This is a genomic window from Arthrobacter sp. 05L428, from assembly GCF_056397665.1.
On record NZ_JBFTNW010000010.1, the window covers coordinates 1 to 55,256 of the forward strand.

55 protein-coding genes (1 of these 55 running past the window's edge) are annotated in these 55,256 nt (G+C 68.4%); 17 read left to right on the plus strand and 38 right to left on the minus strand.

Features of this window, described 5'->3' with window-relative positions; translation table 11 throughout:
• Window positions 1-1,325, minus strand: a 1,325-nt coding sequence (locus tag AC1DH3_RS15275; RefSeq protein WP_476909688.1) for a DUF222 domain-containing protein, incomplete at its 3' end; no start/stop codon positions are given.
• A 313-nt stretch (window positions 1,326-1,638) separates the two neighbouring features.
• On the opposite strand from AC1DH3_RS15275, the gene AC1DH3_RS15280 reads away from it, so the two are divergent.
• Window positions 1,639-2,220 (plus strand): NUDIX domain-containing protein, encoded by a 582-nt coding sequence (locus tag AC1DH3_RS15280; protein ID WP_476909733.1) that lies wholly within the window; start codon window positions 1,639-1,641, stop codon window positions 2,218-2,220.
• A 138-nt stretch (window positions 2,221-2,358) separates the two neighbouring features.
• Here AC1DH3_RS15280 and AC1DH3_RS15285 read toward each other — a convergent pair whose 3' ends face one another.
• From AC1DH3_RS15285 to truB, 4 genes are all read right to left on the minus strand, one after another.
• Window positions 2,359-2,739, minus strand: a complete 381-nt coding sequence (locus AC1DH3_RS15285; RefSeq protein ID WP_441419367.1) for a MarR family winged helix-turn-helix transcriptional regulator — start codon at window positions 2,737-2,739, stop codon at window positions 2,359-2,361.
• Between the two features lie 320 nt (window positions 2,740-3,059).
• On the minus strand, window positions 3,060-3,551 hold the full coding sequence (locus tag AC1DH3_RS15290) for a hypothetical protein (RefSeq protein ID WP_476909689.1): 492 nt from the start codon (window positions 3,549-3,551) through the stop codon (window positions 3,060-3,062).
• Window positions 3,552-3,573: 22 nt separating this feature from the next.
• A complete protein-coding gene (locus AC1DH3_RS15295; RefSeq protein WP_476909690.1) occupies window positions 3,574-3,927 on the minus strand; it encodes a hypothetical protein in 354 nt (117 codons plus the stop codon).
• 2 nt (window positions 3,928-3,929) lie between these two features.
• On the minus strand, window positions 3,930-4,922 hold the full coding sequence (gene truB, locus AC1DH3_RS15300; RefSeq protein WP_476909691.1) for a tRNA pseudouridine(55) synthase TruB: 993 nt from the start codon (window positions 4,920-4,922) through the stop codon (window positions 3,930-3,932).
• A gap of 81 nt (window positions 4,923-5,003) precedes the next feature.
• Here truB and AC1DH3_RS15305 point away from each other — a divergent pair, with 81 nt between their 5' ends.
• Together AC1DH3_RS15305 and AC1DH3_RS15310 are read left to right on the plus strand one after the other, a co-directional pair.
• Window positions 5,004-6,167: a pyridoxal phosphate-dependent aminotransferase gene (locus AC1DH3_RS15305; protein ID WP_476909692.1), complete on the plus strand. Its 1,164-nt coding sequence runs from the start codon at window positions 5,004-5,006 to the stop codon at window positions 6,165-6,167.
• A gap of 94 nt (window positions 6,168-6,261) precedes the next feature.
• Window positions 6,262-6,459: a hypothetical protein gene (locus AC1DH3_RS15310; protein WP_175323187.1), complete on the plus strand. Its 198-nt coding sequence runs from the start codon at window positions 6,262-6,264 to the stop codon at window positions 6,457-6,459.
• Window positions 6,460-6,497: 38 nt separating this feature from the next.
• Here the strand turns inward: AC1DH3_RS15310 and AC1DH3_RS15315 are convergent, their stop codons facing one another.
• The 7 genes from AC1DH3_RS15315 to AC1DH3_RS15345 all read right to left on the minus strand — a co-directional run bounded on the left by AC1DH3_RS15315 (window position 6,498) and on the right by AC1DH3_RS15345 (window position 13,387).
• Entirely contained in the window at window positions 6,498-6,845 is a 348-nt protein-coding gene (locus AC1DH3_RS15315; protein WP_476909693.1) for a CU044_2847 family protein, read from the minus strand.
• Complete coding sequence (gene trxA / locus AC1DH3_RS15320) at window positions 6,842-7,291, minus strand: thioredoxin (RefSeq protein WP_476909694.1); 450 nt, start codon at window positions 7,289-7,291, stop codon at window positions 6,842-6,844. Before trxA ends, AC1DH3_RS15315 begins: the two co-directional genes overlap by 4 nt.
• 154 nt (window positions 7,292-7,445) lie before the next feature.
• Complete coding sequence (rbfA, locus tag AC1DH3_RS15325) at window positions 7,446-7,955, minus strand: 30S ribosome-binding factor RbfA (protein WP_476893556.1); 510 nt, start codon at window positions 7,953-7,955, stop codon at window positions 7,446-7,448.
• Window positions 7,956-8,216: 261 nt separating this feature from the next.
• On the minus strand, window positions 8,217-11,093 hold the full coding sequence (gene infB / locus AC1DH3_RS15330; RefSeq protein WP_441419359.1) for a translation initiation factor IF-2: 2,877 nt from the start codon (window positions 11,091-11,093) through the stop codon (window positions 8,217-8,219).
• A 152-nt stretch (window positions 11,094-11,245) separates the two neighbouring features.
• Entirely contained in the window at window positions 11,246-11,587 is a 342-nt protein-coding gene (locus AC1DH3_RS15335) for a YlxR family protein (protein WP_441419358.1), read from the minus strand.
• 205 nt (window positions 11,588-11,792) lie between these two features.
• The gene (gene nusA, locus AC1DH3_RS15340) at window positions 11,793-12,773 is read right to left on the minus strand and encodes a transcription termination factor NusA (RefSeq protein ID WP_476909695.1); all 981 of its coding nucleotides are present in this window, start codon (window positions 12,771-12,773) and stop codon (window positions 11,793-11,795) included.
• On the minus strand, window positions 12,773-13,387 hold the full coding sequence (locus AC1DH3_RS15345) for a ribosome maturation factor RimP (RefSeq protein WP_441419357.1): 615 nt from the start codon (window positions 13,385-13,387) through the stop codon (window positions 12,773-12,775). Before AC1DH3_RS15345 ends, nusA begins: the two co-directional genes overlap by 1 nt.
• Window positions 13,388-13,492: 105 nt before the next feature.
• Between AC1DH3_RS15345 and AC1DH3_RS15350 the strand changes: the two genes are divergently transcribed.
• The 3 genes from AC1DH3_RS15350 (at window position 13,493) to AC1DH3_RS15360 (ending at window position 16,576) form a co-directional block, all read left to right on the plus strand.
• Window positions 13,493-14,611 carry a ferritin-like domain-containing protein gene (locus AC1DH3_RS15350; RefSeq protein ID WP_476909696.1) on the plus strand — a complete coding sequence of 373 codons (1,119 nt, stop codon included), beginning with the start codon at window positions 13,493-13,495 and terminating at the stop codon, window positions 14,609-14,611.
• Between the two features lie 128 nt (window positions 14,612-14,739).
• On the plus strand, window positions 14,740-15,471 hold the full coding sequence (locus AC1DH3_RS15355) for a VIT1/CCC1 transporter family protein (RefSeq protein ID WP_441419355.1): 732 nt from the start codon (window positions 14,740-14,742) through the stop codon (window positions 15,469-15,471).
• Between the two features lie 22 nt (window positions 15,472-15,493).
• Window positions 15,494-16,576, plus strand: a complete 1,083-nt coding sequence (locus AC1DH3_RS15360) for an aminoglycoside phosphotransferase family protein (RefSeq protein WP_476909697.1) — start codon at window positions 15,494-15,496, stop codon at window positions 16,574-16,576.
• On the opposite strand, the gene AC1DH3_RS15365 is transcribed toward AC1DH3_RS15360, so the two are convergent.
• From AC1DH3_RS15365 to AC1DH3_RS15420, 12 genes are all read right to left on the minus strand, one after another.
• Window positions 16,573-17,967, minus strand: a complete 1,395-nt coding sequence (locus AC1DH3_RS15365) for a pyridoxal phosphate-dependent decarboxylase family protein (protein WP_476909698.1) — start codon at window positions 17,965-17,967, stop codon at window positions 16,573-16,575. The two genes, AC1DH3_RS15360 and AC1DH3_RS15365, sit on opposite strands and share 4 nt — an antisense overlap.
• A gap of 71 nt (window positions 17,968-18,038) precedes the next feature.
• The gene (locus AC1DH3_RS15370; protein WP_476909699.1) at window positions 18,039-18,833 is read right to left on the minus strand and encodes a sulfite exporter TauE/SafE family protein; all 795 of its coding nucleotides are present in this window, start codon (window positions 18,831-18,833) and stop codon (window positions 18,039-18,041) included.
• Between the two features lie 21 nt (window positions 18,834-18,854).
• Window positions 18,855-20,666, minus strand: a complete 1,812-nt coding sequence (locus tag AC1DH3_RS15375) for a proline--tRNA ligase (protein ID WP_476909700.1) — start codon at window positions 20,664-20,666, stop codon at window positions 18,855-18,857.
• 376 nt (window positions 20,667-21,042) lie between these two features.
• Window positions 21,043-21,954, minus strand: a complete 912-nt coding sequence (locus AC1DH3_RS15380; RefSeq protein ID WP_476893551.1) for a GNAT family N-acetyltransferase — start codon at window positions 21,952-21,954, stop codon at window positions 21,043-21,045.
• Entirely contained in the window at window positions 21,917-23,083 is a 1,167-nt protein-coding gene (ispG, locus tag AC1DH3_RS15385) for a flavodoxin-dependent (E)-4-hydroxy-3-methylbut-2-enyl-diphosphate synthase (protein WP_138769799.1), read from the minus strand. The genes AC1DH3_RS15380 and ispG overlap by 38 nt, the downstream gene beginning before the upstream one ends.
• Before the next feature lie 62 nt (window positions 23,084-23,145).
• Entirely contained in the window at window positions 23,146-23,439 is a 294-nt protein-coding gene (locus tag AC1DH3_RS15390) for a YciI family protein (protein WP_441419349.1), read from the minus strand.
• Between the two features lie 127 nt (window positions 23,440-23,566).
• Window positions 23,567-24,091, minus strand: coding sequence for a hypothetical protein (locus AC1DH3_RS15395; protein WP_476909701.1), 525 nt, complete (start codon window positions 24,089-24,091; stop codon window positions 23,567-23,569).
• Window positions 24,088-24,813, minus strand: a complete 726-nt coding sequence (locus AC1DH3_RS15400; protein WP_476909702.1) for a MarR family transcriptional regulator — start codon at window positions 24,811-24,813, stop codon at window positions 24,088-24,090. Before AC1DH3_RS15400 ends, AC1DH3_RS15395 begins: the two co-directional genes overlap by 4 nt.
• Window positions 24,814-24,985: 172 nt before the next feature.
• Window positions 24,986-26,317 (minus strand): M50 family metallopeptidase, encoded by a 1,332-nt coding sequence (locus AC1DH3_RS15405; protein ID WP_476909703.1) that lies wholly within the window; start codon window positions 26,315-26,317, stop codon window positions 24,986-24,988.
• Window positions 26,318-26,357: 40 nt separating this feature from the next.
• Window positions 26,358-27,542 carry a 1-deoxy-D-xylulose-5-phosphate reductoisomerase gene (gene dxr / locus AC1DH3_RS15410; protein ID WP_476909704.1) on the minus strand — a complete coding sequence of 395 codons (1,185 nt, stop codon included), beginning with the start codon at window positions 27,540-27,542 and terminating at the stop codon, window positions 26,358-26,360.
• A gap of 103 nt (window positions 27,543-27,645) precedes the next feature.
• A complete protein-coding gene (locus AC1DH3_RS15415) occupies window positions 27,646-28,332 on the minus strand; it encodes a response regulator (protein ID WP_476893546.1) in 687 nt (228 codons plus the stop codon).
• Window positions 28,329-29,936 carry a sensor histidine kinase gene (locus AC1DH3_RS15420; protein ID WP_476909705.1) on the minus strand — a complete coding sequence of 536 codons (1,608 nt, stop codon included), beginning with the start codon at window positions 29,934-29,936 and terminating at the stop codon, window positions 28,329-28,331. The genes AC1DH3_RS15415 and AC1DH3_RS15420 overlap by 4 nt, the downstream gene beginning before the upstream one ends.
• Window positions 29,937-30,229: 293 nt before the next feature.
• On the opposite strand from AC1DH3_RS15420, the gene AC1DH3_RS15425 reads away from it, so the two are divergent.
• From AC1DH3_RS15425 to AC1DH3_RS15440, 4 genes are read left to right on the plus strand one after another with little or no spacing between them, the layout of a single operon-like run.
• Window positions 30,230-31,240 carry a Bug family tripartite tricarboxylate transporter substrate binding protein gene (locus AC1DH3_RS15425; RefSeq protein WP_476909706.1) on the plus strand — a complete coding sequence of 337 codons (1,011 nt, stop codon included), beginning with the start codon at window positions 30,230-30,232 and terminating at the stop codon, window positions 31,238-31,240.
• The gene (locus AC1DH3_RS15430; protein ID WP_441419341.1) at window positions 31,237-31,740 is read left to right on the plus strand and encodes a tripartite tricarboxylate transporter TctB family protein; all 504 of its coding nucleotides are present in this window, start codon (window positions 31,237-31,239) and stop codon (window positions 31,738-31,740) included. The genes AC1DH3_RS15425 and AC1DH3_RS15430 overlap by 4 nt, the downstream gene beginning before the upstream one ends.
• On the plus strand, window positions 31,741-33,375 hold the full coding sequence (locus AC1DH3_RS15435) for a tripartite tricarboxylate transporter permease (RefSeq protein WP_476909707.1): 1,635 nt from the start codon (window positions 31,741-31,743) through the stop codon (window positions 33,373-33,375).
• Window positions 33,372-33,773 carry a universal stress protein gene (locus AC1DH3_RS15440; protein ID WP_476909708.1) on the plus strand — a complete coding sequence of 134 codons (402 nt, stop codon included), beginning with the start codon at window positions 33,372-33,374 and terminating at the stop codon, window positions 33,771-33,773. The genes AC1DH3_RS15435 and AC1DH3_RS15440 overlap by 4 nt, the downstream gene beginning before the upstream one ends.
• 83 nt (window positions 33,774-33,856) lie before the next feature.
• On the opposite strand, the gene AC1DH3_RS15445 is transcribed toward AC1DH3_RS15440, so the two are convergent.
• The 7 genes from AC1DH3_RS15445 to AC1DH3_RS15475 are packed head-to-tail and all read right to left on the minus strand — an operon-like array spanning window position 33,857 to window position 41,855.
• A complete protein-coding gene (locus AC1DH3_RS15445; RefSeq protein WP_476909709.1) occupies window positions 33,857-34,693 on the minus strand; it encodes an HpcH/HpaI aldolase/citrate lyase family protein in 837 nt (278 codons plus the stop codon).
• Window positions 34,690-35,268 carry a MaoC family dehydratase gene (locus AC1DH3_RS15450; RefSeq protein ID WP_476893540.1) on the minus strand — a complete coding sequence of 193 codons (579 nt, stop codon included), beginning with the start codon at window positions 35,266-35,268 and terminating at the stop codon, window positions 34,690-34,692. The genes AC1DH3_RS15445 and AC1DH3_RS15450 overlap by 4 nt, the downstream gene beginning before the upstream one ends.
• A complete protein-coding gene (locus tag AC1DH3_RS15455) occupies window positions 35,265-36,026 on the minus strand; it encodes a CoA transferase subunit B (protein ID WP_476893539.1) in 762 nt (253 codons plus the stop codon). Before AC1DH3_RS15455 ends, AC1DH3_RS15450 begins: the two co-directional genes overlap by 4 nt.
• 2 nt (window positions 36,027-36,028) lie before the next feature.
• A complete protein-coding gene (locus AC1DH3_RS15460; RefSeq protein ID WP_476909710.1) occupies window positions 36,029-36,823 on the minus strand; it encodes a CoA transferase subunit A in 795 nt (264 codons plus the stop codon).
• A gap of 19 nt (window positions 36,824-36,842) precedes the next feature.
• On the minus strand, window positions 36,843-38,006 hold the full coding sequence (locus tag AC1DH3_RS15465; RefSeq protein WP_476909711.1) for an acyl-CoA dehydrogenase family protein: 1,164 nt from the start codon (window positions 38,004-38,006) through the stop codon (window positions 36,843-36,845).
• A gap of 53 nt (window positions 38,007-38,059) precedes the next feature.
• On the minus strand, window positions 38,060-40,240 hold the full coding sequence (locus AC1DH3_RS15470) for an acetyl/propionyl/methylcrotonyl-CoA carboxylase subunit alpha (protein ID WP_476909712.1): 2,181 nt from the start codon (window positions 40,238-40,240) through the stop codon (window positions 38,060-38,062).
• A gap of 7 nt (window positions 40,241-40,247) precedes the next feature.
• The gene (locus AC1DH3_RS15475; protein ID WP_441419332.1) at window positions 40,248-41,855 is read right to left on the minus strand and encodes a carboxyl transferase domain-containing protein; all 1,608 of its coding nucleotides are present in this window, start codon (window positions 41,853-41,855) and stop codon (window positions 40,248-40,250) included.
• A gap of 156 nt (window positions 41,856-42,011) precedes the next feature.
• Between AC1DH3_RS15475 and AC1DH3_RS15480 the strand changes: the two genes are divergently transcribed.
• Window positions 42,012-42,638, plus strand: coding sequence for an SACE_7040 family transcriptional regulator (locus AC1DH3_RS15480; protein WP_441419331.1), 627 nt, complete (start codon window positions 42,012-42,014; stop codon window positions 42,636-42,638).
• A 197-nt stretch (window positions 42,639-42,835) separates the two neighbouring features.
• Window positions 42,836-43,183, plus strand: coding sequence for a hypothetical protein (locus AC1DH3_RS15485; protein WP_476909713.1), 348 nt, complete (start codon window positions 42,836-42,838; stop codon window positions 43,181-43,183).
• Between the two features lie 199 nt (window positions 43,184-43,382).
• On the opposite strand, the gene AC1DH3_RS15490 is transcribed toward AC1DH3_RS15485, so the two are convergent.
• The 3 genes from AC1DH3_RS15490 to pdhA are packed head-to-tail and all read right to left on the minus strand — an operon-like array spanning window position 43,383 to window position 46,968.
• On the minus strand, window positions 43,383-44,783 hold the full coding sequence (locus tag AC1DH3_RS15490; protein ID WP_476909714.1) for a dihydrolipoamide acetyltransferase family protein: 1,401 nt from the start codon (window positions 44,781-44,783) through the stop codon (window positions 43,383-43,385).
• On the minus strand, window positions 44,780-45,790 hold the full coding sequence (locus AC1DH3_RS15495; protein WP_476909715.1) for an alpha-ketoacid dehydrogenase subunit beta: 1,011 nt from the start codon (window positions 45,788-45,790) through the stop codon (window positions 44,780-44,782). Before AC1DH3_RS15495 ends, AC1DH3_RS15490 begins: the two co-directional genes overlap by 4 nt.
• Window positions 45,790-46,968 (minus strand): pyruvate dehydrogenase (acetyl-transferring) E1 component subunit alpha, encoded by a 1,179-nt coding sequence (gene pdhA, locus AC1DH3_RS15500; RefSeq protein ID WP_476909716.1) that lies wholly within the window; start codon window positions 46,966-46,968, stop codon window positions 45,790-45,792. Before pdhA ends, AC1DH3_RS15495 begins: the two co-directional genes overlap by 1 nt.
• A gap of 195 nt (window positions 46,969-47,163) precedes the next feature.
• Between pdhA and AC1DH3_RS15505 the strand changes: the two genes are divergently transcribed.
• Window positions 47,164-47,637 (plus strand): Lrp/AsnC family transcriptional regulator, encoded by a 474-nt coding sequence (locus AC1DH3_RS15505; RefSeq protein ID WP_441419327.1) that lies wholly within the window; start codon window positions 47,164-47,166, stop codon window positions 47,635-47,637.
• A gap of 127 nt (window positions 47,638-47,764) precedes the next feature.
• Here the strand turns inward: AC1DH3_RS15505 and AC1DH3_RS15510 are convergent, their stop codons facing one another.
• Together AC1DH3_RS15510 and AC1DH3_RS15515 are read right to left on the minus strand one after the other, a co-directional pair.
• On the minus strand, window positions 47,765-49,381 hold the full coding sequence (locus tag AC1DH3_RS15510) for a solute symporter family protein (protein ID WP_441419326.1): 1,617 nt from the start codon (window positions 49,379-49,381) through the stop codon (window positions 47,765-47,767).
• Complete coding sequence (locus AC1DH3_RS15515) at window positions 49,378-49,758, minus strand: DUF485 domain-containing protein (RefSeq protein ID WP_441419325.1); 381 nt, start codon at window positions 49,756-49,758, stop codon at window positions 49,378-49,380. The genes AC1DH3_RS15510 and AC1DH3_RS15515 overlap by 4 nt, the downstream gene beginning before the upstream one ends.
• Before the next feature lie 229 nt (window positions 49,759-49,987).
• Here AC1DH3_RS15515 and AC1DH3_RS15520 point away from each other — a divergent pair, with 229 nt between their 5' ends.
• From AC1DH3_RS15520 to AC1DH3_RS15535, 4 genes are read left to right on the plus strand one after another with little or no spacing between them, the layout of a single operon-like run.
• On the plus strand, window positions 49,988-51,205 hold the full coding sequence (locus AC1DH3_RS15520) for a sensor histidine kinase (protein WP_441419324.1): 1,218 nt from the start codon (window positions 49,988-49,990) through the stop codon (window positions 51,203-51,205).
• Between the two features lie 27 nt (window positions 51,206-51,232).
• Entirely contained in the window at window positions 51,233-51,952 is a 720-nt protein-coding gene (locus AC1DH3_RS15525; RefSeq protein ID WP_175323149.1) for a LytR/AlgR family response regulator transcription factor, read from the plus strand.
• Entirely contained in the window at window positions 51,949-52,335 is a 387-nt protein-coding gene (locus AC1DH3_RS15530) for a hypothetical protein (protein ID WP_441419323.1), read from the plus strand. Before AC1DH3_RS15525 ends, AC1DH3_RS15530 begins: the two co-directional genes overlap by 4 nt.
• Window positions 52,336-52,342: 7 nt before the next feature.
• Entirely contained in the window at window positions 52,343-53,809 is a 1,467-nt protein-coding gene (locus AC1DH3_RS15535) for a sodium/solute symporter (RefSeq protein ID WP_476893533.1), read from the plus strand.
• A gap of 32 nt (window positions 53,810-53,841) precedes the next feature.
• Here the strand turns inward: AC1DH3_RS15535 and AC1DH3_RS15540 are convergent, their stop codons facing one another.
• Together AC1DH3_RS15540 and AC1DH3_RS15545 are read right to left on the minus strand one after the other, a co-directional pair.
• Window positions 53,842-54,420 carry a DivIVA domain-containing protein gene (locus AC1DH3_RS15540; RefSeq protein ID WP_441419321.1) on the minus strand — a complete coding sequence of 193 codons (579 nt, stop codon included), beginning with the start codon at window positions 54,418-54,420 and terminating at the stop codon, window positions 53,842-53,844.
• Between the two features lie 102 nt (window positions 54,421-54,522).
• Window positions 54,523-55,256 carry the 3' portion of a phosphatidate cytidylyltransferase gene (locus tag AC1DH3_RS15545; RefSeq protein WP_476893532.1) on the minus strand. 187 nt of this gene lie beyond the right edge of the window, so 734 of the gene's 921 nt are visible here — the last part of the coding sequence; the start codon falls outside the window, past its right edge; its stop codon occupies window positions 54,523-54,525.

Consider the following 55,256-nt stretch of genomic DNA (forward strand, 5'->3'; position numbering starts at 1 on the left):
ATGGCTTTGCGGAGGTGGGGCGGGAAGATCCGGCTGGTGCGGCCGATGTCCAGGATCCGGCCCTGGGCTCCGAGCAGGACGGGGATGATGTCCGCGTCGCAGGCGATTTTGCGGATGGTCGCGGCGGTGACGGGGCCGGTGAAGGCCAGCGTCCCGGTGCCGGTGAACCCGAGCGATCCCGCCCCGGGGCCGTGTCCGGTGGCTCCGACCCGGCCGAACTGGCCCGGTCCGGTGGTTCCGGCCCGCTCGAACTGGCCGGTGGCGCTGACCTGGCCGGCCCCGTCGGCGGCCGTGCCGGTGTCTCGTTGGAGGCGTTCGAGGAGGTCGCGGTAATCGATGGTGACCATGACCTGGGGCCGGAGCCCTCCGGTGGCGGGCAGTGCGCCGGAAGCCAGGGCCACTTTGCAGGCGCCGACCAGGCCGTCGAGGGATTTCTGCGGCCTCGACCGCCGGTCGAGCAGTGTTTCTTCGGTGCCCGCCACGCCGCCGGCCGCGCTGCCGGGTTCGCTGCCCGCGCTCCCGGTTGCCGCATCATCGGGAGCCTCGGTGCCGGTGCGGGGGTTGGTGGCGGTGTTCATCACGGTCAGCAGGTGTTCGAACTGTTCGGTCGTGGCGAAGATTTCCAGATGTTGCAGGCCGTGGCGGGGTTTCCGGAGGAACGCGCCCTGTAACTGGCGCAGGACCTCCTCGGAGGGTTCGGCGCCGTCCTGGTCGATCGCGTCCGTCCAGCGCCTCGCGACCCGGGCCAGGAAATCCGGGTCGTGCTCCACTGCGGTCCGGGTCAGGGCATGTTCCATCCGGGCGGCCGTCTCCGCATCGCACAGCGGCCGCACCCGGGCCAGGGCGAGGGTGATGATGGTCGCGGACCGCGACGGGACCGTACCGGCGGCCACGGCGTCGGCGAGTTCCTCGCGCAGGGGCGGGAGCGGCTGGCCGGTGATCCCGGTCCGCGGCAACACGTCCCCGGCCAGGGCCAGCCGGCGGTGGGCCTCGACGGCGGTGATCTGGAGCCGGTCCCGCAGGAACTCGCCGGTCTTGCGGTAGCCGTCATCGAGGACCGGGGCGTTCTCGGCGGCAGCCTCCTTGCGGGTCCGGTTCACCGCCCCGGCAGCAACAACCTGCAGGTATTCCAAGGCCCGGGCAGCCTCTTCGACCCCGGCGGCGAACTCCACGGCCTCACCGAACCCGAACAGCGCCGCATCCCCGGCCGCCGTCGCGGTCAACTCCCGTAGCTGTCCCAGAACGCTACGCAGTGACCGACCCCGGCGGACATCATCGCCCGGCCAGCCGGCCGGCCGAGCAATGAGGGCTGCACTGGTTCCCATGAATCAATTCTGCCGTGGACCTACGACATTATTGCCCGCACCGGAACAGCCGTCGCCCTCTTAGGACGGGGGCGGCAGCGGCGCGGAACCTGCACGGGACCGGCCACGGAAAACCCCCGGACATCACCACCCGGCCGCCTGGAGCAAAGGCGACCGCGGCACTGATTCCCATGGACCAATCCAAGCAGGAGGGTAGGACACATTTTGAAACAGCTCACACGCGGCCCGGATCCGCCAGACGGCGGCATGACAGACTAGCCGGATGGACAGCTCAGTCTCCCCGCAGCCAGCCCAACAGGACCCCGCTGAAGATCTGTCGGCCGCAAGCGCAAAGCCGGAAGAGCAGGAAACGCCCCCGCGCAACCCGTACCTCGAGCCCCGCCGGCCGCTCGGACCGCGGGACCCCGGCGATGCCTGGGTGGAAGGCGAACACGGCCGCTTCTGGGGCCGCTTCGGCTCCGCGGGACTGCTCGTCCATGATGCTGCGAAGGGTGTGCTGCTGCAGCACCGCGCCACCTGGAGCGACCAGGGCGGAACGTGGGGACTTCCCGGCGGCGCCCTGCATCAGGGTGAGGACGCCGTCAACGGCGCGCTCAGGGAGGCCAACGAGGAGGCCGCGGTACCGCCCGAATCCGTCCGCGTGCTGTTCACCTCGGTGTTCGACGTCGGGTACTGGTCCTACACGACCGTGGCCGCCCAGGTCGTCGAGCCCTTCGAACCGGCCATTAGCGACCCGGAAAGCCTTGAATTGCAGTGGGTCAGCCTTGAGGGTGTGGACGACAAAGAGCTTCACCCGGGCTTTGCGGCCGCGTGGCCCGCGCTGCGTCGCAGGCTTCAGGCTCCCCGCGAAGATGACCGACGCGATAGTGACGGAGCCGGCACGTCAGGCACGTAACGCCAGCGACGACGACGGCGGCGCCACGTGGCGCTAAGGCCAGCGGCTCCGCCGTCGAACGGACGCCTGGGCCGTGCAGCTGGCCAGTAAGACTCTCATCCAATCACAGCGGGGTGTCCCCGCAGGAAAGAGCAGCGCTCAGTACCGGCCCGGGACCTCGAAGGCGGCCAGTATCCTGGCAAGATCCTGCTGCAGCGTGGTCCAGCCCTCCAGGTCCTCGGGAAGCGCGTCGCGCTCGATCCGATGCGCAGTCGCCAGCGCGGCGATACCCGACGTCGTCAGGGCCACAGAGAACTGCCTGCGGTCGCGCTGGTCCCTGGTTCGGGTGACGAGGCCGGACTCTTCGAGCCGGCCGAGCACCTTCCCCAAGGACTGGCTCTGGACCGCGATCCGGCGCGCCAGCTGCTCCTGGTTCAACGGCCCCCCGGCCAAACCCTGGAGGGCTATCACGGCGGCGTGCGACAGGCCCAGCGCCGCCAGGGCCTGGTCCTTGCGCCGCTCTACCACCCGTGCGGCCATGGATAAGAGCTGATCCGTCCGCCACCTCTTAGTGGCCGGATTATTGTCCGCGCTCTCGCTCATCCGCGGCACCCGGACCGGCGCCCTTTGCCTGCTCTTTTCGGTTCCCATGTTGCTCGGGGAACGGCGTTCACAATGCTCATGATGCCTCCCTCGCTCCGGTGGACAAACTTAAGGTGCGCGGCTATCACACGCCGCACTCCGGTTCTACCATAAGCATGCTTACTATGTATTTGGCAAGTCTGCTTACTATTCGGCGCCGCCGGGGCACGGCAAGTAGCCCCATGTCGGGGGCTCGATCGGTGGGGCGGGAAGCCGGGTCAGGCCTGCTTGGGCGCCGGGCGGCGGCGGTAAAGCCAGACGAGGCCAAGGATCGGCAGCAGCAGCGGGATGAAGCCGTAGCCGCGGCCAAACAAGGACCAAACCGTCTCGTGCGGGAAGTTGACCGCGTCGAAAAGGCTGAGCGCTCCGACCACCAAGACCCCGATCAGCTCGACCAGGACGGCGGTCACGGACACCTTGAACCAGGTCCGACCGGCCTTCGCGAGGGACACGGTCGCCACGATGTAGACGACGGCGGCGAAGGCGGACAGCAGGTAGGCTAGCGGCGCCTCGGAGAACTTGGTGAGGATCTGGTACCCGGCCCGGGCGGTTGCCGAGAGCGCGAACACCGCATAGACAGCAATCAGCAGCCGGCCCGGTCCGGTGTTGCGGGTATCCTTCGACGCCGGGCGGGCGGTCCCGGCGGCGGTTTCGCTCGGCTGCCCGGCGGTGGTCCCGGCGTCGCCGCCCGTGTGCTGTGAAGCCGTCATGTTCTTCTTTGCCTCTTCCACGTCAGTACCAGATCTGGTTCATTCGGGCCGCCATCACCAGCGCGGTGACGCCGACAGCCGCCAGCACGAAATTGCTCCACCGGGTGCGTTCCAGGATGGCCCAGTACACCGCGCCGACCGGGAGCAACAGCGCTGTGACCAAGTAGCCCCAAAACTCCCAGGGCTCCCCCGCGATGTGCTCCCCCGACGCGACCCGGACAATCGAACCCACCAGATAGACCAGCAGGGACAGTTCGACGGCCGCCACCGAGAGGATTGTCGCATCGTTCGGGGCCTTCTTCAGGATGCCGGCACCGACGCAAAGGAGGGTGGAGAGCAGCCCTACCACCAGGATGATGTAGAAATACGCGTCCACGGCTAGCCCGCCGGCTCTGCGGAGGAAGGCGTCACGGAGGAAGGCGCGGAGGAAGGCGTCACGGAGGCAGTCTTCCCGGCGGCCGGTTTTTCATTGTCCGGCGCGAAGACCAGCACGGGCTTGGCATAACTTCCGGCGTCGGCCAGCAGCGCCACGAGTGAGCCGTCCGGCGCGAACGCGGCCGCGGGCTTCTCCGGCGTTGCGGCATCCGGCGTGCCGGCAGCGGCACCCGCCGCGATCCTGCGGCCGAAGGACAGTTCCGTGGTTTCTTCCGCCGTGAGCTCCCGGTTGGGCATGAGCGCCCGGGCTGCCTGAGACATCTCCAGGACGTCCAATTCCTCGGCCAGCTGCTCCAGGGTGCGCGCCTGCTCCAGGCTGTAGGGGCCAACCTGGGTCCGGCGCAGGGCGGTGAGGTGGCCTCCAACACCGAGGGCCTCGCCGAGATCCCGGGCGAGGGCACGAATGTACGTGCCGGAGGAACACTCCACGGTCACGTCCAAGTCCAGGGCTTCGCCGTCTTGCGTGCGGCGGAGTTCGTGGATGTCGAAGCGGTAGATCGTCACAGGCCGTGCGGCGAGCTTCACATCTTCCCCGGAACGGACGCGGGCGTAGGCACGCTCACCGTTGACCTTGATGGCACTGACACTGCTGGGAACCTGCTGGATCTCGCCGGTCAGGGCGGCGACGCCGGCCCGGATGCCTTCCTCGGTGACCGCGGCGGCACTGCGGGTTGCGGTGACCTCGCCTTCGGCGTCGTCCGTGACAGTCGACTCGCCAAGGCGGATGGTGGCGGTGTAGGTCTTGGAGGTGCCCACGATGTAGGTCAGCAGGCGGGTCGCCTTGTTGATGCCGAGCACCAGCACCCCGGTTGCCATGGGGTCCAGGGTTCCGGCGTGACCCACCTTTCGGGTACCGGCGATCCGCCGCATCCGTCCAACCACGTCGTGGCTGGTCCAGCCTTGCGGCTTATCCACTATTACCAGTCCAGAAAGCACGCCTCCCAGTATATCCGCGCCGGGACGGCCCCCGGCGCGGACGCCCGGGCCTGGCAGCCGGCCACGGCTAGGATGGCAGACATGCCCGAGCTTGCAGCCCACGTCCGCGACGTTCCCGTCAACCAGATCCGCGAAATCACCGAGGCCGCATGGCACACGCCCGGCGCGATCGTGCTGAGCATCGGCGAGCCGGGCTTTGCCCTCCCCCGGCACATCCTCGAGGCCGGGATGGCCTGCCTGGACCGTGACGAGACCAACTACACCCCCAATGCCGGCATTCCGGCGCTGCGGGAAGCCTTCGCAGCCAGATTCCGCGAGCACAATGCGACGCCGGTCGGCGCCGAACGGGTGTACGTCGTCGACGGCGCGCAGCAGGGCCTGCACTTTGCCATGACCTTGCTGCTCTCCCCCGGCGACGAAATCCTGATCCCCAATCCGGGTTACCCGACCTTTGCGATGACGGCCAGCCTGCTGCATGCCGTCCCGATCGGATACCCGCTCTACCCGGACCACGACTTCCAGCCGCGGATCGAAGACATCGAAGCGCTGATCACGCCGCGGACCAAGGTCCTGATCCTCAATTCCCCGTCCAACCCGCTCGGGGCGGTGCTGGGCGAGGAACTCACCCGCAGCCTGGTGGAGCTGGCCCGGCGGCACGATCTCTGGATCATCTCGGACGAGTGCTACGAGGCCTTCACCTATGACGTACCGCACATCAGCCCGGCCCGCTTCGACAGCGACGTTCCCGGCGAGGCCAGGGTGTTCACCTCCCTGACCCTGTCCAAGACCTACGGGCTTACGGGGCTGCGCATCGGTGCGCTGATCTGCCCGCCGGGGATCGAGCAGCAGATGAACAACGTGATGGAGGCGATCGTTTCCTGCGTCGCGTCGCCCTCGCAGTATGCCGCGCTGGCAGCCCTGACCGGCCCGCAGGACTACGTCAGCCACGCCCACGCGCACTACCGGGCCAATCGGGACGCCGCCTCCGCCGTGCTGGAGTCCAAGGGCATCCCGTTCCTCACCGCGCAGGGCGCCTTCTACCTCTGGGCCGACGTCTCGCACGTCAGCGGCGGAGACGTACGGGCCTGGGTGCGCCGCTTCCTCGTGGACTCGGGAGTGTCCTTCGCCCCGGGCACCGCGTTCGGCTCCATCGGCGAAGGCTGGATCCGGATTGCCCTGTGCGGCAGCCAGGCGGAGCTTGTGGAAGGCCTGGGCCGGCTTCCTGCCCGCGACCGGGCCGTCTAGTCCTACCGCCCGGGCGCGCCAGGCAGTAGCCTGACCAAACGCGGGTGCGGGCGGATTCACGGCGGGTGCGCGGCTGGCCCGGGAGGAGGACCTCATGTGGTGGCAGGACTTGTTGTGGGGCATCTGGAACGGGCTCACGGCCTGGATTGTGCTGATTGCCCACGTCTTCGGGGCCTGGCGCGAGTTCCCCTTCTACAACATGGGGCGGGCCGGCAACTGGTATGACTTCGGCTTCCTGCTGGGGATGGGCTCCCCGCTGCTGGGCGGCCTGGGCGCCCGGCGGCGGCGCTGAGGCAGCGACGCCGGCCGATCCGGATCAGGGTTACCGGCTCAAAGCCGGATTTCGTCTTCCGGCAACGGCAGCGGCGCCTGCGCCGCCGTGAAGGACATCTTGACAATGAAGTGCCCCTCGGAGCAGTTCCTCGCGATGATGGCCCCCGCTTCCCCGGCCAGCTTCACCCCGAATTGAAGTTCCAGATGTTCGGGAGCGAGCTCCCTCATCACGTCGGCAGCGGCCCTGGCTGCCGGCCGCACCGCGGCAAGGGCGTCTTCAAGCCGCCGGCCGGCGTCGAGGATACCGAGTTCGTTGCGCGCCGGCCGTTCGACGCCGAAGCTGCCTTCCTCGACCTCCACCAGCACCGTTCCCGACCCGACCTCGTAGCGCAGGATTTCAGTCATTGCTTGCTCCCTTCGGGCCGGGCTGCCAGCGCACCGTCCAGCCAACTGCGCAGGGCAGCAGCCGGCGGGGCTCCCGCCTGCCGTGCCACGACCTTGCCGTTGGCGATCACCAGCATGGTGGGAATCGCCTGCACATCGAAGCGCCGGGAAAGCTCCGGAGACTTGTCCACATCCACCTTGACGAGTTTGACCCGGCCGGCCCGTTCCTGCGCCAGTTTGTCCAGTACCGGGCTGACCATCCGGCATGGGCCGCACCACGCCGCCCAGAAGTCCACCAGGGCGGGCACCGGGGACCGCTCCGCGACGGCGGCAAAGTCTGCGTCGCCGGCCTCGACAATCCACGGCAGGTCCCGGCGGCACTTGCCGCAGCGCGGGTGCCCGGCCGCAGCGGCCGGTATGCGGTTGGTCGTGCCGCACTGGGGGCACTTGAGGAGCGTCGTCGTCACGGCCGGTCGCCGCCGTTCCACTTGCCCGCAGTCATGCCTCCATGGGACGCTCGGGCCGGGACCGGGCATAGAGTCCAAAGTCCTCCGGAGCCCCGGCGGACACAGAACTGGCCGGGCCCGTTTCCGGGTCCGGCCAGTTCTGGCGGTGCTGGGGTTACTTGTTGCTGTCCTCGTCGACGTCGCCGTCGGCGGTGAGGTCAGTGTCCTCTTCGTCGAAGTCGTCTTCGTCGAGCTCGACGTCCTCCGGAATGTCGCTCTTGTACGGATCGGCGTCGCCGGCGTGCTTGGCGCTGGCGGCCAGGGCCGCAACCTCGGCGTCGCGCTTCTTGGCCTCGCGCAGCAGTTCCTCAAGGTTCGAGGCCACCACGGGGATCTGGTCGGCCACGAATTCCAGCGTCGGCGTCAATCGGACGGTGATGTTGCGGCCGACTTCCTGGCGCAGCACACCCTTGGCCTTCTCCAGGCCCTTGGCCGCGTCGGCCTGGGCCACCTCGTCGCCGAAGACGGTGTAGTAGACGGTCGCGTGCTGCAGATCATTGGTCACACGCGCGTCGGTTACTGTCACGCCTTCCAACCGGGGATCCTTCACCCTCCGGCCCAAAGCCTCAGCGACGACAACCTTAATCCGCTGCGCCAACTTGGCAGCCCGTGCGGGATCAGCCATTTCCACTCCTAAAAAATTTGGATGTACGACGACGCCGAAACGAATGCCGCACATTGGTGAGTTTGGTGCCACGCGCCTAAGTCAAGCCTACGACGGACTCCCGTTAGATTTTTTCCGGCGGCCTGGGAGTGGCATCGGGCCTGCCGGAGCTGGGCGGCCGACGTCGTCAGACGTTGGCCGCCCAGCGCAGGGGCGGGGCCGCCGGAAAGAATCCAACGGCCCCGCACCTGTTACTGCTGACTCGCCATCAGGCGGACCGACTTAGACGCGCGGCTTTTCGCGCATCTCGAAGGTCTCGATGATGTCACCTTCGTTGATGTCGTTGTACGAGCCAAGGCCGATACCACACTCGAAGTCCGTGCGGACCTCGGTTGCGTCGTCCTTGAAGCGCTTGAGCGTCTCAACGGTGAGGTTGTCGCCGATGATCTTGCCGTCGCGGGTGATGCGGGCCTTCGCGTTGCGCCGGATGACACCGGAGCGGACGATCGAGCCTGCAATGTTGCCGAACTTGGAAGAACGGAACACTTCGCGGACCTCGGCGGTACCAAGCTGGACCTCTTCGTACTCCGGCTTGAGCATGCCCTTGAGGGCTGCTTCGATGTCATCGATTGCTGCGTAGATGACGGAGTAGAAGCGCATGTCCACGCCTTCGCGGTCTGCCAGTTCGGCAACACGCTCGGCGGGCTTGACGTTGAAGCCGATGATGACGGCGGAGTCGACCGTTGCCAGGTTGACGTCGTTCTGCGTGATCGCACCGACACCGCGGTGGATAACGCGGAGCTGGACACCTTCGCCGACATCGATCTTGAGCAGCGCGTCTTCGAGGGCTTCAACCGCACCGGACACGTCACCCTTGAGGATGAGGTTGAGGGTGTCGATCTTGCCTTCGGCGACGGCCTGGTCGAAGTCTTCCAGGCTGATGCGCTTGCGGCGCTTGGCCAGGGCGGCGTTGCGGTCTGCGGCTTCACGCTTCTCGGCGATCTGGCGGGCGGTGCGCTCGTCAGCGGTCACGAAGAAGGTGTCACCGGCGCGCGGGACGTTGGACAGACCCAGCACCTGAACGGGGCGGGACGGGCCGGCCTCGGTCAGCGCGCTGCCGTCGTCGTCGAACATGGCGCGGACGCGGCCGTGGGCCGTGCCTGCCACGATCGTGTCGCCGACGTGCAGCGTACCGGACTGGACCAGGACGGTAGCGACCGCACCGCGGCCCTTGTCCAGGTTGGCTTCGATCGCGATACCGCGGGCGTCCTTGTTCGGGTTGGCGCGCATGTCGAGGGCGGCGTCCGCGGTGAGCAGGACTGCCTCGAGCAGCTCGTCGATGTTGAGGTTCTGGCGGGCAGAGACCTCAACGAACATGGTGTCGCCACCGTACTCTTCCGGAACCAGGCCGTACTCGGTCAGCTGGCCGCGGACCTTTTCCGGGTTGGCGCCTTCCTTGTCGATCTTGTTCACGGCCACGACGATCGGCACGTTGGCCGCCTGGGCGTGGTTGAGCGCTTCGATGGTCTGCGGCATAACGCCGTCGTCCGCTGCCACCACGAGGATGGCAATATCGGTGACCTTCGCACCACGGGCACGCATGGCGGTGAACGCCTCGTGGCCCGGAGTATCGATGAAGGTGATCTTGCGATCGGTGCCCTCGTGGTTGTGCGTGACCTGGTACGCACCGATGTGCTGCGTGATGCCGCCGTGCTCGCCCGCCATAACGTCGGACTTGCGGATGGCATCGAGCAGCCGGGTCTTACCGTGGTCAACGTGGCCCATGACGGTAACTACCGGCGGACGAGCCTCGAGCTCCTCGTCGCCTTCGGCTTCCAGCTCCGCTTCGAAGTCAATGTCGAAGCCGGAGAGCAGCTCGCGCTCCTCGTCCTCCGGCGAGACGACCTGGAGCTTGTAGCCAAGCTCCTCGCCCAGCAGGGCGAAGGTTTCCTCGTCCAGCGACTGCGTGGCCGTGGCCATTTCGCCGAGGTGGAACAGGACCGTCACCAGTGCGGCGGGGTTTGCCTCGATCTTGTCGGCGAAGTCCGTGATGGACGAGCCGCGGCGGAGCCGGACAATGGTGTTGCCGTCGCCGCGGGGTACGCTCACGCCACCCAGCGACGGGGCACTCATCTGCTCGAGCTCCTGGCGCTTGGCACGCTTCGACTTGCGCTGCTTGCCGCGGCCTGCACCGCCCTTACCGAAGGCACCCTGGGTGCCACCGCGACCGCGGCCACCCTTGCCGAAGCCACCGCCGGCCGGAGCGCCGCCGCCGGCACCGGGAGCACCGGTTCCGGGAGCGCCACCCGGGCGGCCCGGACCACGGCCGCCGCCGCCGGGACGGCCGGCACCAGCGGGTGCGGGACGTTCGGTGCGGTTAGGCATCATGCCCGGAGTCGGACGGTTTCCGCCGGCTCCGGGACGGGCGCCGGGAGCGCCGGCCGGACGCGGAGCGCCCGGACGTGCACCGGCAGCGCCGGCCGGACGGGGTGCGCCCGGACGGGGACCACCAGCGCCTGCTGCGGGACGGGGGCCGCCGGGGCGTTCGCCCTCGGTGCGGCTTCCGCCCGGACGCGGCATGCCCTGGGAAGGAGCGAACGGGTTATTGCCCGGACGGGAGGTGCGTTCGTTGTCGCCGCCGCGGCCGCGGGGCATGCCCTGGGACGTGGCGAACGGGTTGTTGCCGGGACGGGGTCCGCCCGGACGCGGCGCCGAGCCGCCCTGGCGTGCCGGAGCAGCCGGGGTTTCGGCCTTCGGTGCCGGACGTGCGCCGGGCTTGGCGCCGGAGGACGGAGCCGCCGGGGCCTCGGCAGCCGGAGCGGCGGCGGGTGCCGCTGCTGCGGGCGCCTCGGCCGGAGCAGAGGGAGCCGACGGAGCCGGGGCTTCAGTCTTGGTTTCGGCGGCCTTCGGCGCGGCCGGAGCCGGCGCGGGCGCCGGTCGTGTCGCTGCGGGGCTGGCCTTGGGGGCGGACGCGGGCGCTTCGGACTTCGGAGCGGCAGGCGCGTCGGGGTAGGCGTTGCGGAGTTTCCGCACAACGGGGGCCTCAATGGTGGAAGAGGCGGAGCGAACGAATTCGCCCAGTTCCTGCAGTTTGGTTACTGCATCTTTGGAAGTAATACCGAGCTCTTTTGCAAGCTCATGTACGCGGACCTTGGCCACATTTCTCCTGTCTCGGTCCGCACCGAGCCAGGCACGAACCGTCTACTTCTTACTGCGGGCCTCCGCCGCGATTGCAGCTGAAAGGCCCATTGCAGAGCGCAACAAAGTTGTCATCGTTGCGCACTCATCGCTGGGAACTCATCGGGTTTCCATCAGTTTTCTGACCCGCTTTCAGGTTGGACGGTTGTTGCTGCGGCCACCGGGGTGTCCACTGCTTGCGTGCCTGCCATGATCCGGCGTTCGACGTCGGCGGTTCCGGCAGCGCCATTGAGGGCGCGTCCGAACGCTCGACGTTTGACCGCCAGTGCCAGGCACTTTTCGCTGGGGTGCAGCCATGCACCCCGGCCAGCCATCCGGCGTCGTTCATCCACCACGACAGCGGATGAACCGCTGGCGTCGGCGACGAGCCGGACTAACTCCGACCGCAGACCCTTCTTCCGGCACCCGATGCAGGTGCGCTGCGGCTGATTCCCGAGGTGTTGCACTTCTGCCACTACGAGTATCTTCCTGCCAGTACGCATCTGCCGGCCCCCGGCTCCCGGTCGGAAAACCGGTCGCGTCGAAGGCACGCGGACACCGGCCGTTAGGCGCGGTCATGTCTATTCTAGCCCCTCCGGCCCCCGTCGCCCGAAATGGGGGCTACGCGGGAACCCCGGAGGGGCCACGGGTGCGGTGCCGCGGGACGGCCCCGGTCCGGTGCTATTTGTCGCGGTTCTCCGCGGCGTCGGAGACGATGTCGATCCGCCATCCGGTGAGCTTGGCGGCCAGGCGTGCATTCTGGCCTTCCTTGCCGATGGCCAGGGAGAGCTGGTATTCCGGGACGACCACGCGGGCGGACCGGGTGGCCTCATCCGTGATGGTGACCGAATTCACCCGTGACGGCGAGAGCGCGCTGGCGATGAACGAGGCGGGATCGTCGCTGTAGTCGACGATGTCGATCTTTTCGTCGTTCAGTTCAGTCATCACGGCCCGGACGCGCGAACCCATTTCGCCGATGCAGGCACCCTTGGCGTTGATGCCGGGGGTGTTGGCCTTCACCGCGATCTTGGTGCGGTGGCCGGCCTCGCGGGCCAGCGCGACGATCTCGACCGAGCGGTCCGCGATCTCCGGGACCTCCAGCTCGAACAACTTCCGGACCAGCCCGGGGTGGGACCGGGACAGCGTGATCGAGGGGCCCTTGGTACCGCGGTGCACGTCGATCACGAAAGCGCGGAGCCGGTTGCCGTGGGTGTACTTCTCGCCTGGAACCTGCTCGGGCGGCGGCAGCAGCGCCTCCACCGTTCCGAGGTTGACCTGGATCATGTGCGGGTTGTTGCCCTGCTGGATGGTGCCCGCGACGAGTTCGCCCTCGCGGCCCTTGAACTGGCCCAGCACGTTGTCGTCCTCGGCGTCGCGAAGGCGCTGCAGGATGATCTGCCGCGCGGTGCTTGCCGCGATGCGGCCGAAGCCGGCCGGGGTGTCCTCGAACTCGCCGATCGGCGCGCCGTCGTCGTCGATTTCGGTGGCCCAGATCGTCACGTGGCCGCTCTTGCGGTCCAGCTCTGCACGGGCCTTCTCGAAGGCCCCCGGGGTCTTGTGGTAGGCCACCAGCAGGGCCTGCTCGATGGTCGGAATCAGGAGATCCAGCGGGATTTCGCGCTCACGCTCCAGGAGTCTCAGTGCGCTCATGTCAATATCCATTAGGCCTCCTCGGAAGGTCCATTGTCGTTCTCCAGACCGGCCTCTTCGAGGTGGCTGAACTCTATCTCGACTTTTCCACTACGGATCCTGTCGAAAGGAAGTTTGACGGGTTCGCCCTGCTTGGGCTTCATCCCCTTTTTGACGGCCAGCTCCGGAACCAAGGTCACGCCGCCGTCGTCGACGGACTGGATGCGGCCGGTGACGTTGTCGCCCTGGATCACGTTGACCGTGACGAGCCGTCCGCGGGCGCGGTACCAGTGCCGTTCCTCGGTGAGCGGCCGCCCGACACCGGGCGAGGAGACCTCAAGGTCGTAGGGGCGCGAGTCGGTGCTCGGATCGTTGTCCAGGATGTCCGAGAGGGTCTTCGAAATCTCGGCGATGACGTCAAGACTGACGCCGCCGGTCTCCTCCTGCGGCAGGTCCACCACCACGTGGACCACCCGGTTGGCGCCGGCAATGTGGATGGAAACGTCCTCCAGGTACAGCCGGTTTGCCAGGACTGCAGGCTCGAGGAGCGCGTACAGGCGCTCGGCCTCCAGATTGTGAGCGGGTGCGGCTTCAGCCTTCCCCGTCCCGGTCCGGTCTGTCGAAGTCGTGGCTTCTGCGTTGGTCATGATGCCGCCCGCCTCCCGCTAGATGATGTTGTGTCTACTAGCGTAGCGATATTCCCGGCGACGTGGTGCACCCACTTCCCGGCCGGCATGACAACATGGTCTGTTGTGAAAGACGACAGCAGGGAAGAACGACGGCGGCTCCGGGTTCCCCGGCACCTTCCCCGGCTGGCCCTCCTCGTCTGCCTCGCCCTCGTGGTGGTGAGCCTGGGTATCGCGTTTAGGCCCGGAAATCCGCCGAAACCACCGGAACCGCCCTTCTCGGAGCAGGCGCGGGCCGCCGCCCTGGCCGATACCCTGCAGTTGCGGACCGCCGGCGAGCAGCTCGGCGCCGCCCCCACCGGCACCGGCCGCCCCGCCGCGCCGGCTGCCGCCCGGGCCGCCCTCACGCGGACTGTGAGTTTGCTGACAACCCAGGCCCGCGCACTGCTGCGCACAGGCCAGGCGCCGGCTGCCGCGCCGGCAACGGCGGTTACTTCTGCGGCGGCTTCTGCAGCCCCCGCCGACGCCGCCAGGCTCGCCGCGGACCTCGCAAAGAGCGGACGGCAGCGGCTCAGCGATGCAGCCGCGGCCGACGGCGGGATGGCCCGACTGCTGGCTGCTGTCGGGACCGCTCAGCTGCTTCAGTCCTCCGCCCTCGCCGCCGCGGCCGGCGCTCCCGACCCTGCTGGCTCGGTGCCCGCCCCGGGGGCGGCCGCACTGGAAGCGGCCCCCGCCGGATCCTGCTCCGCTGCGACGGCGTCGCCCTCGGCCGCGCCCGCCAGCAGCCCCGGAGCCGCAGCCGGGAACGCCGGGCTGCCGGGCGCCCTGGCAGCCCTGGTCAGCACCGAGCTGGAGACCGTTTACGGCTACCAGGTGGCACTGACCCGCTTGAACGGTGCAGCGGCCAGGTCGGCCGCCGATCAGCTCGCGCGGCACGAAGCGCTGGTCTCCGGGGCGGAATCCCTGAGCCGGTCGCAGTGTGCCCCAATCCCTCCACGGGAACCCGGCTACGCCCTGGACCCGTCGTTCCTGGCTTCGCCGGGGCCCGGACTGGCCGCGCTGGAGGCCGCCACGTTGCCCGCCTACGGGGATCTCGTGGCCCTCAGCGACGGCGAGACCCGGAAGTGGGCCGTCGCGGGGCTGCTGGGCGCTGCGCGCCGCGCCGCCCTCTGGGGCGCGGACCCGGGAGCGGTGCCGGGGCTGGGCGCGGATCCGGCGTCGTTCCCCTCCCTGCCCGCGGGCTGAGGCTGGCCGCGGACGTGTCCGCGTCAAGGCGTCCCGGGCCGGTTCTCCCCCGGACGACCAAGGTCCTGCTTACCTTGCTTAGCCTTCCAATACTGGCCCGCGGCGCCAGCTGATGATTTGCTGTAGGCATGGAAACCAGCGGAGCAGCAGCACTTCATGACAACGAGCCCCACCACAACGACATCGCGCACCGGCTCAACTGGCTCCGGGCCGGGGTTCTAGGTGCCAACGACGGCATCGTCTCGGTCGCTGCGGTCGTCGTCGGCGTCGCCGGTGTGACCACGGATTCGGGGCCGATCCTCATCGCCGGCTCCGCGGCGCTCGTGGGCGGCGCCATCTCCATGGCCCTGGGCGAGTACGTCTCGGTCAGTAGCCAGAAGGACAGCCAGCAGGCGCTGGTCGAGAAGGAACGCCGCGAGCTGGCCGAACAGCCCGAGGAGGAACTGGCGGAGCTGGCCGCCATCTACCAGGGCAAGGGACTCAGCCCGGAAACCGCCCGAACGGTGGCCACCGAGCTGACCGCGCACGATGCCCTGGCCGCGCACCTGTCGGCCGAGCTGCACATTGACGAGACGGACATCGTCAGTCCTTGGCACGCGGCCTTCGCCTCCGCCGTCGCCTTCCTGGTCGGCGCCATCCTGCCGATGCTGGCCATCCTGCTGCCGCCGGAAAACATCCGTGTCCCGCTGACCTTCGCGGCCGTGCTCGTGGCCCTCGCGGCGACCGGAGCCATGGGTGCCTGGATTGGCGGCGGCTCGAAGATGAAGGCAGCCGTCCGGGTGGTAATCGGCGGTGCCGCGGCACTGGCGGCGACCTTCCTGATCGGCAGCTGGCTGGGCGCCAGCGGCATCACTGCCTAGGCCAGCCACTACGCTGGAGGCGATGAGAACGCCAGCAGCCGTCCCGATCCCGCGCGGCCTCACCGGCCGCTACGGCAACAGTGCCGAGGGCCGGTCCTGGCTGGCGTCACTCCCCCGGCTGATCGGACGCTGCCTGGAACAATGGCAGCTCGAGCCTGACCTCGCCCCCGGCGTGCTGCCCTGGCACGGCCACGGCGCCGTCGTGGTCCCGGTGCGCCGCCGCGCAGATAACGGCGGGACTGGGCCCCAGCGGGCCGGCTCAGCGGCGGTCCTGAAACTTGCCTATCCGCACGAGGAAGCACTGGTCGAACGCCACGCCTTGGCGCTGTGGGGCGGCCAGGGCGCCGTCCTGGCCCTTGCATCCGACCCCGACGCCGGCGCGCTGCTACTTGAGCGGCTCGACGCCGGGCACTCGCTGCAGGACGTTCCCCTGGATGCCGCCGCGGACATCTGGGGCGGCATCGTCCACCAGCTGAGCCTGCCTCCGGACGGCCGGCCGGAGTGGCGCGAGTTCGATCATGTGGCGGCCCGCGCCGAGCAATGGAGCGACGAACTCCCGGAGAGCTGGGAACGGCTGGGCCGGCCCTTCCCTCGCTGGCTGTTGGAGGCCGCCCTGGAGGTCTGCCAGACCCGCGGCGCCGTCGGCCGGCGGTCCGGCACCGACGTGCTGGTGCACACGGATCTGCACTTCCTGAACATCCTCGCCGTGCCGGGTGCCCAGGCGGCGCCCGGGGACTTCAAACCCGGGGACTTCAAAGCGATCGACCCGCAGCCCATGATCGGCGAAGCGGAGTTCGCGGTGGCCCCGCTGCTCTGGAACCGCCTGGCCGAGCTGCCCCGGTTCGGCGCCGGCGAAGCCTTGCTGCAACGTTGCCTGGACTTCAGCTCTGCCGCCGGCCTCGACGGCGAGACCGCCCGGCAATGGGCCCTGGCCCGCGAGGTGGACAACGCCTTGTGGTACGCGGCCAAACGGAACCACGACGGCGACCTGGCCCGCTCGCTGTGGGTCGCCAGCACCCTCGCCGGGAACACCCTCGAGGGCCTGCCCGGGCCGCAGGAGCTGCCGGCGCCCGGGGACGCCATCCACCAGCCGGGCCAGCCCTAGCGGTGCCCCCGGACCGCTGCCACAGCGTCCCGCACGGCGTCGACGGCGGCTGCCACGTCGTCGTCGTCCGTGCTCCAGTTGCTCACCGAAATCCGCAGGATGTCCCGGTCCTGCCAGCGTGAGCCGGACATCCAGACCCGGCCCTCGGCAATGATCCGGGCCGTCACGGCGCGCGTGCTCGCGTCGTCGCCGAAGGCCAGCGAGACCTGGGTGTAGCCGACGTCGTTGAGCACCTCGACTCCGTCCAGCCCGGCGAGTCGTTCGGCGAGCTGCGCGGCGCGCTGGGCCAGCCTGCGGACCTGCTCTGCCACCCCGGTGCGCCCGAGCGATTTCAGCGCCGCCCACACTGGGACGCCGCGGGCCCGTCGGGAGAGCTCCGGGACGGTTTCCAGCGGATCCCCCGCCCAGTCCCCGGCTTGGATCAGGTAGCTCGTGTGCACTCCCAGCGACGAGCGGAGAGCCGTGCGGTCCCGGACCACGACGATGCCGCAGTCGTAGGGGACGTTGAGGGTCTTGTGCGCGTCGGTAGCCCAGGAATCGGCCAGCCCCATGCCCGCCGTCAGGGCGGCGAGTTCGGGCACGGCGGCGGCCCAGAGCCCGAAGGCGCCATCCACGTGGACCCAGGCGCCGTGCTCCTTCGCCACCCTGACCGCCTCGGCAAACGGGTCGAAGGCTCCGGAGTGAAGGTTCCCGGCCTGCAGGCAGACGAGGGCCGGACCGGCGCCCTCGGCGAGTTGGCGTTCCAGTTCGGCCGGGATGATCCGTCCCTGCCGGTCCGACGGAACCGGGGTGGGCGTCCCGAGCCCGAGGTAGCGCAGCGCCAGGTCCACGGAGTCGTGCCGTTCCCGGCCCACCAGGCAGCGGATCCTGGGGGCGCCGAAGAGCCCGTCCCGTTCAAGGTCCCAGCCCGCGTCGGTCATCAGCCGCCAGCGGGCCGCGGCGAGTCCGGCGAAATTCGCCATGGTCGCTCCGGTGGTGAAGCCGACGTCGGACTCCGCCGGAAGTCCGAGCAGTCCGACGAGCCAGTTCCCGGCGGCTTCCTCGATCGCGGACACCGCCGGCGCGGCATAGCGCAGTACGGCGTTCTGGTCCCAGGCGCTGACCAGCCAGTCGGCCGCCAGCGCGGCCGGAAGCGTGCCGCCGATGACCCAGCCGAAGAAGCGGCCGGAGGGCATGGCCATCAGGCCGGGTTCCGCCCTGGCCGCAAGGTACTCCACCACTTCGGCGGCGGGGGTTCCTGTCTCAGGCAGCGGGCCGCCGAACTCGGCCGCCAGTTCCGCTGCGGTGGCGCTGGGCGCCACCTTGCGGCTGGACTGGCTGTCCAGCCATTCGTGGGCGTGGCGCACGGCGGCTTCCAGGGCAGCGCGGTAGGGGTCCGGACCGTCAGGCATAGCTGCATGCTACGCCTGGCCGCGCCGGTCCGGGAGTGCTTGGAGGTGCCGGCGCCGGGGGCCGTGGTCCTTCAGGCGAAGGCGTCCTGCCAGACGTCGGAGCCGAGCTTGAGGATCAGCGCGCCCACCACTACGAGGAAGACGATCCGGATGAACTTGCTGCCCCGGCTGACCGCGGTCCGGGCGCCGAGGTAGCCGCCGGCCATGTTCGCTGCGCCCAGGACCAGCCCGAGCCCCCACAGCAGCGAACCGTGCGGCAGGAAGAACATCAGCGCGCCGGCGTTGGTGGCCATGTTGACGATCTTGGCCTTGGCGCTGGCCTCCAGGAAGGCGTAGCCCATCGCGGACACCAGCGCGATGATCAGGAAGGAACCGGTGCCCGGGCCGATCATGCCGTCATAGAAGCCGATGACGGCGCCGATCAGGCAGGCCACGACATAGTGCCGGTGGCCGTCGTGCCGCAGCTTGGTCAGCTCGCCCACGTTGGGACGGAAGGCGGTGAACAGGGCGACGGCGACCAGCGCCGCCACGATGATCGGCTTGAACACGCTGGCCGGCAGGGTCGCCGCCAGCACCGCCCCGCCGAAGCTGCCGGCCAGGGCGATCACCGCCATAGGCACCGCGGTGCGCAGGTCCGGCCGCACGCGCCGGTAGAAGGTGACGGCGCTCGTGGTGGTGCCGAAGATGGAACCCATCTTGTTCGTCGCCAGTGCCTGCACCGGGCTGATCCCGGGGATCAGCAGCATGACCGGGAGCTGGATCAGCCCGCCGCCGCCCACCACCGCGTCGACCCAGCCGGCGGCGAAACCGGCCACCACCACCAGGATGAGCGTGCCGAGCTGGATCGACTCAAGTCCGGAAACCATTCCCTGCAACGCCGGGGCGGGTCAGTTGTTGCGGACGGCGTTGACCACGTAATCAACGGCCTTGTCAACGGTTACGTTCTCGGCGTTGCCACTGCGGCGGTCCTTGATCTCCACGACGCCGTCCACCAGCCCGCGCCCGACGGCGAGGATGGTGGGGACGCCCACGAGTTCGGCGTCGCCGAACTTGACGCCCGGGGACACCTTGGGGCGGTCGTCGTAGATGACCTCGAGGCCGGCGGCCTCCAGGTCGAGGGCCAGCTGCTCGGCGGCCGCGAAGATCTCCTCGCCGCGGCCCACCGCGACGACGTGGACGTCGGCCGGAGCGACGGCGCGCGGCCAGACCAGTCCCTTGTCATCGTGGTTGGATTCGGCCAGGGCGGCCACCGCGCGGGTGACGCCGACGCCGTAAGAGCCCATGGTCACGACGACCTGCTTGCCGTTCTGGTCCAGGACCTTCAGGTCCAGGGCCTCGGCGTACTTGCGGCCTAGCTGGAAGATGTGTCCCATCTCGATGCCGCGGGCGGTTTCCAGCGGGCCGGAACCGTCGGGGGCTTCGTCGCCGGCGCGCACCTCGGTGCACTCGATTACGCCGTCCCAGCCGAAGTCGCGGCCGGCGACCAGGCCGAAGACATGCTTGCCGGCCTCGTTGGCGCCGGTGACCCAGGCGGTCCCGCGGACCACGCGGGGATCAACGAGGTAGAGCAGCTTCGAGGCGGCTTCGGCACCGAGCAGCGGCGAGTCCAGGGACAGGCCGGGGCCGATGTAGCCCTTGACCAGGAGGGCCTGCTTCTTGAGGTCTTCCTCGTTGGCTGCCTCGAGCGTGATCTCGCCGCCGATGGGCAGGAAGGCGCCGATGTTCGCTTCGACGCGCTTGAGGTCCACGCCGCGGTCGCCCGGCACGCCGATCACGACGAGCTGGCGTTCACCGGTGGGCAGGGTCACGGCGAGGACCACGTTCTTGAGCGTGTCCGCGGCGGTCCAGGCGCCGCCGTCGGCCTCGCTGCGGGGAGCCAGGGCGTTGGCGGCGTCGACGAGCGTTTCGATCGTCGGCGTGTCCGGGGTGTCGCGGACCTCCGCGGCCGGGGCGTTGGAAAAGTCGATGTCCGCGGGGACAACGGTGGTGACGGCTTCGACGTTGGCTGCGTAGCCGCCGGCGGAGCGCACGAAGGTGTCCTCTCCGATCTCGGTCGGGTGCAGGAATTCCTCGCTCTTGGACCCGCCCATGGCGCCGGCCGTGGCCGTGACCGGGATGACCTCCAGGCCGAGGCGTACGAAGATCTTCAGGTAGGCGCCGCGGTGTGCGGCGTAGCTGGCGTCCAGGCCGGCGTCGTCGACGTCGAAGGAGTAGGAGTCCTTCATGATGAATTCGCGGCCGCGCAGCAGGCCGGCCCGGGGACGGGCCTCGTCGCGGTACTTGTTCTGGATCTGGTAGATGCTCAGCGGCAGGTCCTTGTACGAGGAGTACAGGTCCTTGACCAGCAGGGTGAACATTTCCTCGTGCGTGGGAGCCAGCAGGTAGTCATTGCCCTTGCGGTCCTTGAGCCGGAAGATGCCGTCGCCGTACTCGGTCCAGCGGTTCGTCGCCTCGTAGGGCTCCTTGGGCAGCAGCGCGGGGAAATGCACTTCCTGCGCGCCGATGGCGGTCATTTCCTCACGGATGATCTGCTCCACCCGGCGCAGCACACTCAGCCCCAGCGGCAGCCAGGTGTAGATGCCCGGGGCCGCGCGGCGGATGTAGCCGGCCCGGACCAGCAGCCGGTGGCTGGCCACTTCGGCGTCGGCGGGGTCTTCACGCAGGGTGCGCAGGAACAGCTTTGAGAGTCGAAGGACCACTGGGAGGTATCCGTTTCTGAGGAAGTGCGGGTGGACTGGGTAGGTACGAAAATGTCCAGAGACTAATCTACCGCCAAGCCGGGGCCCGGGTTCCCTTCCGGAAATGGAAGAGCCACGCCATGACACGGAAGCCCCTGGCCGTTTCCGGCTGGTCATCCTGTGATGGCGTGGCCCCTGCGACCCCAGTGCCGCTAAGTCCAAGGCTGCCGGGTTGACTGATGCTGCCCTGCCGGGTGGCACCCGCAGCCCATGGTTGGTTTCCCCCTGAGACCGCACGCGCCTGCACGGCGCGGCTAGCTAGAACCTATGTGATCCAAGTCGCTAAAACAAGAGTCTGCAACCAGATTTCTGTCATAAATGGCTGTCACGAACGTGTCTAGAAGAGCACGGTCGCAAAAGTTCCCACCTGGTGGAAACCCACCCGCTCATAGCTGGCGCGGGCACGGGTGTTGAAGTCGTTGACGTACAGGCTCGTGACAGGCGCCAGGGTCTGGGCGAGGACCACGACGGCGGCCATGTAGCCGGCGCTCAGGCCCAGCCCGCGGGAGGCCGGGTTCATCCAGACGCCCTGCACCTGCGTGACCTCCGGTGTCACCGCACCGAGTTCGGCCTTGAACACCACGTCGCCGTCCGGACCCAGATGGACCAGCGAGTGGCCGGCCCGGATCAGGCCCTTGACCCGGCGGCTGTAGTACTCGCGGCCGCCCAGGTAAGGCGAATAGCCCACTTCCTCCTCGAACATGGCCGCGCAGGCGGGCAGGATCCGGTCGAAGTCGGCGAGGTGGCCGAAGCCAAGCGCAGGGTTGGGCTCGACGGCCGGCGGCCCGGCGATGGTCAGGAGTGGCTGCTCGCTGCGGATTTCCTGGGCGGAATGGCCCAACTGCTCCAGCGCGGCATGGAGCGCCAGGACCGCCTCGGCGGGGCCGAAGATGGAGGCGTAGCGGCGGCCTGCGCGGTGCGCCGCGGCTGCCACCGGGCCGGCCAGCTCCGGATCCAGCTGCACCGGCACCAGGTTGGCGCCGGCCCAGCAGGCGCCGACCAGGGCGCCGCCGTCGAACACGCCGAAGATGCTGGCGCCGCCGGCGGTGGGCGACGCCGTCCCGGCGGTCTCGAGGTGGGACAGAATGAAGACGTTGGCGACGGCGTCCTGCCGGGCCAGGTCCAGCAGGGCACGGGTGTCCGCGCCCGCCAGGACCCTGACGGTGAGGCCGGCGGTGAGGCCAGTGGCGGCGCCGGTTGCGGCGCCGTCCCTACGAGACGCTAACCACGGGGCTACCCTGGACAGCATCTTCGCCATCGGACTCCCCCATCTCTTCAGCGAGACGCATGGCCTCTTCGATCAGTGTTTCAACAATCTGGTCTTCGGGAACAGTCTTGATGACTTCGCCCTTCACGAAGATCTGGCCCTTGCCGTTGCCGGAGGCGACGCCGAGGTCCGCTTCCCGGGCCTCGCCGGGACCGTTCACGACGCAGCCCATGACGGCGACGCGCAGCGGGACTTCCATGCCTTCCAGTCCGGCCGTGACCTGCTCGGCCAGCGTGTAGACGTCCACCTGGGCACGTCCGCAAGAGGGGCAGGAAACAATCTCGAGCTTGCGCGGGCGCAGGTTCAGGGACTGCAGGATCTGGTTGCCCACCTTGATTTCCTCCACCGGCGGTGCGGAAAGGGAAACCCGGATGGTGTCGCCGATCCCGCGGGAGAGCAGGGCGCCGAAGGCGGTGGCGGACTTGATGGTGCCCTGGAAGGCCGGGCCCGCCTCGGTCACGCCGAGGTGCAGCGGCCAGTCGCCCTTTTCCGCCAGCATTTCGTAGGCGGCCACCATGATCACGGGGTCGTTGTGCTTGACCGAGATCTTGAAGTCGTGGAAGCCGTGCTCTTCGAAGAGCGAGGCTTCCCAGACGGCGGATTCGACGAGGGCTTCGGGGGTGGCCTTGCCGTATTTCTTCAGGATGCCCGGCTCCAGCGACCCGGCGTTGACGCCGATCCGGATAGAGGTGCCGTGGTCCTTGGCCGCACGGGCGATTTCCTTGACCTGGTCATCGAACTTGCGGATGTTGCCCGGGTTCACGCGGACGGCCGCGCAGCCGGCCTCAATCGCGGCGAACACGTACTTCGGCTGGAAGTGGATGTCCGCGATCACCGGAATCTGCGACTTCCTGGCAATGATCGGCAGGGCCTCGGCGTCGTCCGCGGACGGGCAGGCCACCCGGACAATGTCACAGCCTGAGGCCGTGAGTTCGGCGATCTGCTGCAGGGTGGCGTTGATGTCCGTGGTCGGAGTCGTCGTCATCGACTGCACGCTGATCGGCGAGTCGGAGCCGACGCCGACCGAGCCCACCTTGATCTGGCGGGTCTTCCGGCGCGGGGCAAGAACGGGGGGCGGTGCCGACGGCATTCCCAGGCTGACCGAGGTCACGTGGACTCCTCTGTGAATCGAATTCTAGGTCGATGGATCGATGGCGGGATTGGCGGTGCGGGCTAGGCCGCAGGGCCGGCCAACAGGCCGGTCAGCGGAGCCCAAGCCATCGTACGGGTGCCGGAGATAGCGCTGGCACCGGCGAAGGGGTCCTGCTTGAGCAGCTCATTCAGGGCCTCTTCGTCCGCGGCCTTGAAGATGAGCAGGGCGCCGGCGCCGTCCGAGTAGGGGCCGCTGGCCAGGATGGTGCCCTCCTGCGCAAGTGCGGCGGTCCATTCGCGGTGCGCGGGACGGGCAGCGTCCCGGGCTTCGGCGGATTCGGCATCGTAAACGTACTCAACAGCAAAAACAGTCATACAGCTACCCTATCGCCCTGCCCGCCCGGTTCCCATCCGCCCGGGCCCGTTCGCATTGTCGGGGATGTCCGACGCCGGCCCGGCTTCCGTTTGCGCCGCCTGGCGCCGTTTCCGCCGGGACGGCATGTCAGCCGAGGAAAAGCACCTTGGCGAGGGCCGCGACTCCGGCCGCCCACAGCAGCGAGGTGAGGGTGCCGATGATGAACCGTTCCGCGGCCACCGGCGTTTCCTTCAGCTCCGCGAAGCGTCCGAGGCCCTTGATCGCCACGACGTAGGCGATCGCGACGGGCTGGCCGGTCAGGATGGCCAGGCAGACCGCCAACCGTTCGAGCACGCCGATGATCGCGCCGCCGCGCAGGATGCGGGTGCCGGCTCCCGGAACCGCGGGCATCGGTCCGGTGCCGTCCGCAGCAGCCTCCGGGGTGGCGCCGTCCTCCGCGGGCAGGGCGGGCGCCGCCGCGGGCCGGGTGATCTCGCCGTCGACCGTTCCGTCCGCGTCGGGACTGTCAGGGGTACGGGAACCGCCGGCGGCGTCGGCCCGGCTGTCCGAGCGGTCATCAATGGTCCGGGCGAGCCGGAACACCAGGGCGGTGACCGGCCAGCCGGCGAACCCGGCAATCAGCAGGGCCAGCGTGATCCAGAGGGTGTTCACCGGTCTCCTTCGCTAGGGGCTTGGCGGGCGGCGTTCCGGCCGGCTTCGTTGTCCGGCCCGGCGGTCAGGCCGTTGGCCAGGGCCAGCAGCATTTCCGCAGCGGGCCTCGCCGCCCATTCTTCCTGCCAACCGGAACGAAGCAGCGCACGGCTCACCGATTGTTCCGTGATTCCGAGTTGCCTGGCCGCGATCTTCTGGGTCCCGTGGGCGCCGGCGAGTCCCTGCCGGACGCCGCGCAGCACGTCGACCACCTTCCACTGCGCGGCGGTGCGGTCCTGGACAAGGCGCCCGATCAGCCGCAGCACGGCCTCCGCGTTGGCGCACTCACGGGCGCCTGGCGAATCGTCCGCCGGGCCGGCGCCACTCCCCCGCCGTCGGCCGCCGGAGACGACGGCGAGCGGGACGTGGGAGGAGGCGGACTTGGCCCGTTCCACCGCGAGGCGGGCCGCGACAAAGGCCGGCCCCGAGCCTTCCCGCGGGCTCGCGGGCAGCGGGAGGTCCACGGACCCGACGCCGATGCCCACATACCAGCGCCCGCTGCGGAGCGCGTGCAGGGCAATCTCCACGACCTGGCCGGGGCGTTCCAGCACGCCCTGGACCTCGTCGCCGACGGAGCGCTCGAAGCGTGCGCCGGGGCAAAGCTGCACAAGTTCGGCCAGGAGCCCCGGGACGCGGTCGACGTCGGTGCTGCTGCCGCGCTGATCGATGGTCATCACGTACATAGCCCAACCCTAGGCGGCTGATCCTAATGTATCAACCGTTTAGGACTGATTATTCAAAATCAGCCGAAATAAGCTGAGTATAGCTAAACAGTCCCCCACGGTTAAGTGGTTACCGTGGGGGCGGCCGGAGCCCGCGGTGCCCGCGGAGCCCGGCCGGCAGGACGTTGCCGCCCTAGCCGAAGAGGTTGACCGGCTTGACGATGTCCGCGTAGATCAACAGCGCGCCCATGCCCATCAGCAGCGCGGCCACAACGTAGGTCACCGGCAGCAGCTTGGCGATATCGAACGCACCGGGGTCCGGCCGGCCCAGCAGCCGGGCAATTTGGCGGCGGGCCCCCTCGTACAGCGCCCCGGCAACATGGCCGCCGTCGAGCGGCAACAGCGGGACGAGGTTGAACACGGCCAGGGCGAAGTTAAGCCCGGCGAGCAGCCCAACCAGGGCGGCCAGCCGGCTCTGCAGCGGAACCTGTTCCATGGCGGCGACCTCGCCCGCCACGCGGCCCACCCCGACGACGCTGATGGGACCGTTGGGGTCGCGGGGCTCCTCGCTGAAGGCGGCCTGCGCCACGCCGGCCACGCGGGCCGGGAGGTTCACGACGACGCCGGCGATCTGCTTGATGTTCTCACCGGCCAGCGGCAGCACGGCCGACGCCGGCTGCTGCACTAGCGCGGTCTGGGCGCCGATGCCAAGGAAGCCGACGTCCTGGTAGCGGAGCTTGCCGTCGGCGTCCTTGGCTTGCCGGCCGTCCGCCCCGACGACCGGCCGCGAGGACAGCACCGGAGTGACAGTGGTGGCGACCGGAGCGCCGTCGCGCTCCACCGTGATGCCGACCTGCTTGCCCGCCGAAGCGCGGATCCAGCCGGTGAGCTCCTCCCAGCTGGTGACCGCCCTGCCGTCGAAGGAGGTGATGCGATCCCCCGGCTTGAGGCCCGCGGCGGCGGCGGGAGTGGGCTTGCAGTTGGCCGAGTTCGGATCCACGGTCTCGCCGGCCTTTACCTGGCATTTGGAGACGTCGGCGATGGTGGTGGTGGACGCGGACACGCCGAAGCCCATCAGCAGCACGGCGGTCAGCGCCACGCCGATCAGCAGGTTCATCGCGGGGCCGCCGAGCATGATGATGATCTTTTTCCAGACCGGGAGCCGGTAGAAGACCCGGTTCCCGTCGTCCGGACCGATTTCCTCGTGCGCCAGGGAACGCGCGTCGGCGGCGAGGGACTGGAACATGCCGGTGCTGGAGGGCCGGACGCTGCCGTCGGCCTTGTTCGGCGGGTACATGCCGATCATGGAAACGAAGCCGCCGAGCGGGATCGCCTTGAAGCCGTACTCGGTCTCGCCCCGGCGCTTGGACCAGATGGTGGGTCCGAAGCCGATCATGTACTTCGTGACCCGCACCTTGAAGAGCTTGGCCGGGACCAGGTGCCCCACCTCGTGCAGGGCGATGGACACGGCGATGCCGATCAGGACGAAGACGACGCCGAGGATAAAGAGGACAACGGGGCTCATGCTGGGCTTTGCTACTTCCTGGGCACTGGTGGGCTACTTCTTAGGCACTTCCCACGGACAAACGCTCGAGCGTCCGCGCACGTGCCCACTGTTCAGCATCCAGCACGGATTCGACCGTCAGCCCGGAGGATCCTGAATGCTCACTGAGGACGGCTTCGATGGTATCGACAATATCGGTGAAGCGGATCCGGCCGGCGTGGAAGGCCGTCACGGCTTCCTCGTTGGCGGCGTTGAAGACCGCCGGGAAGGTGCTGCCCCGCCCGGCGGCGTCCTTGGCCAGGCCGACGGCGGGGAACGCCCGGGTGTCCAGCGGCTCGAAGGTCCAGCTGGTGGCCTTGCTCCAGTCGCAGGGCTGCGCGGCGCCGGCCACCCGGTCCGGCCAGCCCAGGCCCAGGGCGATGGGAAGCCGCATGTCCGGCGGCGAGGCCTGGGCGATGGTGGAACCGTCCACGAACTGGACCATCGAGTGCACCACCGACTGCGGGTGGACCACGACGTCGATCCGCTCCAGCGGGATGTCGAAGAGCAGGTGGGCCTCGATGACTTCCAGGCCCTTGTTGACCAGGCTCGCGGAGTTGGTGGTGACCATCAGGCCCATGTCCCAGGTCGGGTGCGCGAGGGCATCCCGGGGGGTGACGTCCTGCAGCTGCTCCCGCGTCATGCCGCGGAACGGGCCGCCCGAGGCCGTCAACACCAGCCGGTCCACCTCGGCGGCCGTGCCGGAACGCAGGCACTGGGCAATCGCCGAGTGCTCGGAATCGACCGGGACGATCTGGCCTTCGCGGGCGGCCGCCTTGACCAGGGCTCCGCCCACTATCAGGGATTCCTTGTTCGCCAGCGCCAGCGTGGCGCCGGATTTGAGCGCGGCCAGCGTGGGGGCGAGCCCGATCGAGCCGGTGATGCCGTTGAGCACGACGTCGGCGGGGATTTCCGCGATCCGGGTGGAGGCGTCGGGGCCGGTGATGATCTCCGGACGGTAGCCGGTGACGCCGGCCGCGCGGGCGGCATCGTCGATCAGCTGTTGAAGCGCCGCCGCATCCCCGCTGGCGATGCCGACGGCCCGGGCCCGGGTGTGCACGGCCTGCCGGGCGAGGAGGTCGGGGTTGCCGCCGCCGGCGCTGAGGGCCACGATCTCGAAGAGGTGCGGGGCGCCGTCGACGACGTCGATGGCCTGGGTGCCGATGGACCCCGTGGATCCGAGGAGGACGATTGTGCGCGGCTGCATGGCTTAAGTATCCCGCACCGCGCGAAGTGGCAGGTCACGGCAGTGTTTGCGAGGAACACTGCCGTGATCTGTCAGCTCGGCGATTACACGGACACGGGCGGCGTCACGCCGGCTTCAGCTCGTAGCGTCGCTCGGGACGGCCCGCGCCGTACTTGAGGCGGACGCCCACCCTCGCCTCGTCGTGCAGGTACTCCAGGTAGCGGCGGGCGCTGACGCGGGACGTGCCCAGCAGGTCCGCGACTTCGGCCGCCGAGAGATCCGCCTCGGCCGCCTGAAGCACGTCGACCACCCGCCGCAGGGTCTCGGCGCTGCACCCCTTGGGGAGGCGGATTTCCGTCCGCTCCCCGCGCTCGGTGCGTTCCAGCCCGAAGACGCGGTTCACGTCCGCTTGTTCGGCCACGTCCTTGGCCTGGTCCAGCCCCTGGTAGGCGTTGCGATAGTGCTCCAGCCGCTCCTGCAGGTCCGACTGCGAAAACGGCTTGATCAGGTAATGCACGATCCCGCCCCGCAGTGCCCGGCGGACGGTCTCGACCTCGCGGGCCGCGCTGATCACCAGCACGTCCAGTTCCGGCGCCGTCTCCCGCAGCCTGGCCATCAGGTCCAGCCCATTGATGTCGGGGAGGTGAATGTCGAGAAGGACCAGGTCAGGCTGCAGCCGGGCGGTTTCCGCTAGCGCCTGGGCTCCGGTGTGCGCCAGGCCCACGACGGCGAAGCCGGGTGTGCGCTGAATGAATCCGGAATGGACTTTTGCCACCATGAAGTCGTCGTCGACGATGAGGACATTGATCACAGCCTGCCCACCTTTCCTTTCCCCGGCGCCCGCTTGGCCGGCGTCCTTTTCAGCCGGGCCGTAAAGACTGCCCCGCCGTCGTTAGCCACTGTGAGGCTGCCGCCGCTGCGCCGGCAGACCACACGCGAGAGCGCCAGGCCAAAGCCCCGGCCGCCGTCGGGACCGGGTTGCTTGGTGCTGAACCCCTGGCGGAAGATCTCATCGGCCGCCGCGCCGTCAATGCCCGGGCCGGTGTCCCTCACGGTCACGACAACTTCCCCCTGGCTGTCCTCGACAAGGACCCGGACAGAGGCCTCCGTTGCCCCCGTGACGGCGTCGAGTGCGTTGTCCACGAGGTTTCCGGCGACGGTGGTCAGGTCCCGGGAAAGTTCGTCCCCCACCCGCGACAGTGACGACGCGGGGTCCAGCTGCAGCAGCACTCCGCGCTCCACGGCGAGGCTCGACTTGGCGATGAGCAAAGCGGCGAGCGCCGGGTCCTGGATGCGGCTGGTCACGTCGTCGCTGAGCCGCGTCCGGTCCACGGTGACGCCGTTGACGAACTGCACCACGGAGTCGTACTCGCCAATCTGGATCAGTCCCGAAATGACGTGCAGCTGGTTTGCGAACTCGTGGGCCTGCGCCCTGAGGGTGTCCGTGGCCGTACGCGTTGCACCAAGCTCGCGTTCCAGTGACGAGAGCTCAGTCCGGTCACGCAAGGTAGCGACGGAACCCATAACCCGGCCCTTCGAACGAATGGGAACCCGGTTCAGCACCACGAGTCGTTCCCCCACCAAAACCATCTGGTCCTGGCCCGGCTGTTCGCCGGTCATCACTTCCTTGAGCGCCGGTTCAACCGGGAGCCCGGCCAGGTCCTTGCCCACGCAGTCCGGCGGCAGGCCCAGCAGCGCCCGGGCACTGTCGTTCGCCACGGTAATCCGTCCGCGGAGGTCCAGTGCCACCACTCCCTCCTTGAGCCCGAAAAGCATCGCCTCGCGGTTCTCCACCAGGCCGGAGATTTCGCTCGGCTCCATGCCGAGGGTCTGCCGCTTCACCCTGCGGGACAGCAACAAGGAGCCGGCGACGCCGAGCACGCTGGCGACGCCCAGGTAAGTGAGCAGGTTGGGGATGGCGTCGCCCAGCCGTTCCCACGCGGAAGGGTAGTTCCGGCCGATCGAGGCAATGCCGATCATGGTGCCGGAATCGTCCAGGACGGGAACGTGGGCTGAGAGCAGGACGGTGCCCGTTCCTCCCACCACACCGGTCCAGGCCCGTCCCTCCATGACGCGGCTCTCCCCTAGTTGCAGCGAGCGGCCCAGCAAGGACGGGTCTGAGGAGGCCACAACCGTGCGGTCCAGCTTGGCGAGCGCGACCTGCGACGACCCGGAAACCGTCCGGACGGATTCCGCCACCGACGGCAGGGCCGAGCCTTTTGCCGGCTCTGCCGCGGGAAGCAACGCCCGGACGGCGGGATTGCTGCCCAGCGCTTCGGCGGCGGATAGCGCCCGGCGGCCCTCGATGCGCTCGAAGGCGGCAGCAGACTGCGCCAGCGAAATGGCGACGACGCCCACCAACACGGCCATGACAATAAGCAACTGCAGAACCAGATACTGTCCTGCCAGGGACATTCCTCTTCGTCGAGTCACGAACTGTCTTTCCTCAGGGTGCTTGCCACGCCGCGGGAGCGCGGGAACGGCGCGTCTGTGCATCACAATCCGCGGCGGTGCCGTGAACTATACCCCACCCAACGGTGCCGCTTCCGCTCCGCTACGGGCCATGTGAAGTGCCGGAAACGTGAACGAAATGAACTTAACTTTCTCTGCGTACACAAGAGTGGCCCCCGTCACGTCGGCCCCTAACATCAAACCACCGGTCAGTCCGCTGGCCGATTATTGACTAACCAAATTTGAGAAGAGGAAACATGCGCCAAATCCGCGCATTGCGAATTGCCGCCGTCGCTGCCGGCATCGCGCTGATGGCCACCGGCTGCGGTGCCACCGGCAAGAGCTCCACCGGTACGGCCAGCTCCGGAGCCGCTGCGGGGCCCATCACGGGCCTGCAGATCCTGGTGCCCAACACCCCGGGCGGAGGGTACGACACCACGGCCCGCGCCGCCGCGAAGGTCCTCGACGACGAGAAGATCGCCAGCAACACGGAGGTCTTCAACCTCGCCGGCGCCGGCGGTACGGTTGGCCTGGCCCGCGTGGTCAACGAGAAGGGCAACGGCGACCTCGCCATGCTGATGGGCCTCGGCGTCGTCGGCGCGAGCTACACCAACAAGTCAGGGTCGAAGCTTACGGACACCACTCCGCTGGCCCGTCTCATCGAAGAGCCGGGCGCGATCATGGTCGCCAAGGACTCCCCGTATAAGACCATCAAGGACCTGGTGGCCGCGTGGAAGGCCAGTCCCGGATCGATCAGCGTAGGCGGCGGCTCCTCCCCCGGCGGGCCCGACCACCTTCTCCCCATGCAGCTGGCCGGTGCAGTCGGCATCGACGCGACCAAGGTCAACTTCGTTTCCTACGACGGCGGCGGCGATCTCCTTCCGGCCATCCTCGGCAACAAGCTCGGCTTCGCCGCCTCCGGCGCCGGTGAGTACCTGAAGCAGATCGAGTCCGGCGAAGTCCGCGTGCTGGCGACCAGCGGGGAGAAGCGCCTCGACGGCGTCGACGCCCCCACGCTCAAGGAATCCGGCATCGACCTGGTCTTCAGCAACTGGCGCGGTGTTGTTGCCCCTCCCGGCATCAGCGACGCCGACAAGGCTTCCCTGATCGCTGCCCTGGAGAAGATGCACGGCACCGCTTCGTGGAAGGAGGCCCTCAAGTCGCACAGCTGGTCCGACGCCTTCCTCACCGGTGACGAATTCAAGTCCTTCCTGACCGAGCAGGACAAGCGCGTGGCCGATGTCTTGACGAAGCTTGGACTGGCGTGACGTCTTTGACTTCCAGGCTCAAAGGCCGCTCCGAGCTGGGGGTCGCCCTCCTGCTCGGGGCGGCCGGCGGGGTTGTCCTATGGGACGCCGTCGGCCTGGTAACCCCGTACTCCAAATCGGACCCGGTCGGCCCGAAAACGGTCCCCTACATCGTGGCCGGCCTGCTGATTGTGTGCGCAGTGATGCTGGCCATCAACGTACTGCGGGGCGGACACGGCGAGACTGAAGGCGGCGAGGACGTCGACCTGTCCCATCCTGCCGACTGGAAGACCGTGCTTCCCCTCGCGGGCGCGTTCATCGCCAACGTCCTGATCATTGATTGGGCCGGCTGGGTCATTTCCGGAACCGTTCTCTTTTGGGGCAGCGTCTGGGCCCTGGGCAGCCGGCACTACGTCCGCGACGGGCTGATCTCCGTTGCCCTGTCCCTGCTCACCTTCTATGGCTTCTACCTCGGCCTCGGAATTTCGCTGCCCGCCGGGCTGCTGGAAGGGATCCTCTAAATGGACGTCTTTAGTTCCTTGATGGACGGCTTCGCCACCGCCCTGACCCCCATGAATTTCCTCTACGCCGTGATCGGCGTGGTCCTTGGCACCGCCGTCGGCGTCCTGCCGGGACTGGGCCCGGCGATGACCGTGGCGCTCCTGCTCCCCGTCACGTACGTGCTGGAGCCCACCAGCGCCTTCATCATGTTCGCCGGCATCTACTACGGCGGCATGTACGGCGGATCCACCACCTCGATCCTGCTCAACACCCCCGGTGAGTCCTCGTCCGTGGTCACGGCCATTGAAGGCAACAAGATGGCCAAGGCCGGGCGGGCCGCCCAGGCACTGGCCACCGCGGCCATCGGTTCCTTCGTGGCCGGGACAATCGGCACCGCCCTCCTCGCGGTCTGCGCACCCATTGTGGTCAAATTCGCCGTCAGCCTCGGATCGCCGAGCTACTTCGCCATCATGGTCCTGGCGCTCCTGGCCGTCACCGCAGTGCTCGGTTCCTCCCGCCTCCGCGGTTTCGCCTCGCTGGGCCTTGGCCTGGCGATTGGGCTGGTCGGAATGGACTCCGTCACAGGGCAGGCGCGCCTCACGTTCGGCCAGCCGCTGCTCAGTGATGGGCTCGACATCGTGGTGGTAGCCGTGGCCATCTTCGCCGTGGGCGAAGCCCTGTGGGTGGCCGCCCACCTTCGCCGGACCCCGCTCCACATCATCCCGGTGGGGCAGCCCTGGATGGGCAAAGAGGACTGGAAGCGGTCCTGGAAGCCCTGGCTGCGGGGAACCGTGCTCGGCTTCCCGTTTGGTGCGCTGCCCGCCGGGGGCGCGGAGATCCCGACTTTCCTGTCCTACGTCACGGAAAAGCGGCTCACCAAGCACCCCGAGGAGTTCGGCAAGGGCGCCATCGAGGGTGTCGCCGGACCGGAGGCCGCCAACAACGCGGCGGCGGCCGGCACCCTGACCCCGATGCTGGCGCTGGGGCTGCCGACCAACGCCACCGCCGCCGTGATGCTGGCGGCCTTCACCTCGTACGGCATCCAGCCGGGGCCGCAGCTGTTCGAGAGCGAGGGACCGCTGGTGTGGGCCCTTATTGCCAGCCTCTTCATCGGAAACTTCCTGCTGTTGGTCATCAACCTGCCGCTGGCACCGCTCTGGGCAAAACTCCTGCAGCTGCCGCGACCGTACCTGTACGCCGGGATCCTGTTCTTCGCCACCCTGGGCGCCTACTCCGTGAACCTGCAGGCGTTCGACCTGGTGATCCTGCTGGTGCTCGGCGCGCTCGGGTTCATGATGCGCCGGTTCGGCCTGCCGGTCCTGCCGCTCATCCTCGGAGTGATCCTGGGCCCCCGGGTCGAAGGCCAGCTGCGCAAAACACTGCAGCTCAGCGCCGGGGACCCGGCCGGTCTGTGGAGCGAGCCGATCGCCGTCGGCATCTACGTCATCGTGGCGATCATCCTGGCGTGGCCGCTGCTGCTGAAGGCCTGGCGCAGGTCGCGGCCACAGGCGGAGCCGGCGTTTGCCGGCATGCACGCCACGCCGGAGGCTGACCCTGACCGGACAGACTCCGGTGGCGCGAAGCCCCACCCCTTCGATGACCGCGATCTGGACAGCACCCGAAACACAGCAGCAGGACGACAGGAGCGACCATGAGCATCATCGTTGGCTACCTTCCCACTCCGGAGGGAACGGCGGCACTCGAAGCAGCCATCAGCCAGGCCCGCAAGGATGCGAAACTCCTGGTGGTGATCAATTCCTCACGGGGCGACGCCCTCGTGGACAAGCGCTACGCCGAGGATGAGGAGATCGTCGGGATCGAGGAACGGCTGAAGAAGGAGGGCATCGAGCACCTCGTCCAGCAGCCGGTCCGTGGAAACGACGCAGCCACCGAGGTCCTGCAGGCAGCAGAACAGCACCGGGCGGACCTGATCGTCATCGGCCTTCGGCGGCGCACCCCGGTGGGGAAACTCATCATGGGGAGCACGGCCCAGCAGATCCTCCTCGAGGCAGGCTGCCCGGTGCTTGCCGTAAAGGCCGGCCACCAGCCCTGACCGGGCCCTAAGCCCGAGATGACACTTCGCGGCAATGCCTGGGTGCAGCATTGCCGCGAAGTGTCATCTCGCGAGGGCAGTTGTCACGGGCGTCCGGCGCGGCGGAGCGTGGCTTCGGCGTGCTTGAGGATGGGACCGTCGATCATCTTGCCCTGGTACTGGAACACGCCCGTTCCGGCGGCAGCGGCGGCGCGGAGCAGTTCGGTGGCCGCGGCGACGTCGGATTCGGACGGGGCGTAGGCTTCCCGGACGATGGCCACCTGGTTCGGGTGGATGCAGGCCTTGGAGCCGAAGCCGGACGCGACGGCGTCGCGGGCCTCGGCTCCGAGGCCGCCGAGGTCGGGAATGTTGACGTAGACGGAGTCGATCGCGTCCTTGCCGAACGCGCGGGCGGCCAGCAGCACGGTGGAGCGGGCGTGCAACGCAACGGCGCGGTAGCCGCCGTCGTCGCTCCGGCTGGAGGTGCCGCCAAGTGAGGCGAGCAGGTCCTCGGCGCCCCACATCAGGCCCACCACGTTGGGTTCCGCGGCGATAGCGGCGGCGTTGACGATGCCGGCGGCCGTCTCGCACAAGGCGATCACGCTGTAGCCCTCGAGCTCTTTGAGCTGGGCGGCGCTTTCGGCCTTGGCAAGCATCACGTGCCGGTAGGGGGTGTGCTTGAGGCAGTGCAGGTCTTTTTCAAACTCCTCCGTACCGGCCGGGTTGAGCCGGATGATTGTGCGGCTGGGATCCAGTTCGGGGACGTCCCCGGCGGAGCCGAGCTGGGCGAGAATGGCGCCGCGGGCGCGCTGCTTGTCGGCCGGCGCGACGGCGTCCTCGAGGTCCACGATGACGGCATCGGAGCGCTCGGCGGCCTTTTGGTAGCGCTCGGGTCGGTCGGCGGGGCAAAACAGCAGGGCGGGGCCCATCAGGAAGCTCATGCTTCGATTGTCCCCTTTTCGGCTGCGTCTTTCTGCCCCGGTGCCTGCTGCGCCGGTTCCTGCTGCGAGGCATGCGCCTCCCGCGTCCACATCAGGCAACTGCGGGTCGCTAGGGCCACCACGACGCCGTCCTGGTTCCGGCCGGTGTGCTGCATGGTCACGATGCCCTGGCCTGGCCGGGACGAGGAGAGCCGCTTGCCGGTGACCACGGTCTCCGTGTAGAGCGTGTCCCCGTGGTACAGCGGGTGCGGGAAGGACACGTCGGTCAGTCCCAGCTGCGCGATGATGGTTCCCTGGGTCAGTTGCGGGACGGACTGCCCCACCAGGGTGGCGAGGGTGAACATGGAGTTCATCAGCCGCTGGCCGAACGGCTGTCCGGCGCTCCAGGCGGCGTCGAGGTGCAGCGCCTGGGTGTTCATGGTCATGGTGGTGAACAGGACGTTGTCCGTCTCCGTCACGGTCCGGCCGGGCCGGTGCGCGTAGAGCACGCCCTCTTCAAGTTCGTCGAAGTAGAGGCCGCGCTGTTCAATCACCCGGCGGCCGGTTCCGGGCCCGGGCGCTGCATTCGTTGTCATACGGTGAGTTCCTGGTCTTCCTCGAAGAGTTCGGCGCCGGTGGCCGCGGCCACGTCCTCCGCGGTGACGTCGGGCGCCAGCTCGCGCAGCACCAGCCGGGACTTGCCGCCTTCGGTCACGACGTCGATCACGGCAAGGTCGGTGATGATCCGGTCGACGCAGCCCTTGCCGGTCAGCGGCAGGGTGCACCGTTCCACGATCTTCGGGTTGCCGTTGCGGTCCACGTGCTCCATCATCACGATGACCTTCTTGGCGCCGAAGACCAGGTCCATCGCCCCGCCCATGCCCTTGACCATCTTCCCGGGGATCATCCAGTTGGCGAGGTCCCCGTTCTGCGCCACTTCCATGGCGCCGAGCACCGCCACGTCGACGTGGCCGCCGCGGATCATGCCGAAGGATGCGGCCGAGTCGAAGAACGCGGCGCCCTTGTTGACGGTGACCGTTTCCTTGCCGGCGTTGATCAGGTCCGGGTCCACCTGGTCCTCGGCCGGGTAGGGCCCGACGCCGAGGATCCCGTTCTCCGAGTGCAGCACCACCTCGACGCCGGCCGGAATGTAGTTGGGGATCAGCGTGGGCATCCCGATGCCGAGGTTGACGTACTGGCCGTTGTGCAGTTCCTGGGCCACCCGGGCGGCCAGTTCGTTGCGCGTCCAGCCCTTGCCTTGCACGCCGGCGGGGTGTTCGACGGCGGAGCGCCGGTATTCGTGCCGGACCGCTTCGGGCCTGGGCGGCGCGCCCTGCGCGTTGTTCGTCTCCACGGCTATGCTCCTGCCTTCTCGGTGGTGCTGGAGGTGGTGCCGGAGGTGGTGCCGGAGGTGGTGCGCTTTTCGATCCGTTTCTCCGCCTGCGGCGCGAGGACCACCCGCTGGACAAAGATGCCGGGGACGTGGACGTGCTCCGGGTCCAGCTCCCCCGGCTCCACGAGCTCCTCGACCTCGGCGATGGTGATCCGGCCGGCCATGGCGCAGAGCGGATTGAAGTTCATTGCAGTGGCATGGAACACCAGGTTGCCGTGCCGGTCGCCCTTCCAGGCGTGCACCAGGCCGAAGTCGGGGGTCAGCGCCTCCTCCAGCACGTAGTCGGCGCCGTGGAAGCTGCGGACTTCCTTGGCCGCGGAGGCGATCGCGACGGTCCCGTCGGCGTCGTACTTCTGCGGCAGGCCGCCGTCGGAGACCTGGGTCCCGACGCCGGCGGGCGTGTAGAAGGCCGGGATGCCGGCTCCGCCGGCGCGCAGCTTCTCGGCCAGCGTGCCCTGCGGGGTGAGGACTACTTCGAGTTCGCCGGCCAGGTATTGCCGGGCGAATTCCTTGTTCTCCCCCACGTAGGAGCTGATGGTGCGGCGGATCCGGCCGTCCTTGAGCAGGATGCCGAGCCCCCAGTCGTCCACGCCGCAGTTGTTGCTCACGGTTTCCAGGTCGGTCGCGCCGCTCTCATGCAGGGCGTCGATTAGCGCCACCGGGATGCCGCACAGCCCGAAGCCGCCGACGGCGAGGGAGGCGCCGTCGGGGATGTCCGCGACGGCCTCGGCGGCGCTGGCAACAACTTTGTTGATCATCGGTGACCCTTCCGGCCGGCTACAGTCCCAGTTCGCGGGCGATCAGCATCAGCTGGACCTCCGTGGTGCCTTCGCCGACTTCAAGGATCTTGGAGTCGCGGTAGTGGCGCGCCACGGTGAATTCGTTGATGAAGCCATAGCCGCCGAACACCTGGGTGGCGTCCCGCGCGTTGTCCATGGCTGCCTCGCCTGCGACCATCTTAGCGATGGCCGCCTGTGTCTTGAACGGCTTGCCGGCGAGCATCCGGGCGGCCGCGTCATAGTAGGCCAGGCGGGCGGTGTGGGCGCGGGCTTCCATCCGGGCGATCTTGAACGCGATGGCCTGGTACTTGCCGATGTTCTGGCCGAAGGCGCTGCGCTCCTTGGCGTATTTCACCGACTGGTCCACGCAGCCCTGGGCGGCGCCGACGGCCAGGGCAGCGATCGCGATCCGGCCCTCGTCGAGGATGGAGAGGAAGTTGGCGTAGCCGCGGCCCCGGGTGCCGAGCAGGTTTTGCTCGGGGACACGGACGTTGTCGAGGGTCAGCGGGTGCGTGTCCGACGCGTTCCAGCCGACCTTGTTGTAGGCCTTCTCCGCCGTGAAGCCGGGCGTGCCGGCGGGCACCAGGATGGTGGAGATTTCCTTCTTGATGCTTCCGTCCGGGCGTTCCTCCTGGCCGGTCACCGCGGTGACGGTGACGAGCTTGGTGATATCGGTGCCGGAGTTGGTGATGAACTCCTTGTTTCCGTTGATGACCCACTCCCCGCCCTCGAGGCGCGCGGTGGTCTTGGTGCCGCCGGCGTCGGAGCCGGCCTCGGGCTCGGTCAGGCCGAAGCCTGCGAGCGCCTTGCCGGAGGCCAGCAGCGGCAGCCATTCCTGCTTCTGCGCGTCAGTGCCGAAGCGGTGGATCGGCATGGCGCCGAGCGAGACGCCGGCCTCGAGGGTGATCGCGACCGACTGGTCCACCCGGCCGAGCTGTTCCAGGGCCAGGGCGAGGGCGAAGTAGTCCCCGCCCATGCCGCCGAACTCTTCCGGGAACGGCAGTCCGAACAGGCCCATGTCCGCCATCTGCGAGACGACGTCGTAGGGGAAGCTGTGCTCTTCGTCGTGCTTGGCGGAAACCGGGGCCACCACCTGGTCGGCGAATTCGCGGACGGTGTTGCTGAGGTCCTGGTAGTCCTCGCTGAGTTCAAAATCTGGCATGGGGGTGACTCCTGTGTCTGGTGTGGCTGTGGTGTGGTGGTGGGCGTACGGGGCTAGTCCGCCGCGCCCATCGCGATGACGGCTTCTTCGATCGTGTCTTCGGCTTTCGACGGCTCGGCGGGGTGGATGGTGGCCAGCACCTGGTCCGCCTTGACGAGGTCTCCGGTGCCGGCGCTGATGTGGACGGTGCCGTCCAGCGGCGCCACAAGCTGGTGCTCCATCTTCATGGCCTCCACCGAGAGCAGGACCTGGCCGGCTGTCACGGTGTCGCCGTTGCTGACCGAGACGGACACCACGGTGCCGGGCATCGGCGAGCGCACCGCCGGGTCGGCGGCGCCTTCCTCGCGTTCGACGGCGGCCAGCACCCGGGCGAGCCGGGCCTCGCGGCTCAGCACCTCGAGGCGGCAGGACCAGCCGTCGTTGCCGAGGAATATGTCGGTGGGCGCAGGGCTGTCCGGCCCCGGGTGGTGGGGTCCCGTGGACACCTGTGCAAGGGAGAACCTTCGGGCTTCCCCGTCGAGGGTCACCTCTGCCTGGTCGCGCCCGGCGAAACCCAACGATGCTGTGCGTTGCGGGCCGCCATTGACGCTGACCGTCGCAGTCCCCCGCCCTAGCGAGCCGGACACCTCAACGTTGGCGATTCCGCCGTCGGGCGTTCCGAGACTGATCCGGCGCGGGGCAGCTATACCGAGCCTCCAGCCGTCACGGCGGTGCCAAGGTCCTTCCCCGGCATCAACTGAATCGGGTTCCCGCATCGCCGCGGCGAAGACGGCGGCAGCGGCCACCTCGAAGTCGCCCGCATGCCGGAACGTGAACTCGGGCATCTTGCGTTCGATCAGGCCGGTGTCGAGGCGTCCGGCGCGGACATCGGCGTCATTGATCAGCAGCCGCAGGTACTCGACGTTGGTGTCAATGCCCAGGGCGGTGTACCCGGCGAGCGCCCGGTCCAGGGTGTCCAGGGCCTCCGCCCGGTCCCCGCCCCAGGCGATGACCTTGGAAATCATCGGGTCGTAGCTGCTGGAGATCTGGAGGCCCTCCAGCAGGGCCGAGTCGACACGGACGCGGCCCGCTGCGGCATCCGGCTCTTCGTCCAGCAGCACGACGCGTCCGATGGATGGAAGGAAGTTCTTCTCCGGTATCTCGGCGTACACCCGGGCCTCCACCGAGTGTCCGGTCAGCACGACGTCGTCCTGGCGGAGGGTGAGTTCCTCCCCGGCGGCGATCCGCACCTGCCATTCGACCAGGTCCACGCCGGTGACCATCTCGGTGACCGGGTGTTCGACCTGCAGCCGGGTGTTCATCTCCATAAAGAAGAACTCGTCCGGGGCGTTGTCCGAGACGAGGAACTCCACGGTGCCGGCGCCGCTGTAGCTGACGCTGCGTGCGGCCTGGCAGGCGGCCTCGCCAATCCGGGCACGGATGTCCGCCCCGTCGGGCAGGGTTTCGAGCAGCGGGGAGGGTGCCTCCTCGATGACCTTCTGGTGCCGGCGCTGCAGGGAGCACTCACGCTCGCCAAGGTGGATGACGTTGCCGTGGTTGTCCGCCAGCACCTGGACCTCGATGTGGCGCGGCGTGGTGACGAGCCGTTCCAGGAACAGGGTGTCGTCGCCGAAGGCACTCGCCGCCACCCGGCGGGCGGTGGCCAGCGTGGCTTCCAGGTCCTCAGGCCGTTCGACGACGTGCATGCCCTTCCCGCCGCCGCCGGCGGAGGGCTTGATCAGCAGCGGAAATCCGACGCCGGCCGCCGCCTCGATCAACTGCGCGTCGCTCATGCCGGGTTCGGCGATGCCCGGAACCACGGGGACGCCGTAGCCGGTGACGTGGTTCTTGGAGCGGATCTTGTCTCCCATGACGTTCAGGGATTCGACGCCGGGCCCAATGAACGTGATCCCGGCTTTTTCCAGGGCGCGGGCAAAGTCGACGTTCTCGCTCAGGAAGCCGTAGCCGGGGTGCACGGCGTCGGCGCCGGTGTCCCGGCAGGCCTGGATGATGGCCTCGATCTTGAGGTAGCTCTCGGTGGCGGCCGCGGGGCCGATCCGGACGGCGACGTCCGCCTCGCGCACATGGCGGGCGTCGGCGTCGGCGTCGGAATAGACCGCCACGGAACGGATGCCGAGGGCCCGGAGGGTGCGGATCACGCGGCAGGCGATCTCGCCGCGGTTGGCGACGAGGACGGTGCCGAAGAGCGGCTTCCGGGGTGCTGGAAGAGAAGTAGTCGACGAAAAAGTAGTCATTGCTGGCTCACATCCGGAACAGGCCGAAGGAGGTCTCCGGCAGCGGGGTGCGGGAGACGACGTCGAGCGCCAGTCCCAGGACGGTGCGGGTGTCTGCGGGGTCGATTACGCCGTCGTCCCAGAGGCGGGCAGTGGAGTAGTAGGGGCTGCCCTGGTCCTCGTACTGGGCCTTGATGGGGGCCTTGAAAGCCTCCTCGTCCGCGGCGGACCATTCCTCGCCGCGGGCCTCGTACTGGTCCCGCTTGACGGTGGCGAGCACGCTGGAGGCCTGGTTGCCGCCCATCACCGAGATCCGGGAGGCCGGCCACATCCAGAGGAAGCGCGGCGAGTAGGCGCGGCCGCACATCGAATAGTTGCCGGCGCCGAAGGAGCCGCCGATCACCACCGTCAGTTTCGGCACTCGGGCGGTGGCGACGGCGGTGACCATCTTGGCGCCGTTCTTGGCGATGCCGCCCTGCTCGTAGTCCTTGCCGACCATGAAGCCGGAGAGGTTCTGCAGGAAGATCAGCGGGATGCCGCGCTGGTCGCAGAGTTCGATGAAGTGCGCGCCCTTGAGCGAGGACTCGCTGAAGAGCACGCCGTTGTTCGCCACGATGCCTACGGGGTGGCCGTGCAGCTTCGCGAAGCCGGTGACCAGGGTGGTGCCGTAGTTCTTCTTGAATTCGTGGAAGCGGCTGCCGTCCACCAGCCGGGCGATAACCTCGCGGACGTCGTACTGCGCGTTGACGTCGGTGGGCACCGCTCCGTACAGCTCGTCCGGGTCGGCAACGGGGTCGACGACGGTGTCCACGTCCCAGACGGGGGCCGCCGGCTTCGGCAGGGTGGAGACGATGTCCCGGACAATCTGCAGGGCGTGTTCATCGTTCTCGGCGAGGTGGTCGGTGACGCCGGAGATCTTGGAGTGCACCTCGCCGCCGCCAAGTTCCTCGGCCGTGACGATCTCGCCGATCGCGGCCTTCACCAGCGGCGGGCCGCCGAGGAAGATGGTGCCCTGGTTGCGGACGATCACGGTCTCGTCGCTCATCGCGGGAACGTAGGCGCCGCCGGCGGTGCAGGAGCCCATCACCGAGGCGATCTGCGGGATCTTGGCTGCGGACATCTTGGCCTGGTTGAAGAAGATCCGGCCGAAGTGCTCCTTGTCCGGGAAGACCTCGTCCTGCTTTGGCAGGAAGGCGCCGCCGGAGTCCACGAGGTAGATGCAGGGCAGCCGGTTCTCCAGCGCGATTTCCTGCGCCCGGAGGTGCTTCTTCACCGTCATCGGATAGTAGGTGCCGCCCTTGACGGTGGCGTCGTTGGAGATGACCAGGACCTGGCGGCCGTGGACCAGGCCGATCCCGGCAATCACCCCGGCGCCCGGCGAGTCGCCGTTGTACATGCCCTCGGCCGCCAGCGGGGCGATCTCCAGGAAGGGGCTGCCGTCGTCGAGCAGCCGGTCGATCCGTTCCCGCGGGAGCAGCTTGCCGCGTGCCACGTGCCGTTGCCGGGACTTCTCCGGCCCGCCCAGCGCGACGGCGGCGAGGCGGTCCTTCAGCTCCCGGGCCAGGCCGAGCTGCGCCTCGCGGTTCGCGGCATAGCCCGGGCTGCCCGCGTCCAGCTGGCTGGCGATTGTCTCCATTGACTGCTTTCCGTCCCCGGCCGTGCGGTGCCCGCCCCCGTGGGGCGTCCCGGCCATTTCGGTTAGTAACGCATAACTGAGATTTAGGTTAGTCTCTATTAACTGTGATGTCCAACACAGGATAGTCTCAACACAGGACAGTCGAGAGGGACGCCGGTGACCGAGTCCAGCCAGACAACCCAGCGAAGCCAGGCCAAGGAGAACCGCCGGAAGGCGCTGCTCACTGCGGCGGCCGCCCTCTTCGCAGCGGACGGCTTCAACCGCGTTTCCTTGGAGGACCTGGGCGCCGCTGCCGGGGTCAGCGGGCCCGCCGTGTACCGCCACTTCGCCGGCAAGCAGGCGGTCCTCGGGGCCCTGCTGCTCAGTGTCAGCCAGGACCTGCTGGAGGGCGGCCGCAGTGTGGTGGCCGGATCCGAGGGTGCCGCCGCGGCCCTCGCCGGGCTGGTCGAATTCCACGTGGACTTCGCGCTCAGCAACCCGGACGTCATCCGGGTCCAGGACCAGGACTTCAGCAACCTCGACGACGACGACGAGGCCGAGGTCCGCACCCTGCAACGCAACTACGTCGAGCTCTGGGTGGACGTCCTGGCCGGGCTGCACCCGGACACCGATCCGGCCGAGCTGCGGATGCGCGCGCACGCCACCTTCGGCCTGATCAACTCCACGCCGCATTCGGTACGCAACCACGGACGCCGGATGGCCCTCAAACGGGCCCGGCCGCTGCTGGAAAGCATGGCCCTGGCCGCCTTGACGGCGCCGGCCACACCGCGCCCGCTCGGCTGAGGGCTGGCCTCTTCTCGGCTCAACCCCGCAGCACTCCGGGGCACATTGGCGCGGACACGCCGACAACCAGGGCCAGCCGTCGAACATTGCCCTCAAAGTGCCCCCGGACGGCAAAAGGCCGGGCTCAGCGGGATGCGGCTGGGAGGCCCAATGACTTACTGTTCGTTGCAGATCAACCCCAAGCGGAGAAGGTGCGAGTGGCAGCGTTACGCGACCCAGGCTTCTGGGGGCACGACGGCCGTGTCGGAGTAATTACCCAAGGAACGTGGGCAGATCATCTGGTTTTGGTTTATCCGGACGCTCTGGAGACTTGGACCTTCATACCAAGCTCTACTCCGGAAGAAGAGATGCTTGATTTCTACCCGGTCACGGACCAAGCCGCTGAAGAGGTCATCACGGAACTAGGCATAGTTTGGTTGGCCCGGAACCAGCAAGAGAACCAACTTGAAAGACTGATCTTTGACCAGCGGTCTCATCTGGGCGAGGACACATCCATACGTGGAATGCTTGCTGAAGCGATCAAGCGACTCCTTGGGGAGAAATAAACAGGCGGCCCGTCGAACAGGACAGGCTATTGCCGGCACCCACGGCCAGAAGCATTGGCGGCTCAACCCCGCAGCACTCCGGGGCACATTGGCGCGGACACGCCGACAACCAGGGCCAGCCGTCGAACATTGCCCTCAAAGTGCCCCCGGACGGCAAAAGGCCGGGCACCCATAGCGTGGATGCCCGGCCCCGAAGTGCCTAGACCATCGCCAGCGCCATGCCGGGATCGGCGAGGATGGCGCCCAGGTCCTGCAGGAAGCGGGAGCCCTGTTCGCCGTCGACCAGCCGGTGGTCGAAGGACAGGCTCAGCGTCATGACCTGGCGCAGCGCCACCTCGTCCTGGTACTCCCACGGCATCTTCCGCACCGCGCCGAGAGCCAGGATGGCGGCCTCGCCGGGGTTGAGGATGGGCGTGCCGGCGTCGATGCCGAAGACGCCGATGTTCGTGATGGAGATGGTCCCGCCGGAGAGGTCCGCCGGGGCCGTTTTGCCGGCCCGGGCGGTCTCAGTCAGCTCCGTAAGCGCGGTAGACAGCTGCAGCAGCGACATCTGGTCCGCGTCCTTGATGTTCGGCACGGTCAGCCCCCGCGGCGTGGCGGCCGCGATGCCGAGGTTGACGTAGTTGAACTGGACGATCTCCTGGTTGGCCTCGTCCCACCGGGCGTTGAGCGTCGGGTGGTTGCGCAGCGCGATCAGCACAGCCTTGGACACCAGCGTCAGCGGTGTCAGCTTGTAGCCCGCGAACGAGCGGCTGGCCTTGAGCCGGCCCAGCAGCTCCATGGTGGGCGTGACGTCGAGGGTCAGGAACTCGGTGACGTGCGGCGCCGTGAAGGCGCTGGATACCATGGCCGCCGCGGTGAACTTCCGCACGCCCTTGATCGGGGTCCGGGTTTCCCGCTCGCCCTGTACCGGTGCCGGCGCAGCGGCCTGGCCGCCGGCGAGTTCCTGGGGCGCCACCGGAAGGTCGCCGCCGCCAACGAAGTTCCGCACGTCATCGCGGGTGATGAGCCCGCGCTCCCCCGTGCCGGTGATGGCTCCGAGGTCGACGCCGAGGTCCTTGGCCAACTTGCGCACCGGCGGCGTGGAGCGCGGACGCTCTGCCGGAGTGGTGTCAGCGCCATGGGTGTCTGCCACCGGCGCGGGTTCGGCCACGGTCTGCACGGCTGCCACGACCGGCGCGGCAGCCGGGGTTTCAGCGGGAGCCGCCGGAGCTGCCGGGGCTGCCGCGGCGGCGAAGCTGCGGGCGCGGCGGGCCGGACGGCCGGAGCCTTCCAGCACGGCGCCGTAGCCTACCAGGTTCGGTTCCCGCTTGGCGGGGGCTTCCCCGGAGTCACCGCCGCCGTCGTCGCCCTCGATCTCGAAGGAGACGATCGGCTTGCCGACCTCAACCACGGTGCCCGGCTGCTCATGCAGCGCCGTCACGACGCCGGCGAACGGCGAGGGCAGTTCGACGACGGCCTTGGCTGTTTCCACCTCGGCGATGATCTGGTTAAGCGTGACGGTGTCCCCGACGCCCACCTTCCACGCGACGATTTCTGATTCCGTCAGGCCTTCGCCGAGGTCCGGAAGCCGGAATTCCTTGATCATGGTGGCGGTCATCCTTCCAGCCCGCTAAGGGAGTTGGGGCGGCCCAGGGCCCGGTCGACGCCGTCGAGGATCCTGTCCAGGCCCGGCAGGTGGTGCATTTCAAGCTTTGAATACGGGTACGGGACATCGAAGCCGGTCACCCGGACGGGCGCCGCTTCGAGGTGGTAGAAGCAGCGTTCCGTGATGCTGGCGGCCACTTCGGCGCCGAGGCCGCCGGACTGGCTGGCTTCGTGCGTGATGACCAGCCGGCCGGTCTTCTGGACCGAGGCCTCCAGGGTCGCGAAGTCCAGCGGGGCCAGCGAGCGCAGGTCGATCACCTCGACGGAGACGCCTTCATCCGCGGCAGCGAGCGCGGCGTCGCGGGCGGTCTTCACGAGCGGACCGTAGGCGACCAGCGTCACGTCGGTGCCCTCGGTGACCACGCGCGCTTTCTCCATGGACAGGGCGGCGGCGAGGTCGAGCGACTCATCGACTTCGCCCTTGTCGTGGTAGCGGCGCTTGGGCTCGAAGTAGAGCACCGGATCGTCAGAGGCGATGGCCTGCTGGATCATGGTGTGGGCGTCCTGCGGGTTGGAGACGCTGACGACGCGCAGGCCCGAGGTGTGGGTGAAGTAGGCCTCGGGCGACTCGGAATGGTGTTCCGGTGAGCCGATGCCGCCGCCGAAGGGCACGCGGATGGTGATCGGCATCTTGACCGCGCCCTGGGTGCGGTAGTGCATCTTGGCAACCTGGCTGACAATCTGGTCGAACGCCGGGTAGATGAAGCCGTCGAACTGGATTTCCACCACCGGGCGGTAGCCGCGGTAGGCGAGGCCGACGGCGGTGCCGAGGATGCCGGATTCGGCGAGCGGGGTGTCCACCACGCGGTGCTTCCCGAAGTCTTTCTGCAGGCCGTCGGTGACGCGGAAGACACCGCCGAGGGTGCCGATGTCCTCGCCCATGAGGATCACCTTGGGATCGTTTTCGAGGGACTTGCGCAGGCCCGAATTAATGGCTCGGGCAAAGGTCATCTGCGTCATCAGCGTGCACCTTCTTCGGAAGCGGCCTCTGCGGGATCGCCGAAGGAAGCCAGGTAACGGGTGTAGTGGTCCTGCTGGCGCTCCAGCGAGGAGTTGGGCGTGCTGTACACGTGCTTGAAGATGTCCAGCGGTGCCGGTTCCGGCATGTTGATGGTGCCGGAGCGCAGTTCCTTGGCGACGGCGTCGGCTTTGGCGGCGACGGCGGTTTCCAGCTCTGCGGTCAGCAGGCCCTTACGGTCGAGCAGGGTCTTCAGCCTGGCGATCGGGTCCTTCGCGGCCCAGTCCTCGAGCTCGTTGGCGTCCCGGTAGCGGGTGGGGTCATCCGCCGTCGTGTGCGGTCCCATCCGGTAGGTGACGGCCTCAATGAAGGTGGGTCCCCCGCCGCGGCGGGCACGGTCGATGGCGATCCTTGTGGCGGCCATGACGGCCAGCACGTCATTGCCGTCGACACGCATGCTCGGGATGCCGAAGCCGGAGGCGCGGTCCGCGATCTGGATGTGGGATTGCAGCATAACGGGCTCGGAGATGGCCCAGTGGTTGTTCTGGCAGAAGAAGACCACGGGGGCCTGGAAGCTCGCCGCGAAGACCATGGCCTCGTTGACGTCGCCTTCGCTGGTGGCGCCGTCGCCGAAGTAGGCCACGGCCACCGAATCAGCGCCGTCGTTCTGGATCCCCATGGCGTACCCGGTGGCGTGCAGCGACTGGGCGCCGATGATGATTTGCTGCGTCGCCACGTTCACCGTGTAGGGATCCCAGCCGGCCAGGGCGTTGCCGCGCCAGGCTTTCACGATGTCCGCCGGCTGGACCCCGCGGACATAGGCGACACCGTTGTCACGGTAGCTGGGGAAGACGAAGTCGTCGTGGCGGAGCGCACGTGCCGAGCCGATCTGGGATGCTTCCTGGCCCAGCAGCGGAGGCCACAGGGCGAGCTCACCCTGGCGCTGCAAGGCGGTGGCCTCGGCGTCGATCCGGCGGATGGCCACCATGTCCTCGTAGAGCGAGGTGAGTTGTTCGTCGCTCACGTCCTGGACCCAGGAGTCGAACTCCGGATGGCTTACGCGCTCACCTCCCGGGGTGATGAGCTGGACGAGATCGCCGCCCGAGCGCCTGTTTGATTCTGCACTGTTCCCGGGGCCGCCGGCGGCAATGCCGCCCTTGCCCGCGTCGTCGGTAAACACAGTTTGTCCGCACCTTCTGACGTCGTCTGACCCTGCCCGCGGGACTCGTGATCCCTACGCGCGACGGCCACCCGGGCGCCGTTGCCCCGGATAATTGTGACCCTACTCACAACTGCCATTGGGTACAACCACCCTCGAATAAATTGAGCATTCTGCCCTGTCTGGCCCTTTGGGACCGTGCTAACCTTGCGCATTATGCAAGCTTTGGATGGCACCGACACCCGCCTACTTTCGGCCATGGCGAGGGATCCCCGGCGTACCGTGGTGGCACTGGCGCAGAAGCTGGGCTTGTCGCGCAATACGGTGCAGGCCCGGATGGCCCAGCTGGAGAAAAAGCACGTCTTCCTCTCCTTCGAACGCCGGATCAACCCGGCCGCCCTGGGCTATCCCCTGATGGCGTTCATCTCCGTCCACGTCCAGCAGCAGAAACTGGGCCAATTGGCGGTGGAACTGGCGGGCATCCCGGAAATCCTGGAAGGCTACGGCCTCACCGGTTCCGCCGACCTGCTGCTCCGGGTGGTCGCCCTCGACGCCGAGGACCTCTTCCGGATCAACGGCAAGATCCTCGCCTGCGACGGCGTGGAGCGCACCGATACCGCCCTGGCCATGGGTGAACTGATTCCCTTCCGGATCCAGCCGCTGCTGGAACGCGGCTCCGCGGAGGCCTGAGCCGTTCACCTGACTGCCTGGCAACCGCAAGGCAAAGAGGAGCCCCCGTGCAACTGCACGGGGGCTCCTCGTCATTGGTGTTGCCTGCCGGGGCCGCCTGCTTGTGGTCCGCGGCCCGGCCGGGCGTTTAGTGGTTGGTGGCCTTTTCGGCGCCCACCCCGGTCAGGGAGCGGACCTCCATTTCGGCCTGCTTGGTGGTGTCTTCGAGCTTCTTGTCCAGGACCGTGCCCAGCCAGCCCAGCAGGAAGGCGAGCGGGATGGAGACGATGCCGGGGTTGCTCAACGGGAAGATCGCGAAGTTGGCCCCCGGGATCATCGACGTTTTGGCGCCGGAGACCACCGGGGAGAGCGCGATCAGGATGATGGCCGAGCCGAGCCCGCCGTACATGCTCCAGATGGCTCCCTGGGTGGTGAACCGGCGCCAGAACAGCGAGTACACGATCGTGGGCAGGTTGGCCGAGGCCGCCACCGCGAAGGCGAGTGCTACGAGGAACGCGACGTTCTGTCCGTTGGCGAAAATTCCGCCGATGATGGCGAGCAACCCGATCACGACGACCGTGCGACGGGCAACCTTGACCTCGGTATTGGCGTCGGCCTTGCCCTTGGCGATGACGCTGGCATAGATGTCATGCGCGAAGGACGCTGCCGCCGTGATCGTGAGGCCGGCGACGACGGCCAGGATCGTGGCGAACGCCACCGCGGAGATGAATCCGAGCAGCAGGGGTCCGCCCAGGTGGAAGGCCAGCAGCGGCGCTGCCGAGTTGACGCCGCCCGGCGCCCCCTTGATCGTGTCGGCACCCACCAGCGCGGCTGCGCCATAGCCCAGGACCAGCGTGAACAGGTAGAAGATACCGATCAGCCAGATGGACCACACCACGGACTTGCGGGCTTCCTTGGCGGTCGGAACCGTGTAGAAGCGCATCAGGACGTGCGGCAGGGCCGCCGTGCCGAGGACGAGCGCCAGGCCAAGGGACATGAAGTCAAGCTTGGAGGTCTCGGTCTTGCCGTACTGCAGGCCCGGGTTCAGGATGCTCGGGTTCTTCGAGGTTTCCACCGCGCCGCCGAGCAGGTCGGAGAGGTTGAAGCCGTAGATGGCCAGCACCCAGAAGGTCATGACGGCCGCGCCGGCAATGAGCAGCATGGCCTTGATGATCTGGACCCAGGTGGTGCCCTTCATGCCGCCGATCAGCACATACATGATCATCAAGGCGCCGACGACGACGATCACGAGCGCCTGGCCGCCCCAGTCGCTGATGCCCAGCAGCAGCGAGATCAGGCTGCCGGCTCCCGCCATCTGGGCCAGCAGGTAGAAGAAGCAAACGGCCAAGGTCGAGATGGCCGCGGCGATGCGGACTGGGCGCTGCTTGAGCCGGAATGAAAGGACGTCGGCCATGGTGAACTTGCCGGTGTTGCGCAGCAGTTCGGCCACCAGGAGCAACGCGACGAGCCACGCCACGAGGAAACCGATGGAGTACATGAAGCCGTCATAGCCGTTGATGGCGATGGCGCCGGTGATACCGAGGAACGAAGCCGCAGAGAGGTAGTCGCCGGCGATCGCGGTGCCGTTTTGCGGGCCCGTGAAGGAGCGGCCGGCGGCATAGTAGTCCGCCGCGGTCTTATTGTTTCGGCTCGCCCTGACGACGATGACCATGGTGATCGCGACGAATAGGGCGAAGATGCCCATGTTCAGCGCGGTGGTGTCCTTGAGATCCGCAACGTTGACCGCGGGAACCATAAACGTCATTTTGTTTCTCCGCTCACTCGGTTGCCGTGCTTGTCGAACTCGTGGCCTTCGATTCCGTGGCGGATATCGGCGGCGATCGGGTCCAGTTTCCGGTTCGAGTAGCTGACGTACCAGCCGGTGATGGCGAACGTGGAGACGAACTGCAGCAGGCCCAGGATCAGGCCGATGTTGATGTTGCCCCAGACCTTGGTGGACATGAAGCCCACCGCGTAGTCGGCCAGCAGGACGTAGGCGAAGTACCACAGCAGGAATGCGATGGCCATCGGAAAGACAAAGCTGCGGTGACGTTTACGCAGTTCCTGAAACTGCTCCGTCGATTGGACTTCCTTGAAGTCCACGAACGCCGGTGCGTCCGTTTCTTGGGCTTCGTGACCCATCGTTCCTCCTCATTGAGACTGGCGAGCCACCCCCGGTTACCCCGGGCTCCGGGAAACAGACTTCCGGCCTTGTGTGACTGCAATCACTGTGCCTCGTGATGCGTATTACATTCCAGCACCGCCGTGTTTCCCGTCGCTCAACGGTCGCGATGCTGCGCCCAACGGCGCCTTTCGGCCGTTCCGCCGGTGGTCTCCCCCGGCCTGCGGGCCGCCACGCTACGCTGGCAGCATGCCGGACTCTCCCCTCTTCACCGCCGCGGCGATCGCCGTGATCGCCTTGGCAATCGCCGTCGTCGTGGCTGTAGGGCTCAAGGTCCTGCGCTCCTTCCGCGAGCTGGGTACCGACGCGGAACGCGCCACCTACAAGACGTTGCACGCGGCGTCCCGCGCCGGCCAGTATCTGCGCACCGGACTGAACCCGGCCGGCGCAGCCAAGGCGAGCCGCCAGCTGCGCAGCCTGCTGGGCTGCGATGCCCTGGCGATCACCGACACGACCGGGGTGCTGGCCTGGGACGGTGCCGCCGAAGAGCTCAAGCCCGCCTTGATGGGCCTCGCCGCCAAGGTACTGGAAGGCGGCCACACCGCCGTGATCCCGGCAGGCGAACTGCAACTGCTCGCCAACGGCAAGGCCGCCGCGCCGCTGGCCCCCGGGACGGAACGCGCCGTCGTGATCGCCCCGATCAAGGCCAGCACCCGGGTGGTGGGCGTGGTGGCGGCCTTCGCCCCGGCGGCCGGCGCGGGGCTGGTGCGCGCCACCAGTGAGGTGGCCGACTGGGTGGCGACGCAGGTGGAACTGGCCGAGCTGGACGCGTCCCGGACGCTGCTGATGGAGGCCGAGGTCCGTGCGCTCCGGGCCCAGATCAGCCCGCACTTCATCTACAACTCGCTGAACGCGATCGCGTCCTTCATCAACACCGACCCGGTCCGCGCCCGCGAGCTGGTGGTGGAGTTCGCGGATTTCACCCGATATTCCTTCCGCCGGCACGGCGACTTCACCACGCTGGCCGAGGAACTGCGCTGCATTGACCGGTACCTGCTCCTGGAGCGCGCGCGCTTCGGCGACCGGGTGCAGGTGAGCCTGCGGATCGCCCCCGAGGTGCTCAGCACCGTCATCCCGTTCCTGAGCCTGCAGCCGCTGGTGGAGAACGCGGTCCGGCACGGGCTGGAGGCCAAGGAGGGCCCGGGCCACATCAGCATCACGGCCAACGACTCCGGCGCCTTCGCCGAGGTGACCATCGAAGACGACGGCGTCGGCATGGATCCCGAGAAACTGCGTGCCGTCCTGGCCGGGCACAGCGACGGCGAACACGTCGGCCTGCACAACGTCGATGCCCGGCTGCGGCAGGTGTACGGCGAGGACAACGGCCTGGTGATCGAGACGGCGCCGGGCGAAGGCACCCTGATCACCATGCGGGTGCCCAAGTCCCAGCCGCGGCACGACGCCTGAGCCCATACCCGGCAGTACCCTAGAACCATGATTAACGTCCTCGTCGCCGATGACGAGCTGCCCGCTGTCGAGGAGTTGGCCTTCCTGCTGGGCCGGGACGAGCGGATCGGAGCGATCCACCGTGCTTCCTCCGGCGCCGAGGCGCTGCGCGCCCTCGAGTCCCAGGAGGTCGACGCCGTGTTCCTGGACATCCATATGCCGGCCCTCTCCGGCCTGGACATCGCCCGGGTCATCGCCCGCAGCGCCAAGCCTCCCGCCGTCGTCTTCGTCACCGCCGACGAGGACTGCGCGCTGGAGGCGTTCGAGCTGGCGGCCGTCGACTACCTGCTCAAGCCGGTCCGCGCCGAGCGGCTGGCCAGGTCGATCGGACGCATCAGTGAGCTGATCCGTGAGGGGGCACCGGCGCCGGAGATGATCACGGTGGATCTGGGTGGAACCACCAAGATGATCCGGCGCGAGGACGTCACCTACGTCCAGGCGCAGGGCGACTACGCCAGGCTGCACACCGCGGACGCCAGCTACCTCATCCGGGTGCCGCTGGCAGACCTCGAGCAGCAGTGGGCCGATGCCGGGTTCCTGCGTATCCACCGCTCGTACCTGATCGCCCTGAACCACGTCGGCCACATGAAACTGGCCGCGGCCCGTCCCAGCGTGACCGTCGCCGGGGCCGAACTGCCGATCAGCCGCCGGCACCTGCCGCCGGTCCGGGAGAAACTCGAGGCGACCCGGATCCGGCCGCAGGCATGACCCGGGTCCGCGTCACCGCACCGCGCAGCTTCAAGGTAGGCAGCGCCGCGTCAGGCAGCATCGCCGCCGGGCGCTCGGCCGCCGACACGCGCGAGGCCGCCGAGGAATCCGACGCCGGGCAGGTGTTCGTCCGCTCTCTAATCCGCTCCCAGCTCCGGCTTGGCATCGTGGTGGCCGCCGGTTTCCTGCTCATCCTGCTCGCCTTCGCGCTGATACTGGGGCTGGTGCCTGGCCTGGCCGAGCTGCGGATCGCGGGGCTGCCCTTCGACTGGGTCCTGCTGGGCGCCGGGATCTACCCGGTGATCGGGCTCAGCGCCTGGCTGTACGTCCGCACGGCCGCGCGGAACGAGTCCCGCTACCGCGACCTGGCCGGGGACAAGTGAGGCGCGGGTGAACCCGGTCGTCGGCATCGCGGCCTTCGCGGCGGTCTCGCTGGCCACCGCCGTCATTGGTTTCTACGGCCTCAGGGTCTCGCGCACCACCGGGGATTTCTACGTCGCCTCCCGCACGGTGCGGCCCTGGTGGAACGCCTCGGCGATCGGCGGCGAGTACTTGTCCGCCGCCAGTTTCCTCGGCGTCGCCGGACTCATCCTGCTTTCCGGCACCGATGCCTTGTGGTTCCCGGTCGGGTACACAGCGGGATATCTGATGCTCCTGTTGTTCGTGGCCGCCCCGCTCCGCCGGTCCGGCGCGTACACGATTCCCGATTTCACCGAGGCCCGGTTGGATTCCCGGGCGGTCCGCCGGGTCACGAGCTTCGTGGTGGTGGTGGTCGGCTGGCTTTACATCGTCCCGCAACTCCACGGCGCGGCGCTGGCCATCCGGATCACCACCGGGCTGCCGGCCTGGGTGGGACAGGTGGCCGTGGTCGCCGTCGTGTGCGTGACGGTGGTGTCCGGCGGGATGCGCTCCATCACTTTCGTCCAGGCGTTCCAGTACTGGCTGAAGCTGACCGCGCTGGCCGTCCCTGCGCTGTTCATCCTGCTGGTGCTGGCCGGCAACGGCTCGCGTGCGGTCGCCGAGGCGTCGGTGAACCCCACCGCGATGGCCCCGGCCGGGCCCTACCAGAACATCTCGCTGCTGGTGGCGCTGCTGTTCGGGACCCTGGGGCTGCCGCACGTGCTGGTGCGCTTCTACACCAACCCGGACGGCCAGTCGGCGCGCCGGACGACCTTGATTGTGCTCGGCCTGCTCTCGGTCTTCTACCTGTTCCCGACGGCGTACGGCCTGATCGGGCGGACGTTCGCCCCGGGGCTGGCCAAGAGCGGCCAGGCCGATGCCCTGGTGCTGCTGCTGCCGGGCCGGATGATCGGCGGAACGGCAGGCGACCTGCTCTCCGCGCTGGTGGTGGCGGGCGCCTTCGCCGCCTTCCTGTCCACCACCTCGGGGCTGGTGGTGTCGCTGGCGGGTGTCATCAGCCAGGACATCCTGGGCGGCAGCGTGCGCGGGTTCCGGCTCGCGGCGCTGATCTCGGCAGTGGTTCCGCTGGGGATCGCGACCATGACGGACTCCACGGCGCTGGCCGGGAGCGTGGGGCTGGTCTTTGCCTTCACGGCCTCGACCATCTGCCCCGTGCTGTTGCTGGGCATCTGGTGGCGCGGGCTGACAGACGCCGGCGCGATCGCCGGAATGCTGACCGGGGCGGTGTCCTGCGGCGGCGCCATGCTGGCCGGCGCCATGCTGGGCTCCGCCGGCACGCCGCCGTGGCTCGCGCAGCCGGCCGCGTGGACGGTCCCGGCTGCGTTCACGGTGATGGTCCTCGTCTCGCGGGCCACCCAGGGCCGGATTCCGCGGACCATCACCCGGCTGATGACCAGGCTGCACACCCCGGAACGGCCGCTCGCCACCGAACGGTGACGCGCCAGTCTGTGACGCGTCGGCCGGTGGCGTCAGTCGATCGCGGCCATCAGTTCAACGACGCGGTCCAGGAACGCGTCGACCTGGCTTTCCTCGTAGCCTTCGCGTCCGACGGCGGGACGGAAGACGGCGCGGCGGATGTTGTCCACGCTGAGCGGCTGGTCCTCCTCGAGGTAGCCGATCAGCTCGTGGCAAAGGTCGTCGACGTCGGTGGTGTTGTAACTGCGCACCTTGGCCTTGGCCGGGCGGCGGAAGCGCTGGCCGTCGGGGCGGTGCAGGCGGCCGCGGAGCAGGCCCGCGAGCCGGCCGATTTCACGCAGCCAGGCTTCCTCGCCGCGCTCCCCGATCAGTTCGTCGCGTTCCCGGCGGGCCAGGGCGTCCTCGAGGCGGTCCAGGGCCGCGTCCACCCCGGCGGCTGAGTAGCCGCCCTTGACCGGGTCGAAGGAGACGGCCCGGACATCGGCGCTCTTGACCGCCCGTCCCGCGGCCTGGGGTGTTTCGAACGAGACCCGCGCGCGCTGCAGGAACTGGTCCACCTGCTTGGCGTTGTAGCCGTACTGGTTCCGCTGAACGCGGTCAAAGGAGGCCGGAATCTGCCGTTGAATGTCCACTGTAACTATGTTTCCTTCGATGCCGTTCGGCTCTGGTTGCGCCAACTTCAGGCGTGTTTGCCCGGCACCATTCTAGGCACCGGGAGGAGGCGGGATGCCGCCCTAGCCGCCGGCGCCGGCGGAGAAGATCATGAATGCCACCGGGGAGGCGAAAACGATGGAGTCAAGGCGGTCCATGACTCCCCCGTGGCCGGGCAGGATGCTGCTCATGTCCTTGATGCCGAGTTCGCGTTTGACCATGGATTCGGCCAGGTCGCCGGCGGTCGCCGCGGCGACCATGCCCACGGCGAGGGCGGCGCCGAACCACCAGGGTTCGCCCAGCACGTAGACGCTGGCAAGGATGCCGACCAGGACGGCGCCCGCGATCGACCCGCCGAAGCCTTCCCAGGACTTCTTCGGACTGATCTTGGGGGCCATCGGGTGCTTGCCCAGCGAGGCACCGACGAGGTAGCCGAAGGTGTCGTTGGAGACCACCAGCAGCAGCAGGGTGCCGATCTGCCAGGCCCCGATCGGCACCACACCGCCGGGCCAGGGTCCGATCGGGGTGACGCCGCCGGAGGCATGCAGCGGCAGCACGGCGAAACTGATCAGGAACGGAACCCATGTCATCGTGAAGACGCCGGCGAAGATGCTGCGCGCGGACCCGGCCGCCCCCTCCAGGGAGCGCCACAGGAGCACCGCGACGCTGCTCAGCAGCAGCGCGAACAGTAGACTTTCGGGGCCGCCGAAGTAGGCTGCGAGCGGCATCGCCACGGTGCCCGTCATCGCCGGGATGATGGGCAGCCGGGTGCCGGAGGCCTCCAGCGCGCGGAACACCTCCCAGACGCCGAAAACGG

Bases quoted from the DNA above. Each gene is read 5' to 3' on its own strand.
- AC1DH3_RS15285 (WP_441419367.1), bottom strand. From the start codon at position 2,739: ATGGCCGCACGGGTGGTAGAGCGGCGCAAGGACCAGGCCCTGGCGGCG.
- AC1DH3_RS15290 (WP_476909689.1), bottom strand. From the start codon at position 3,551: ATGACGGCTTCACAGCACACGGGCGGCGACGCCGGGACCACCGCCGGG.
- AC1DH3_RS15305 (WP_476909692.1), top strand. From the start codon at position 5,004: ATGCCCGAGCTTGCAGCCCACGTCCGCGACGTTCCCGTCAACCAGATC.
- AC1DH3_RS15310 (WP_175323187.1), top strand. From the start codon at position 6,262: ATGTGGTGGCAGGACTTGTTGTGGGGCATCTGGAACGGGCTCACGGCC.
- AC1DH3_RS15315 (WP_476909693.1), bottom strand. From the start codon at position 6,845: ATGACTGAAATCCTGCGCTACGAGGTCGGGTCGGGAACGGTGCTGGTG.
- rbfA (WP_476893556.1), bottom strand. From the start codon at position 7,955: ATGGCTGATCCCGCACGGGCTGCCAAGTTGGCGCAGCGGATTAAGGTT.
- nusA (WP_476909695.1), bottom strand. From the start codon at position 12,773: ATGGATATTGACATGAGCGCACTGAGACTCCTGGAGCGTGAGCGCGAA.
- AC1DH3_RS15345 (WP_441419357.1), bottom strand. From the start codon at position 13,387: ATGACCAACGCAGAAGCCACGACTTCGACAGACCGGACCGGGACGGGG.
- AC1DH3_RS15355 (WP_441419355.1), top strand. From the start codon at position 14,740: ATGGAAACCAGCGGAGCAGCAGCACTTCATGACAACGAGCCCCACCAC.
- AC1DH3_RS15360 (WP_476909697.1), top strand. From the start codon at position 15,494: ATGAGAACGCCAGCAGCCGTCCCGATCCCGCGCGGCCTCACCGGCCGC.
- AC1DH3_RS15365 (WP_476909698.1), bottom strand. From the start codon at position 17,967: ATGCCTGACGGTCCGGACCCCTACCGCGCTGCCCTGGAAGCCGCCGTG.
- AC1DH3_RS15370 (WP_476909699.1), bottom strand. From the start codon at position 18,833: ATGGTTTCCGGACTTGAGTCGATCCAGCTCGGCACGCTCATCCTGGTG.
- AC1DH3_RS15380 (WP_476893551.1), bottom strand. From the start codon at position 21,954: ATGCTGTCCAGGGTAGCCCCGTGGTTAGCGTCTCGTAGGGACGGCGCC.
- AC1DH3_RS15390 (WP_441419349.1), bottom strand. From the start codon at position 23,439: ATGACTGTTTTTGCTGTTGAGTACGTTTACGATGCCGAATCCGCCGAA.
- AC1DH3_RS15400 (WP_476909702.1), bottom strand. From the start codon at position 24,813: ATGTACGTGATGACCATCGATCAGCGCGGCAGCAGCACCGACGTCGAC.
- AC1DH3_RS15405 (WP_476909703.1), bottom strand. From the start codon at position 26,317: ATGAGCCCCGTTGTCCTCTTTATCCTCGGCGTCGTCTTCGTCCTGATC.
- dxr (WP_476909704.1), bottom strand. From the start codon at position 27,542: ATGCAGCCGCGCACAATCGTCCTCCTCGGATCCACGGGGTCCATCGGC.
- AC1DH3_RS15420 (WP_476909705.1), bottom strand. From the start codon at position 29,936: ATGTCCCTGGCAGGACAGTATCTGGTTCTGCAGTTGCTTATTGTCATG.
- AC1DH3_RS15425 (WP_476909706.1), top strand. From the start codon at position 30,230: ATGCGCCAAATCCGCGCATTGCGAATTGCCGCCGTCGCTGCCGGCATC.
- AC1DH3_RS15435 (WP_476909707.1), top strand. From the start codon at position 31,741: ATGGACGTCTTTAGTTCCTTGATGGACGGCTTCGCCACCGCCCTGACC.
- AC1DH3_RS15440 (WP_476909708.1), top strand. From the start codon at position 33,372: ATGAGCATCATCGTTGGCTACCTTCCCACTCCGGAGGGAACGGCGGCA.
- AC1DH3_RS15445 (WP_476909709.1), bottom strand. From the start codon at position 34,693: ATGAGCTTCCTGATGGGCCCCGCCCTGCTGTTTTGCCCCGCCGACCGA.
- AC1DH3_RS15450 (WP_476893540.1), bottom strand. From the start codon at position 35,268: ATGACAACGAATGCAGCGCCCGGGCCCGGAACCGGCCGCCGGGTGATT.
- AC1DH3_RS15460 (WP_476909710.1), bottom strand. From the start codon at position 36,823: ATGATCAACAAAGTTGTTGCCAGCGCCGCCGAGGCCGTCGCGGACATC.
- AC1DH3_RS15465 (WP_476909711.1), bottom strand. From the start codon at position 38,006: ATGCCAGATTTTGAACTCAGCGAGGACTACCAGGACCTCAGCAACACC.
- AC1DH3_RS15470 (WP_476909712.1), bottom strand. From the start codon at position 40,240: ATGACTACTTTTTCGTCGACTACTTCTCTTCCAGCACCCCGGAAGCCG.
- AC1DH3_RS15475 (WP_441419332.1), bottom strand. From the start codon at position 41,855: ATGGAGACAATCGCCAGCCAGCTGGACGCGGGCAGCCCGGGCTATGCC.
- AC1DH3_RS15490 (WP_476909714.1), bottom strand. From the start codon at position 44,783: ATGACCGCCACCATGATCAAGGAATTCCGGCTTCCGGACCTCGGCGAA.
- AC1DH3_RS15495 (WP_476909715.1), bottom strand. From the start codon at position 45,790: ATGACGCAGATGACCTTTGCCCGAGCCATTAATTCGGGCCTGCGCAAG.
- AC1DH3_RS15505 (WP_441419327.1), top strand. From the start codon at position 47,164: ATGCAAGCTTTGGATGGCACCGACACCCGCCTACTTTCGGCCATGGCG.
- AC1DH3_RS15510 (WP_441419326.1), bottom strand. From the start codon at position 49,381: ATGACGTTTATGGTTCCCGCGGTCAACGTTGCGGATCTCAAGGACACC.
- AC1DH3_RS15515 (WP_441419325.1), bottom strand. From the start codon at position 49,758: ATGGGTCACGAAGCCCAAGAAACGGACGCACCGGCGTTCGTGGACTTC.
- AC1DH3_RS15520 (WP_441419324.1), top strand. From the start codon at position 49,988: ATGCCGGACTCTCCCCTCTTCACCGCCGCGGCGATCGCCGTGATCGCC.
- AC1DH3_RS15525 (WP_175323149.1), top strand. From the start codon at position 51,233: ATGATTAACGTCCTCGTCGCCGATGACGAGCTGCCCGCTGTCGAGGAG.
- AC1DH3_RS15530 (WP_441419323.1), top strand. From the start codon at position 51,949: ATGACCCGGGTCCGCGTCACCGCACCGCGCAGCTTCAAGGTAGGCAGC.